We start from the raw sequence: 55,677 nt of genomic DNA, 5'->3' as shown, positions 1-55,677 counted from the left end.
GTTCTGTGAGAGGTTTAGGGGTGAAATCCCCCTTTGCCTACTCGACTAGGTGCTGACCTTCTTTTTCTTTCGTTCTGCACATAAAAAGCTATAAAAGTTGTCGATGTTGAAAATCTTATTGCCTTCTTTGAATTTCATTTACTACCTTTATTACTAAAATTTTTAGTTTATGAAAGTCGTTTCTTTTTTCGCTGGTGCTGGTGGTCTTGATTTAGGTTTTGAAAATGCTGGTTTCGATGTCATTTGGGCAAACGAATATGATAAAGAGATTTGGGAAACCTTTGAGAAAAATCATAAAAACACAGTTTTAGATAGAAGAAGTATTGTTGATATTCCTTCAAACGAAGTTCCTGATTGTGATGGAATTATTGGAGGTCCGCCTTGTCAAAGTTGGTCGGAAGCAGGTTCCAAAAGAGGAATTGCAGATAAAAGAGGTCAGCTTTTCTACGAATTCATGAGAATACTTGCTGATAAAAAACCAAAATTTTTCTTAGCTGAAAATGTATCTGGAATGCTCTTACCTGCGCACAAGGAAGCTTTAGCGAACATAAAACAGATGTTTCAAGAAATCGGTTACGATTTGTCTTTTCAATTGCTAAATGTTTCTGATTTTGGAGTTCCACAGGATAGGAAGAGAGTTTTTTTTATTGGATACAGAAAAGATTTAGGATTGAAATTCAGTTTTCCAGAACCTATGACAACAAATGATAAAATTACTTTACAAGATGTGATTTTTGATTTAAAGGATAATGTTCTACCTGCAAAAGAGGGGAATTATACAAATGGTGAGGATTGCGAAATTTCTAATCACGAATATATGATTGGGGGATTTTCTTCAATCTTTATGTCAAGAAACAGAGTTCGTTCTTGGGATGAAGTTTCTTACACAATTCAAGCTGGTGGTCGTCATGCACCAATACACCCACAAGCGCCAAAAATGAAGTTTATTGAGCAAAACTTGAGAGAATTTGTTAGAGGAAGTGAAGATTTATATCGTCGTTTGAGTGTTAGAGAATGTGCTAGAATTCAGACTTTTCCCGATACTTTTAAATTTTACTATAAAAGCGTAGTTGCTGGTTATAAAATGATTGGGAATGCTGTTCCTGTAAAAATGGGAGAGATTTTAGCCAATAGAATTTTAAAAGATTTAAAAGGATTGAAAGTCAAAAGTGACGTGAAAATGCAAAAAGTCATTACCAAAGTTAATGGTGGTGTTGTCCGTGAAAGAATGGTTGAAATAATAAATAATATTCCTGTAAATGCCTAAAGTTCCAAGTCAAACCATTAATGGGAAAGCATTTGAATATGCTTTGCTAAACCAATTTTTCGAGAGATTAGAGAAAATTACTCAGACGTCAATAGTTGATAATGCGCCATTTCAAACAGCTTTAAAATGTTTTGAAACTTTTGATGAAAAGGAGCAAGGTCAATACAAATTAGTCGCAAGTTTTGCGGTTAATTTCTTGCTGGATATTGAACCAAGATTGTCCAATGGAATAAGTGAAAAGGATATTTTACAATTAGAGATTGTTTCTGATAAAGAAGGTCAAGTTGGAGATGTTCGGGATGTTTTAGCAATTAGGTCGTTGCAAAAATGGGAAATTGGGATTTCTGCGAAAAACAATCATAGAGCAGTTAAACATTCTCGTTTGTCGAACGATATTAATTTTGGTCAAAAATGGTTAGGTTTTCCATGTAGTTCGGAATATTTTGCAGAGATAAAACCAATATTTGATAATTTAGCTGAATTAAGAACTGCGAGTAAAGCCACTCAAAAATGGAGTACGTTAGGCGATTACCACAGTTCGGTTTATATTCCAGTTCTGGACGCTTTCAAAAAGGAATTAGTTCGACTTGATAAAGAGAACCCAGGAATTGTTGCCGAGAGATTGGTGGAATATTTAATTGGCAACCAAGATTTTTATAAGATTATTAAGGGAAAAAGTAAAGTGGAAATTCAAGCTTATAATTTACACGGAACACTTAATTTACCTTTTGAAACTGTAAAACCAAAATTTAAAATACAACGCTTAAAATTACCAAATAGATTGATTGAAGTAGTTTACCAAGATAATTCTAAAACAACTTTGTTGGTTACTTTAAGTGAAGGTTGGCAAATTTCGTTCAGAATTCATAATGCAAGTTCTAGAATTGAACCGTCTTTAAAGTTCGATATTAATTTAGTGTCTGCACCACATTCATTGTTCGTAAATAAATTGTTTGTCGGTTAGTTTTCAAACGTTCGAGTTTGCATTGTTTGTTGTTCAGTAAGTTTGCACCTAACGTTTGGCGAATTTGTGTTGTAATGGCATAGAAAGCACAAACTTGTCTGCCCGTATAAATTTAGTTAATTGCGATGAAATAACGTAAAGCAGTTCAGCCATTATAATACAAATTTGTGGTTAGCTGTTGCCCTTATTTTTTTTGAATATGGACTTCTGAATATATTGTGAAATTATGTATGTTTCAAACCACAAGATTGATTAAGTCAAATACAGTATGAAAGTTTTTGAAATCATCTGCAGTTGCATTTTCACAAATCCATTTACAAAAGTTCTTCTTTTCATCTTTATTCACTTCACATATAGTATTCTCTGTAATTACTCCTCGCTTTGTTGTATGAACTTTTGTGATGTCAATGTATGCACATTTAACTGCAATTGCTTTTTTTACTATTGAATCTGGAAACAAATTTTCAATTCCTTTTGATATTAGATTTTGCGGTATTGTTTGAATTATTCGTTTATATACTATTCCAGTTTCCTCATCTTGCTTCTTCGTATCACAATCATATAAAAGCAATTTCTTTTGCGGAACAGTTTCCCAATTGTTGTCCTTATATATCTCCCAAATCTTATCAAGATTAGTATACCCCCCTCTTTGTCGTAATTCAATTTTTGCTAAAATATCCTGCTTATTGAGTAATTCTGATGCTTTAACTATAAATGTTATGTCATGTTCGCCTTCAACGAAAACAACTGGTTTGCTAAAAACTACCTGCTCAACCTTAGATTTAATTTCTCCTTTTGAATATGGAATACCATATCGTCTTGCAATTTCCAGATACTCGTCAGAAAGACCTTTAAGAAATTCTTGATATTCCTTACAATATTTTTTATCAACTAGGTCAGGTTGTTTATCAATACAGTAGAAATTGTAGTTAATGCGTTTCACTTTAGTGTGTTCTCTCTTCTTGCCAATAAATCCGAGGTAGCCACCGAAGTCCCATTCTTCATATTCTTCTAAGTGATTTCGTTTTCTGTCTTCTTTGCTGAAATAATCTTGCGTTTCTTTTTCTGCGTTGTCTTCAAAGGCTTTCAATGTTTTTTCATTCCAGTTACTAACAGAATTTTCAAGTTCATCTAATGAGACTTTTTCTTTAATATAATTGAAGTTTTGTAGCAGTTCTATGAAGTATGCGTCGATTGTTGTCTGATTTGAGGTGTTTATTATTTGTAAAATTTCATTTTCAAAATTTGGCAAACTATTTCTATATCCTTCTACTTTTGCTAAAAAGTAGTTTTCTGAATAAGGATATTTACCCTGTTGTGTGAGTATAAAATCATAAATATTCTCCCTGTTGTCGGTCAAGTCTAGAAGGTTATTTGTTGCAATATTTTTGAAAGGAAAAATTAGTTTCATTGTCTAAGTCATTTTTAATTTGGTTCAATATCCAGACTTCGTTTGGTAGGGTTACAGCTAACTTATATATATGTCCAACTCAATTGCACATATACAGCAGAAATCCGTTGTATATGTGTGACTTAATCAGCGCATATTTTTTTAAATATAAGAGATTATCCAAATCATTGAAAATATTTTTTGCTACTTGTAAATTTTTTACACTAGAAATAGATGCAGGTTTCTAGTTATTTTATTCAAATCTCTTACGCTTTATGTTTAAAGTCCTTTTTTGTAATTTAGCGAAGCGTTTCTTCGGATTAAAGAATGGTAAAGGATTCTCCATACTCTTTGCTTGCCGTGGTTTCGTTTAATGGAACTAGCGTTAATGAATGCTTATTATGAGCAGAGCGTTGTTCTTGTATCAATCAAGGAGTTGGTAAAAAGTAACTTGCGGATCTCTCCTGTCGTCGAGATGGCACCTTGGAAGAGTAGAGGTACAGGTGCAAACCGAATAAATTCCGTCAGACCTTTGTTAAATAAACGGGATTGAAGAGGATACCGGCCTCGTGGTTAATGCCTGTGGCGTATGAGCGGAAAGCCCGAATGCCTTTGTTGCTTGCATTACAGCACCTTTTCAAAAAAAAATAAATTTTGAGCTTGCTAGAAAAATGAACTTTTAATCTAGCCACCATTTTACGGTGGTGTTTTCCTTTCCAAAAAATAAAACCTCTCCAATTCTCGGCGTAAAAACATTTTGCGCTCCGTCTGTATTAGCGCTGAGCAATCTTTCAACGGGCTCGGTCCATGGGTGTACGGATAAAGTGAATTTTCCCCAATGGACTGGTAAAAGTGCGGCAGCATTTAAATCTTTACTGGCTTTTAAGGTTTGTTCGGGCATCATGTGGATTAAATTCCAGTATTTATTGTACTGCCCGCATTCTAAAATAGCTAAATCAAATGGGCCATGTTTCTCGCCGATTTCTTTAAAATGCGTGTCGTATCCAGAATCTCCACCAATGTAAATGTTGATTTGAGGTGTTTTAAGCGCAAAAGAACTCCAAAGCGTTTGTCCGCGTTTGAACTTTCGGCCCGAAAAATGGCGAGCTGGCAGACATGTGAATTCGAAACCGGCAACTAAGGCTGTCTCGTTCCAGTTAAGTGCGGTGATTTGTTCTGCGGGATATCCCCATAGTTTTAAATGTACATTAACGCCTTTGCCCGTAATGGTGTTTTTTACTTTAGGCCTGAGTTCGCAAACCGCCTTGTAATCCAGGTGATCGTAATGGTCATGGGTGATGACTAAAATATCAATTTCCGGAAAATCTGCGGGAGTATAGAGATAGCTCATTGAGTAGGGCTTCCCAAAAGAACCAAGAGGCGAAGCTTCGTGAAAAACAGGATCTACCAAAATACGTTTTCCATCCAAAATCATCAGGTAGGAAGAATGTCCAAACCAAACGATACAATTTTCTGAAAGTGCTAAACTTTTGAGGTCTGTTTTTACCACCTGTATGGCTTCGGCAGGATTCACGCTTTTTGGTCGCTTAAGCATCAGCGGAATCAGCTTTAGGTAAGTGCCGTTTTCCGTAAGCATAGGAGTGCTCGATTGGTTTTGGAAAGTTCCATCGCTAAAGTTGGGAAGCTCTTCAAAGTTTTGGGTGTTGGGCTTGGCGCCAAAAACTGCTTTGTTTAAAAAGCTTAAAATGATAAAAGCAATGATTGCAATTGCGAAGCTGGTATAGATTAACATCGTTTAAATCCCCGCATCTTTAGAAACGCCACCAGAAATCCCTTCTACCCAGTCGCTGTCTTTGTTGCCGTTTGCCAAAGCGCTTAATAAGCGGTTGTACACCAAATTTAATAAGGGTGCAGGCATTTCGGCATCTAATGCCATTTTGCTGGCTAGGCGAGCGTCTTTAAAGCCTAAGCTTGCCTTAAATCCTACGGGTTGGTATTGTTTCTTTGCAATTAGGCTTCCGTAGTTTTTATAGATAGGGGCATTAAATACGGTTTCGCCGAAGAAATTGGCAACCTGCTCTCTGTTTAAACCTTGCTTTTCTGCCAAGGTAAAGGCTTCGGCCATGGTTTCCATACTTGCCATAATCATAAAATTCCCCGTTAGCTTAACCACGTTTGCAGCGCCTGCATCTGTCCCGAAATCATAAACCGCTTGGCCCATCAATTCTAGAATAGGTTTTACTTTTTGTTTGATTGCATCATCGCCAGATGTACAGATAAATAGTTTAGCATCGGCCGCAGCATTTGGTCTTCCAAAGACAGGGGAGGAGAGGTAGTGTTGCTTTTTCTGTTGGTGTTTTTTATATAAATCTCGCGAGGTATCTGGAGAAATTGTGCTCATGCTTATATGGATTGCCTCACTTTCCATATTGTTTAAAAGGCCATCGTCGCCATCGCAGATTTGGTAGAGGATGTCGTCTTCAGAAAGCATGGTAATTACAATTTCTTGTCCGGTGCAAGCTTCTTTTATCGAGCTACAAACCTTAAAATTGCCAGTTAAGTTTTTGGCTTTTTCTATAGAACGATTGTAAACTTTAACTTGGTTTCCTGCATTTATTAAGTTTTGGGCCATCGGTAATCCCATATTCCCTAAACCGATAAAAGTTATTTTAAACATGAACTTTAAATTTATATGATTGTTGTATTTATACTGATTTTTAATATTTTATATTTTGACTTTCTTTATAGTTAATACGATTTTAACTTCAAAATAGCTCGTTAATCACTATGTTTTTTAACGATTTATCAAATATAACCAAATGACTTTATGTTTTGTTTCGACTTAAATCAAGCTAAACAAATCGTTAACTTTGGCGCTTATGAGTTTGTATCAAGAAGAGACCATCGTTGCATTAGCAACTCCAAACGGAATAGGAGCTATCGGCGTGATTAGATTATCTGGACCAGAGGCTATAAAGATCATTAATAAGGTTTTTAAGGGTAAAAATTTAGAACAGCAAGATAGTCATACCATTCATTTTGGAACGATTAGAGACCGCGAAAAGATTGTGGATGAGGTTTTGGTTTCCTTGTTTGTAGCGCCTAAGTCTTATACCAAAGAAAACGTGGTGGAGATCAGTTGCCATGGTTCAAAATATATTATTGATGCGATTATCAAACTTCTGATTAAACAGGGCGCAAGATTGGCGAAAGCAGGTGAGTTTACTTTAAGGGCTTTTTTAAATGGAGGTCTTGATTTGTCTCAGGCAGAGGCGGTTGCAGATTTGATTGCTTCAAATTCTAAAGCTTCACATCAGCTAGCTATGCAACAGATGCGTGGAGGTTTTTCTAACGAGCTGAAAGGGTTAAGAGAACAGCTGATTCACTTTGCATCGATGATAGAATTGGAGTTGGATTTCGGCGAAGAGGATGTGGAGTTTGCTAATCGTGATGATTTACGCAGGTTGATTGATAAGCTACACATTAATGTTTCTCATCTTATTCGCTCTTTTGATTTAGGCAATGTGATTAAAAACGGTGTGCCGGTGGTGATTGCTGGTAAGCCTAATGTTGGGAAATCCACACTTTTAAACGCCTTGCTAAATGAGGAAAGAGCCATCGTTTCTGATATTGCCGGAACAACGAGAGATACTGTTGAGGATGAAATAAATATCCAAGGAATTACTTTTAGATTTATTGATACCGCAGGGATTAGAGAGACGCAAGATATTATAGAAGCCAAAGGTGTAGAACGTACTTTTGAAAAAATTAAATCGTCGGCAATAGTTATTTATTTGTTTGATGCTGAAGAAACAGATGAAGTAGAATTAGCCCAGATATTGGCAGATTTAAAGACCGTAATCAATCAAAATAACAGTACGCTAATTGTGGTTGCCAACAAAGCTGATATCCATCCATTGGCAAATAGCACCGAAACTATTTTGCAGATTTCTGCGAAGGAGAAACAGAATTTGCAACAATTGGAAAGCGCTTTATTGGATGCCGTGAATTTAAACCTCCTGAATTCTGATGAAGTAATTGTGAGTAATATCCGTCATTTGGAAGCGCTTCAGAAAACGGAAGATGCTTTGAATCGGGTGATGGGCGGAATTGATAACCCAGTAACTTCAGACTTTTTAGCTTTGGATATTAAGCAGGCTTTGCATTATTTGGGTGAGATTGTTGGCGTGGTCACCACTGATGATTTATTGGATAACATATTTTCGAAGTTTTGCATCGGGAAATAAAAATAGAAACAATTAAACACTACAATTCATTTCGAAATACTTGTTCGGCCCTAGCAAATTCCCTGTTTTTCCACAGATAGATTTTTTTTGAGGACACGTGGATTTAATTTAGCAAAAGCACTAATTGTCGTCAAATCAGTAAAAAGTACCATAAATCAACCCAATAACACCGCTGTTGTCATACTTTTTGTAACTACTTTTGCCATATGAAAGCGAGCATTCCGGTTTTTGAATTGCATGAGATAGACGGAGCTAAAAGTGCCGATGTGATGATTGACCGCTTTGCAGATTACCTAAAGCGCAACCATCACTTGATTACCACGCATCGGCATTCCTTTTATCACCTTGTTTATTTCACAAAAGGAAGCGGTAGCCAGTTGATAGATTTTGAAAACTACCCCATCAATCCAGGCGTTATTTATTTTATGACCCCGGGCCAAGTGCACAATTGGGTCTTTGATACACCGCCAGATGGTTACATTTTAAATTTCGAACCCGATTTCTTCCATTCTTTTTTAGCCGATCCGGATTATCTTCAAAAGTTCAGCTTTTTAAACAGTGCTTTTGATACAGATTTATTTACGCTGGCAGGTGAAGAAGCAATGGAGGCAAAAAGAATTTTTGAAGCGGCTATTAAAGCTAAAACAGCAGAAAATCCCTATAGTGATGATTTATTGCGTTTACTTATTTTGGAGCTTTTTATTTTGGTAGGTAAATCCTGCGCTTCAAATGCCAATCAGCCTGTAAATTACAACCGCTTACTGTTGAATAATTTTAAAAAATTGTTAGAAACGCATTACAAGCAATATCAGTTTCCTAGAGATTATGCCAATTTACTTTATGTTACTCCCAATCATCTGAATGCGTTGTGTAAAGATCAATTGGGGGTTTCTGCAGGCCAACTGATTAGAAATAGGGTTTTGTTGGAAGCCAAAAGACTATTGGTAAATGCAGAATTTACAGTGCAACAAATTGCTGTTGATCTCGGCTTTAAAGATGCCTCGTATTTTGTGCGGTTTTTTAAGAAATACGAGCAGGAAACACCAGAAAAATTTAGAAAGAAAATTATATAGCATGGAAAATATACACCCCGTTCCACAACAAAACAGTATGCCCGAGTGGAAAGCATTTTTAGAAGCAAAATGTCCGCGTTGCAGGCATGGAGAGGTTTTTATGGGAGCAACTTATGCGCTAAATACCAAGAAAATGAATATGGTTTGCCCGGTGTGCAAGCTTAAATTTGAACGCGAGCCGGGCTATTTTTACGTAGCCATGTTTGCCAGTTACGCTATGAGCGTTGCCCAAATTGTTACTATTGGCGTAGCTGCTTATATTTTAGGTCTACCGGCAGAATATGATTACCTATGGCATTATTTATTATTGATTGGGATTGGTGTACTTGGTTTTTCGCCAATGAATTATCGGTATTCCAGAATGGCACTTTTATATTGGCTATCGCCAGGTTTAAATTACGACACTAAATGGGCAAGTTATGCTGTTCAGGAAAACGGAACTCTCTAAAAAATTACGCTATTGCAGGTAAAAAAAGACATACAGTTTAGTTTATACTGTCGCGGTAAGCAACTGATTGTTGATACTTATTTAAACGAGTTTGCTGATTTACGAGTTTTGATTATGGCGAAACTGCATTTAGATTTTTTTGGAGAATGCGGCGGCATGGGCAGATGTGTAACCTGCTTAGTTAACTTAAATTCAGATAAAGATGAAGAATTCGCTTGCCAAATTCCTATCAATTATAGCTTGCATAACTGTACAATTAAATTGATTGGAGACAGACTTGTTAAGTCCTAAATCTGGATTAATCTAAGCTATTTGTCAAAACCCAATACCTGTAACCGGTTATTAGTTTGTCGGTTTTGGTTAAATGGCTAACGTCTTTTTTGTATAAGCTAGGCAAAATCAATTTGTTAAGTTTATTAAGTAGTCGAAAAAAGGTTTTCATAATAGCGGTATTTCTTCAAAAATCATACCCACTTCAAAATTCCTTCCTTCTCTCCTTCAACATCCTCTAATAACTAATTCAAAATACCTCTTTTATACTCTCTAAAAAATAACGAACTTCATTTTTTTATATCCAGTCAAACAAATATGTCGAAAAACAATTCTGAGTACTCTTTTTGGAGCAAATACAAACATTTTGCAGGCAACGAGATCCTTCTCTATGTGATTATGGTATTCGGTATTTTATTAGGCATTATTATATTTAGCTAAGCGATTTTTAGCATCAAACCAAAAACAAATAAATGAAACTCAATTTAAAACGTCCGTTAGCTTTCTTTGATCTAGAGTCTACTGGTGTAAATGTTGCATCAGACAGAATCGTAGAGATATCTATCTTAAAAGCACTGCCAAACGGCGAAGAAGAAGTTAAAACACTTAAAATTAAACCCCTTATCCCAATTCCTCTAGAGTCGTCACTGATTCACGGTATTTACGATGAGGACGTAAAAGATGCGCCAACTTTTAAAGAGGTAGCGCAAGAAATTATTGAGTTTATTGGCGATGCGGATTTAGCAGGATATAATTCAAATAAATTTGATATCCCCATGCTGATGGAGGAATTTTTAAGAGTAGGGATCAATTTTGATATTGAGCACAGAAAATTTGTTGATGTGCAGAATATTTTCCATCAGATGGAACAACGTACTTTAAGAGCAGCGTATAAGTTCTATTGTGATAAAGATATTATAAATGCACACTCTGCCGAAGCAGATATTAGAGCTACTTACGAAGTGTTGTTGGCGCAGCTTGATAAATACGAAGGCAAAGAGTTTGAAGATAAAAAAGGAAATGTGAGCAAGCCTGTGGTTAATGATGTGGAAGGTTTGCATGCTTTTACAAACCTAAATAAACCAGTTGATTTTGCCGGAAGAATGGTTTTTAACGATGATGATGTAGCTTGTTTTAATTTCGGAAAGCATAAAGGAAAGCCCGTTACGCAGGTTTTTGAAGAAGAACCAAGCTATTATGCATGGATGATGAATGGTGATTTTCCACTTTATACCAAAAATAGGTTAGAGAAATTTTGGAAAGATCACCGCTCGCAAAAAAATGAAGCTAGGCAAGTTCAAAAACCTAAAGAACAAGCAAAACCAACCGCTCCAAAGCCCATCGCTCCCAAACCGGTACAGCAAAGCGAAGTTAAAAAAGAAAAACCAAGCGGACCAGCTAATGAGGATATGTTGCAGCAATTGGCAAATAAGTTTAAAAAAATATAGGTAATGGTTATACTTGAAAACGATTTTGTAAAAGCTACAATTAGTAGTAAAGGGGCGGAGATTCATTCATTGATAAATAAAGCCGACGGTACAGAATATATTTGGCAAGGTAATCCAGACGTTTGGGCTTTTCATGCACCTAATCTGTTTCCAGTTGTTGGTGGCTTAAAGGACAATACCTTAAACGTAGACGGAAAAGCTTTTACTTTAGGTCGCCACGGTTTTGCCCGACATGTAACCTACCGCAGGATAGAATCAACACCAATACAAGCAATCTTTGCTTATAGGTACGATGAGGAAACGCTAAAGGTTTATCCTTACAAATTCGAATTTCAGGTGATTTACCATTTAGAAGAAAAAAGTTTAAGAGTTTCTTACAAAGTGATTAATCTGGATTTGGGTAACATCTTTTTCTCTGTAGGAGGGCATCCAGCCTTTAATGTTCCATTTACCGAAGGTGAGAAGTTTGAAGATTATTACTTAGAATTTAGTACAGCCGAGGAGCTACATACGCATCAGTCTGGGAGCGACGGACTGCTAAGCGGTAAAACCAATTTAGTAACAACGGAACAAAAAAGATTGGCTTTAAGTAGAGATTTGTTTGTGAATGATGCACTAGTTTTTAAAAATATCCAGTCTAGAGCAGTGACGCTAAAAAGCAATAAAAGTGATAAACAAATAAAGGTAAGCTATCCTAATTTTAATTATTTAGGCATCTGGACCAAAGGAGACGCACCGTTTCTTTGTATCGAACCTTGGTTAGGCGTTTCGGATACTGCCGGCGAAGCAAAAGATATTTCAGAAAAAGAAGGAATCCAAAAATTAGGATACGGTCACGTTTTTGAAACAGATTTCTCTATTGAGGTGGGGTAGTAGTTAGTTAGTTAGTTAGTTAGTTAGTTAGTTAGTTAGTTAGTTAGTTAGGTTTTAGTTAGGTTTTAGTTTTTTTTCTCTCTCATAAAAACTTTCAAAATCAATCCATTTACGCATTAAATTTTCATATTTCCCTTTAGCAAATAGCTCCCTCTCCTTTGGAGAGGGTTGAGGTGAGGCTTTTTTTTTCGTACTTTTGCACCTCAAATAAAAACGCTCATTTGTATGAGTGTACGTTAAATATTTTTTACAACCTATAAATCATATTGTAGATGATTAAGATTACACTCCCTGATGGTTCAACAAGGGATTACGAAAAAGGAACCAATGCACACCAGGTGGCGTTGTCGATTTCCGAAGGTTTAGCTCGAAACGTTTTAGCGGCCGAAGTTAATGGAAAGGTAGTAGATTCATCAATGCCAATTAATGAAGATGCTAGCGTTAAACTGTTAACATGGAACGATACCGATGGTAAATCAACTTTCTGGCATTCATCTGCCCACTTATTGGCCGAAGCATTAGAAGCACTTTATCCAGGTACAAAATTTGGTATTGGGCCAGCAATTGAAACTGGTTTTTATTACGATGTAGATTTTGGCGACAGGGAGTTCTCTTCTGATGATTTTAAGAAAATTGAGGATAAATATTTAGAGTTAGCCAGAACCAAATCAGAATATGTAAAAGAAGCCGTAAGCAAAGCTGATGCAATTAAATATTTCGAAGAAAAAGGCGACGAGTATAAACTAGATTTGATCAAAGACCTAGAAGACGGAAAAATCACCTTTTACACTCAAGGTAATTTTACGGATTTATGCCGTGGTCCACATATCCCAAATACTGGCTTTATCAAAGCTGTAAAGCTGATGAACGTTGCCGGAGCTTATTGGCGAGGTGATGAAAGCAGAAAACAGTTGACTCGTATATATGGAGTAACTTTTCCTAAGCAAAGTGAGCTTACCGAATATCTTCACATGATTGAGGAAGCTAAAAAACGCGATCACCGTAAATTAGGTAAAGAACTAGAATTGTTCGCTTTTTCAGAAAAAGTTGGAATGGGTTTACCACTTTGGTTACCTAAAGGAACGGCCTTACGTGAGCGTTTGGTTAATTTTTTACAAAAAGCACAACAAAAAGCCGGTTACGAGCAAGTGATTACGCCACACATTGGGCATAAAAACTTATACGTTACTTCTGGTCACTATGATAAATACGGGGCAGACTCTTTTCAGCCGATAAAAACACCGCAAGAAGGAGAAGAGTTTTTCTTAAAACCGATGAACTGCCCGCACCATTGCGAGATTTATAAAACTAAGCCACGTTCTTATAAAGACTTGCCAATTAGGTTGGCCGAATTTGGTACAGTTTATAGATACGAGCAAAGCGGAGAATTACACGGTTTAACAAGGGTTAGAGGTTTTACTCAGGATGATGCGCATTTATTTTGTCGCCCAGATCAAGTTAAAGAGGAATTTAAAAAAGTAATTGATTTAGTTTTATATGTTTTTAAGGCTTTAGGTTTCGAGCATTACACTGCGCAGATTTCTTTGCGTGATCCAGAAAACAAATCGAAATATATTGGTAGTGATGAAAACTGGGAACTTGCTGAAGCAGCAATTATAGAAGCAGCCGCAGAAAAAGGTTTAAATACAGTTGTAGAATTAGGTGAAGCTGCTTTCTACGGACCAAAATTAGACTTTATGGTGAAGGATGCTTTAGGCAGAAAGTGGCAGTTAGGTACCATACAGGTAGATTATAACTTGCCAGAACGTTTTGAGCTGGAATATACTGGTAGCGATAATCAGAAACATCGCCCGGTAATGATTCACCGAGCACCGTTTGGTTCTTTGGAACGCTTTGTGGCTGTGCTGATTGAGCATTGCGCAGGTAACTTCCCATTATGGTTAACTCCAGAACAATTTATTGTGTTGCCCATCTCAGAAAAATATGAGGAATATGGAAAAAAAGTTTTAGAATCTCTTAATAATTCCGATATTCGCGGACTAATTGACTTTCGGGATGAGAAAATCGGACGGAAAATTAGGGATGCCGAAGTCAAAAAAATTCCTTTTATGTTGATTATAGGGGAGAAAGAGATGGAAGATGGTACGGTTTCTGTAAGAAAACATGGAGATGGCGATCAAGGGATTATGAGTATCGAAGAGTTTAGCAGTCATCTTCAAAAAGAAATTTTAGTTTAAATAATAAAGATGGAGGACAATCATTAGACCTAAATTAAATCCGAATAGAAGCAGAAGAACAACTGAGCCCGCTCATAATATCAATAAGCGTATTAGAGCAAGGGAAGTTAGGGTAGTAGGAGAGGATATAGAGCAGGGAGTTTACCCTATTGAAAAAGCATTGGCCATGGCAGATGAAATGGATCTTGACTTAGTTGAGATTTCGCCGAATGCCAATCCACCTGTATGTAAGATAGTAGACTATAACAAGTTTGTTTACGAGCAGAAGAAAAAGCTGAAAGAGATTAAATCTAACGCTAAGCAAACTGTTATTAAGGAGATTAGATTTGGTCCTAACACAAATGATCACGATTTTCAATTTAAATTGAAACATGCGGTATCTTTTTTAGAGAACGGAGAAAAAGTGAGAGCTTACGTTCACTTTAAAGGAAGAGCAATCGTTTATAAAGAACAGGGAGAAATTTTATTGTTAAAATTTGCTCAGGCTTTAGAAGACGTAGGAAAAGTAGAACTATTACCTAAATTAGAAGGTAAGCGTATGTTCTTAACAGTAGCGCCTAAAACGGGAAAAAATTAATATAAACAGGTTAAATTAACAAGCATTATTATGCCAAAAATGAAAACCAATTCTAGTGCAAAAAAGCGTTTTTCGCTTACTGGAACAGGTAAAATCAAAAGAAAGGATGCGTACAAAAGTCACATCCTAACAAAAAAGACCACAAAGCAAAAACGTAACCTTACTACCACCAGCTATGTATCAGATGGTGATTTAGGAAATGTTAGACGTATGCTTTGCATCGGAAAGTAATTAAATAATTAACCAGGGATTGGGTTTAAGTATCAGTTTAAATACTGGTCACCTCTTACCAAAAACAATTAAATTATGCCACGTTCGGTTAACGCAGTAGCGTCAAGAAGAAGAAGAAAAAAGGTCCTAAAATTAGCCAGAGGTTACTGGGGATCAAGAAGCAAGGTTTTTACCATTGCTAAAAATACTGTTGAAAAAGGTTTACAATACGCTTTCAGAGACAGAAAAGTTAAGAAAAGAGAATTTAGAGGATTATGGATACAACGTATCAACGCAGCAACGCGTGAACACGGAATGTCTTACTCTCAATTCATTGGAAAAGTTGCTGTTAAAAATATCGGTTTAAACAGAAAAGTTTTAGCTGATTTAGCAATGAACGATCCAAAAGCTTTCGCAGCTATTGTTGAGTTAGTAAAGTAAACAGAGAATACCGTTTTAGAAAAAAGGAGCTTAGCAATAAGCTTCTTTTTTGTTTTTATGAAAATCATATTCAAGATAAGAATTGCTTAGGTCAACTTGATATTCTGCCGTAGTAGTGAATTAAAGACGGGTAGGTCGTCATCTGTGAGTTCCTTTTACCAAAACCCTTTTTAATTAGAGAAATGGCTCTATCATCAGTTTCTAATTAAATGTTGCTTGTAAACAAGTTGCTCCTAAAGGCGTGTATTAAAATATTACAAACAAACTTGAACTTTCGTAGTCGATTCATCGTTATTAAGGAATTAATGTTTTATTTTAGATAACCAATTATTCACTCGTAAACATAACAACAGATGAAAAAGACACTCCTATTAATGGCGCTTTTTTTCGCCACAACCACAATTTATGCGCAATCTGCCGATGCCATTTTAGGCAAGTGGTTGAACAGCAGTGGCGAAGCTAATATTAACATTTACAAAACGGGCAACAAATACAATGGAAAGTTAGTGTGGCTTAAAACCCCTAATAACGAACAAGGTAAAGCAAAAACAGATGTCCACAACCCCGATGCTAACCTACGTGGAAGAGCATTGTTAGGTTTAGAGATGCTTAAAGGATTTAATTTTGACGATGGAGAGTGGGTAGACGGAAGTATTTACGATCCAAAGACAGGCAAAACTTATAGTTGCAAAATGACGCTCAAAGGTAACGACAAGCTGAGTGTGAGAGGGTATATCGGCATCTCATTAATAGGTAGAACCGATGTTTGGACGAGAGTGAAATAAAGAAATTCGAGATTTTAAATATAAATAAGCCTCAGCATTGTTTGAGGCTTATTTGTTTTTGGTTGCTTTTATAAATAAACCTTATGCTTGTTTTTAAGTCATACAGTGCTGACTTTACACACCATGTTTAAACCTTACCTAAAGGTAATTGTATTTTTTGTTTTTGTTTTGACGACTTCGCTTGTTTACGGGCAAGGTACTTCCAATAAGGGAAAAGATTTTTGGGTAGCGTATCAAAGTGTTTCCGATGACTTAAATTCAAGATTAACGTTGTTTCTAACCAGTAATAGTGATGCGGTGGTAAATATTTCTGCTGGTGGGCAAATCCTTGCACCTGTAAATATACTCGCAGGTCAAGCTATTCCAGTAGTTATTAATCCGAATACTTATACCAATAGTTATATTTCGGTGTCTGATGCGATTCAAGTTAATTCTGGAATACATATCACTTCGGATGTTGATATAATTGTTTATTGCCATATATCAATTCAATCAAGATCTGCTTCTTCATTGATTTTACCTGTAAAGGCCCTGGGAAATGAATATTATAGTATTTCTTATACCCAAAGTGCATCTACCAATACTAGGGAGGCAGTATCGGAGTTTTCGTTAATAGGGGTAGTGGACGGAACAGTGATAGATATTTTGCCAACTAAAAGCAGTCTAGGGAATACTCGTATAGCAAATATTCCTTTTCGAATTACCTTAAATAAAGGTGACGTTTATCAATATAAATCAACTCAAGATTTGACAGGGTCAAAAATCAAGACTGTTGGAGATTGTAAGCCCTTGGCGGTTTTTTCTGGGAGTACCTTTAATGCTTATTGTGAGCCAGGAAACAATAGGAATGCTGGTAGTGGAGATCCTTTATACCAACAATTATTTCCAACCTCTGCATGGGGGCGAAACTTCATAACGGCGCCATTTTATAATGCCCAAAATGGTTCTTCCGATATTATAAGAATTCAAGTAGCAAAGGATAATACTGTTATTTCTGTTAATGGCTCAACTACCAGCGTATTGGGTGTTCCATTAAACAATCCTTATACTGCTGGTTCAGTAATAACTTTTGGAGCCAAAATCCCTACAATTATTAACGCAGATGCTCCGATTTCAGTTGCGCAATTACAGGTAACACAGGCTTGTAATATAAACGGTACGCAATTTCCTGGCGATCCTGAACTGACCATTCTTAATCCAATTGAACAGACTTTAAAAGACATTACAGTGTTTTCTGCAGTTAAGAATCTAACTAATCCCCCAACTGCAATAACTTCACATTATCTCAACATCATCTTAAAAACTGCTGATATTCCTACATTAACTGTTGATGGGCTTGCTCCTACTGCAAACTACCAACAAATAGATAATACTTACAGTTTTATCACAATTGATGTAACAGCTTCATCAAATGTTAACCCGGCACATCGTATCCGATGCGATAATGGTTTTGTTGCAATTGCTTACGGTTATGGAAGTGTAGAGTCTTACGCTTATTTGGCCGGATCAGATTTAAAAAACTTGAATGCGGGTATCGAATTTTTTCCTGTTGGAGGAACAATGGAAGCAAGTTCTCTCTGTTTGGGAGAGGATTATAATGTTAAATTGAAACTTCCCTACAAAACGGATCAAATAGTTTGGGATTTTAATAACGGAGCTAAAAAGGAAACTTTATTAAATCCAAACTATACCGAAGAAACGGTTGACGGCAAAACTTCCTACTATTATGATTACAAAATATTGAGTGGTGATTTACAACATACTGGTAACTATGCTTTCAAAGCTACCGTATTAAACCCAGATCCTTCCGGCTGCGATGCAAATGAGGATGTTGTAGGCGACTTTGAAGTGTTTAATTTACCTACCGCAAAGTTTAGTGCGGATAAGCAACAAATCTGTGGTTCCGATTTGGTTACTTTTACAGATAAAAGCGAGGGCAAGGGTAAGCGTATCGTAAAATGGTTTTGGGATTTTGGCGACGGAAGTGCGATTGAACAAAGAACTGATGCTTTGCCTTTTACACATCAATACGTAAGTCCGGGAGATTATAATGTTAAACTATATGTAATAGGAGAAACAGACTGTGTTTCCAACGTAAATGATAATCTAATTATACATGTTGCTAAATCACCCGAAGCTAAATTTTCTCAAGACCCTGTAAACTGTGTAAGCCAAGCTATTAATTTTACTGATTTGTCTGTTCCAGATGAAGGGACAATCACATCTTGGGCTTGGGATTTTGGAGATGTTACTTCTATTTCGAATATCTCCACAGATAATAACTCTTCACATACATTTGACAAAACAGGGATTTATAACGTAAAATTAACAGTTACTACGGATTTAGGATGCAGTAATACCGTAACACAAGTAGTGACCATACATCCTTTACCAATAGTAGATTTTGAAACACCAGATATCTGTTTAAATGATGCTTCAGCCTTGTTTACCAATAAATCTACCATCGCTGATGGTTCTACATTAACCTATGTTTGGGATTTTGGAGATAGCAATGCTTCCGCAACAAATAATACGTCTACACTTCAAAATCCATCACATAGCTATACCGAAGCAAAAGTTTATCAGGTAAAATTAACCGCAACAAGTGCGAACGGTTGTGTAACAACCCTTACTAAGTCTTTCACGGTAAATGGAAGTGTACCAAAGGCCTCATTCACTGTTCAAAATAAAGCGCAATTATGCAGTGATCAAGAAGTAGTATTTGAAGACCATGCAACTGTTGATTTTGGTGAAATAACAAAAATTGAATGGTATTTCGATATCGATAACCACCCTAATGATCCGCTGTACAAGTTTATCGATAACAATCCAGCATCGAGGTTAGAACGACAGAATGGACCAAGACTTTATAAATACTTATATGGTTTAGGCAATAAAAGTGTTAAAGTATTGATGAAAGTGTTTTCTGGGGTTAGTTGTGTGAGCGAAATCACGCAGGTTATCAACCTTAAAGCAGTTCCTGATGTACTTTTTAGCACACTGCCAAATGTGTGCGCAGAGGTTGCTCCATTTGCGTTTACACAAGCTTCCGAAACTACGGGCATTAGTGGTGTTGGAAAATATTCTGGTGCTGGGATAAATGTGGATGGAGTTTTTTCACCAGCTAAAGCAGGAGTTGGAACACATTCGATTACCTACACATTTGTTGCTGATAACGGATGTTCGGGCACCGCAACTCAAAATGTTACGGTTCTTGCTACTCCCCACGTTGATGCAGGTAGTGATAAAACGGTTTTAACCGGTGGAGAGGTGGTTTTAGATGCAACTGCCAGTGGTGAAAATTTAACATATAAATGGATCCCGTCCACTGATTTAAGTCAAGATAATATTCTTAACCCCGTAGCGTCCCCTAAAAAAAGTACTGTTTATACATTGTTAACTACCAGCGATGAAGGATGTACTTTAGCCGATGATGTAGCTGTAATGGTTTTGCAGTTTCCAGAAATCCCAAACACTTTTACGCCAAATGGTGATGGTGTTAATGATACGTGGGCAATCAAATATTTGGATAGCTATCCAAGCTGTACCATTAAAATTTTTAATCGTTATGGTAAGGTAGTTTTCGAAAGTCAAAAATATATCCCTTGGGATGGTAAATTAAATGGCGATTATTTGCCCGAAGGAATGTATTATTATATAATTACCGCCAAAGATGGCGAGCTAAAATATACAGGATCTTTGTTGTTAGTAAAGTAATTTAAGGAAAAGAGTGATTTATATAAGCATAAACTATTGGTGCGTGAAATGAGAAGGTTTTTATATTTCATTTGTTTTTTTCTAGGCTGGGTTATAAGTGGCAACGCACAACAAAAACCACAATACACGCAGTATATTTTAAACAACTATATTATAAATCCGGCTTTATCAGGGATTGAGAGTTATATTGATGTTAAGGCAGCGACCAGGCAACAATGGGCTGGCTTAGAGAATGCCCCAAGAACTAGCTATTTCACCATACAGATGCCGATTGGTAATCCAGATGATTTTTCCAGTGCTACATCCTTTGGTATGGTCGGCGAAAACCCGTTGGGAAGAAGCTATAAGCCTGAATATATGGCTTCTGAACCTCATCATGGTGTAGGTTTTATGGTGGTTTCTGATAAAACAGGTCCATTAAGTAATACTACCGCTAATTTCACTTATGCTTATCATTTAGGCTTAGCATCAAAACTTAATTTAGCCATAGGAGTTGGGGTAGGTGCAAGCCGGATAAGTTTAAATACAACTGATATTAAGTTAGAGAATCCAAATGATCCTGCTATTGCTGATAAAGGGACCGTGAGTACGATAAAGCCCGATATTAGCTTTGGAGTTTGGCTGTATGCTGTTGATTATTTCGCAGGCGCATCTGTACAACAATTACTTCCGCAAGAGATCAATTTCTCGGATAGCTCAAATCCAAATGCAGGAAAAACGAAATCCCATGGTTTTGTTACAGCTGGTTTTCGGTTATGGTTGAGCGAAAATATTACTGTCATACCTTCGGTAATGCTTAAGTACGTAAATCCTGCTCCATTAAGTATCGACTTGAACGCAAAATTCGCTTTTAAGAATAAAATTTGGGTAGGAGGATCATACCGAGCAGGAGACGCAAGCTCAGCCATGTTAGGTTTCAATTTGGGCTCATTTTTAAATGTGAGCTATGCTTATGATTTTACAACCTCAGATTTGAATATAGTTTCAAGAGGGTCTCATGAAATTGTTTTGGGATTCACACTCAATAATCATTATCAGGTAACATCCCCACGAAATTTCTAAGCCATAAAAAAACAGGCTTCTTCATAAAGAAAACCTGCTATTTATTATTTAAAGCAATGACTTATGAATCTATGCTTGTTTAGTAAATTGAACGCTAGCGCTTAATTTAATATCATCACCCACTACAATTGCTCCAGCTTCTGTAACTGCACTCCAAGTTAAACCAAACTCCTTACGGCTAATTTTGCCTGTAAGTTCGAACCCAGCTTTTTGGTTAGCATAAAAATCGGTAGCTGTACCGCCAAATTCAACAGCAAACTTTATAGGCTTGGTAATGTCTTTAACCGTAATGTCTCCAGCTAAAATATAATCATCTCCAGTTTTCACAAAAGAGGTGGATTTAAACTTTATAGCAGGAAATTTTTCTGCATCAAAAAAATCTGCAGATTTCAAATGGTTATCTCTATCGGTTTGGTTGGTGTCTATGCTGTCCACAGCGATTGAAAAATCTATCTCTGCATTAGAGAAATCGTCTTGCGTAGTGTTTAAGCTTGCTTCGAAAGATTTAAAAGTACCGGTAACTGTTGATATTACTAAGTGTTTTACTTTGAACTGAATTTCTGAGTGGGTTGGGTCTAAAATCCATTTTTCTTGATTTGCCATGTCTTTTGGTTGTTTAATTTAACGTTCGTCAAATATATAAACAATTAGATGTTTAAACATCTAATTATAATTATTCTGTTAAAGAGATTACATTTCTGTGATTTTTCAATACGTCAATACCTTTTCGTGTGTTTTCAGCCTGTTTTTAAATGAAGGTTTAGATTTTGAAGAAAATGGGTTTCGATGTGGAGTAACAAAGAGTACCTGACTTAATTAATTCAAAAGTCAAAATTTGGAAACATTCATGATATACAGCGTAGCGAAAGCTACCAAACTTGTAATTTGCAAATTCTTAAAAAGAGAACTCGTTTACTGATAAATTGATGCAAAATCACAATCAAAAGCATAAAGAGATTAAAAAATCCCATCAGGGAATCGCAACTTTTTTGGCCTTCGCCCTCATTCCATTATCGGGTTTTGCTACCGATATTTACCTGCCTTCTTTACCGAACATGGCTAAGGATTTAAAGATCAGTGAGCTTCAAGTGCAGCTTACTTTAAGTTTTTTCCTAATTAGCTATGGGGTTTCACAACTTTTTATAGGTAGCGTTTTAGATAGTTTCGGGCGGTTTAAAATTAGTTTCTATTCTTTATTGGTACTGGCCTTATCGTGTATTTTAGTGGCAAATACGCATAATATCTATTTAATATATTTAATGCGAGTGGTACATGGAGTTGCGGTAAGCGCTATTGTGGTTGCCAAAAGGGCCTACTTTGTCGATCTGTTCGAGGGGAAAAAACTACAACATTATTTAAGTCTTTTTACCATCATTTGGTCTACGGGACCAATTGTTGCACCATTCGTTGGTGGCTATTTAGAGAAATCTTTTGGATGGGAATCTAACTTTTACTTTTTGGCCATTTTTGCGCTTGTATTTGCGCTTTTAGAATATATTTTCAGTGGCGAAACACTAAAGCATTTTCAGGAATTCCGCATCAAGAAAATCGCGAATATTTATAAAGAAATGATTTCTACAGCGAGCTTTACTTTTGGGATTGTAATGCTGGGTTTGGCGTATAGCATGGTTATGGTTTTTAACATGACTGGACCTTTTGTTATCCAGCACCACCTAAACTTATCTGTTGTTTACGCAGGCTACAGCTCTTTGATTTTGGGTTTGGCCTGGATGTTAGGTGGTTTTATTGGGAAATCAACCATTGATAAACCTTTTTTTAAACGTATTTCCTCCAATATATTGGTTCAACTGGTTTTTGTTTTCATCATGATTTTGAGCCTCAATTTTATCAATAATATCTACAGCTTGGTCGGTTTTGCATTTCTGATTCATGTTGGTGCTGGCTTTACCTTTAATAATTATTTTACTTATTGTTTGGCGAGGTTTCCAAAGAATGCAGGTATATCTGGCGGGTTAACCGGAGGTCTGGCATATGTACTGGTTTCTTTTTTAAGTTACTTTATCATCGAGATTTTTCCTGCCAAAGATGAAGCAAATCTAACATATAGCTATCTTTTACTGATTTTGGGCTCCTTAATTGTGATGGCGATTATCTATGTGCTCGATAAGAAAAAGAAAGGGGAATTAGACTTGGCAACCGATTAGTTTTGGGATGAACTTCAGCGTTAAGAAGCTGGTTCATCCTTCAAAAGATTGATAGCTAATAAAAAGTTGGAACGATTTAAAAAACTCGTTCCAACTTTTTAGTTTAAAGACCTAGTTCGCTGATGTTAATTCCTAAGGCATCGGCAACTCCTTTTCCATAATCCGGGTCTGCTTTAAAACAGTTGGAAATGTGGCGTTCTTGAATAAACTTTTCTGCACCACCAACTTCTGCAGCGGTGTTACTAAACAGTACTTGCTTTTGTGTCGCATTCATTAATCTGAAAAGATTACCGGGCTGTGTGTAGTAATCCTCATCTTCCCGATGGTCATAATGGAAAGCTGCACCTTCTAATTCTAAGGCAGGCTCTACGAATTGTTTTTGCTCTTGCCATTGTCCGTAACTGTTTGGTTCGTAATGGATGGTTGAGCCTTCGTTACCATCTACACGCATTGCTCCATCGCGATGTGGATTATGGAATGGACATTTTGGTTTATTTACCGGGATTTGGTAATGGTTTACACCTAATCTGTAACGTTGTGCATCGCCATAAGAAAACAAACGAGCCTGCAACATTCTATCCGGAGAAAAGCCTATTCCAGGAACAACATTTGCCGGATTAAAAGCTGCTTGTTCTACATCTGCGAAATAATTCTCTGGATTTCTGTTCAATTCCACCACGCCAACATCTATTAAAGGATAATCGCCATGTGGCCAAACTTTGGTTAAGTCGAAGGCATCAAAACGGTAGTTTTTAGCCTCTGCTTCTGGCATGATCTGAACTTTTAATCTCCATTTTGGGAAATTACCGGTTTTAATCGCTGTAAATAAATCTCTTTGATGGCTTTCTCTATCATTTCCAATGATAGCGGAAGCTTCAGCATTTGAAAGATTTTCAATCCCTTGTTCGGATTTGAAATGGAATTTTACCCAATAGCGCTCATTTGCCGCGTTGATGAAACTGAACGTATGGCTTCCAAAACCATGCATGTGTCTGTAAGTTTTTGGGATACCACGTTCACTCATTACAATGGTAACTTGGTGCAATGCCTCTGGCAATAATGTCCAGAAATCCCAATTGTGGTTTGCGCTGCGAAGATTGGTTTGCGGATCGCGTTTTACAGCTTTGTTAAGATCGGGGAATTTATAGGGGTCTTTTAAAAAGAATACTGGCGTGTTGTTTCCTGCCAAATCCCAGTTACCTTCTTCAGTATAAAATTTAACAGAGAACCCGCGGATATCTCTTTCTGCATCTGCAGCGCCACGTTCGCCCGCAACAGTAGAGAACCTTACAAATAGGTCGGTTTTTTTACCTATTTCAGAAAATATTTTTGCTTTGGTATATTTAGTAATGTCGTGTGTAACCGTAAAAGATCCAAAAGCGCCAGAACCTTTAGCATGCATTCTTCGTTCGGGAATTACTTCTCTATCAAAATGAGCTAGTTTTTCGAGGAACCAGAAGTCTTCTAGCAACATAGGTCCTCTTCTTCCAGCGGTTTTTACATTCTGATTTTCTGCGATCGGTCTGCCCGAAACCGAGGTGAGATTTTTCTTTTCTTCTTGCATAATGAATTTTTTACGGGTTGAATGCCTAAAGCATTTGTATAAATATACACTCAAGGGATGTCAATTCCTACTAGAAAAAGTACGATGCATAACTTAATTCTTAAAAAAGTTATACTTGGTATTCTTTACTTTACAATCGCGTGTACCACGATTTTTTGATTTTTATGAAAAAATAAAACCCACAAAAAAAGCAAGAATCTCTCAACTCTTGCTTTCCATAACACAAGGTCTTTTATCTTGTGTTTCACAATCTTGTGTCTTCCTTACTGTATCAGAAACTTAAAGTTCTGTACGTTTTTCAACGAGATTCCTGTTCCCCTAACAACCGCTCTTAAAGGGTCATCAGCAATGTGAACAGGAAGTTTGGTTTTAGAGCTCACTCGCTTATCTAAACCACGCAACAATGCACCACCACCGGTTAAGTAAATGCCAGTTTGGTAAATATCGGCAGAAAGTTCTGGAGGGGTAATCTCTAAAGCTTTCAAAATAGCTTCTTCAATTTTTGAGATAGATTTATCTAAACAATGTGCAATTTCTGTATAAGAAACGGTAATCTGCTTTGGTACGCCGGTCATCAAATCACGACCTTGAACTGCGAAATCAGCGGGAGCATCCGCCAATTCTGGCAAGGCTGAACCTACTTCAATTTTAATTCTTTCTGCAGTACGTTCCCCAATCATAATGTTATGTTGTCTGCGGATGTAATTCACAATATCAGAATCGAAATTATCTCCGGCAACACGGATAGATTGGTCGCAAACAATACCAGACAAAGCGATAACCGCAATCTCTGTTGTTCCACCACCTATATCAATAATCATGTTTCCCATTGGTTCTTCCACATCAATCCCGATACCTACTGCGGCAGCCATTGGCTCGTGAATTAAGTAAACCTCTTTTGCTCCTGCAATCTCTGCAGAGTCACGAACGGCTCTTTTTTCAACCTCGGTAATACCAGATGGGATACAGATTACCATACGTAAAGATGGGAAAAACCAGCCTTTACCGTTATTAATCATCTTTATCATCCCACGGATCATGTGTTCAGCAGCGTTGAAATCGGCAATTACACCATCTTTTAACGGACGAACAGTTTTGATGTTTTCGTGAGTTTTGCCTTCCATTTGCATGGCTTGGCGTCCTATTGCAATTACTTTGTTAGTCGTACGGTCAAAGGCAACGATAGACGGTTCATCTACCACTACTTTGTCGTTATGGATAATCAAGGTGTTGGCTGTACCTAAATCTATCGCTATTTCTTGTGTAAACCAGTTGAATAAACCCATGGGTGTTTTATTGCGGTTTTAGTATAAATGTGTGTGTAAAATATTGAGCACCAATTTTTTTAGCGCTCGCTAAGTTAGTAATATTAATGTTTAAAATGACGAACTCCGGTAGTTACCATTGCAATTCCTTTTTGGTTTGCCATATCAATAGAATCCTGATCTTTAATTGATCCACCTGGTTGTAAAACGGCAGTAATTCCTGCTTCAGAAGCTAATTCAACGCAGTCTGGAAAAGGAAAAAATGCATCCGAAGCCATCACAGCGCCTTTTAAATCAAAACCAAAACCTGCTGCTTTAACCACGGCTTGTCTTAAAGAATCAACTCTCGACGTTTGTCCAACGCCGCTTGCTATCAAAGTATTGTTCTTAGCGAAAACTATTGTGTTAGATTTGGTGTGTTTTACTACTTTGTTTGCAAAGTGTAAATCTTTTAATTCTTGTGCTGTTGGTTGTTTATCGGTAACAGATTTCATTAATTCTGGACCTTCAACTGTGTTGTCCTTATCCTGCTCAATTACGCCATTCAACAAAGTTTTGAAGAGTTTACCCGGCAATGCAACTTCTTTTCTTCTTAAAATTATTCTGTTCTTTTTAGAAGTAATTACTTTTTCCGCTTCCGCTGAGTAAGAAGGCGCAATTAAAACTTCGAAAAACAATTTGTTTATTTCTGTAGCTGTAGCTTCATCAATTTCGCCGTTGCAAATCAGCACACCACCAAAAGCAGAAACCGGATCACAAGCCAAAGCAACATTCCAAGCATCCAGTATCTGTGGACGACTAGCAATTCCGCAAGCATTGGTATGCTTTAGAATGGCGAAAGTAGGTTCTGTAAATTCATCAATTAAAGCAACTGCGGCATCAACATCTACCAAATTGTTGTAGGATAATTCTTTACCGTTCAATTTCTCGAACATGGCTTCTAAATCGCCATAGAAATAACCTTTTTGGTGTGGATTTTCGCCGTAGCGTAAAACTGATGATTTTTGTTCGCTTTGTTTGAACAAAGTAAGTGCATCATCACCTTGGTTAAACCAGTTGAAAATTGCAGTATCGTAATGAGAAGAAATATTGAACGCGTTACGGGCAAATACTTTACGTTGCGCTAAAGTAGTTTCTCCTTTTTGAGTTTCTAATAAGGTGTTTAATTCGGCATAATCATCTTTTGAAGCGATGATGATCACATCTTTATGGTTTTTAGCTGCTGCTCTGATTAAAGAAATGCCGCCAATGTCAATTTTTTCAATAATATCCTGTTCTGCTGCGCCTGATTTTACAGTTTCTTCAAACGGGTATAAGTCAACAATTACCAGATCAATTTCTGGAATCTCGTATTCAGCAATCTGACTCTGGTCGCCTTCATGACCTCTACGGGTTAAAATGCCACCAAAAACTTTGGGGTGTAAGGTTTTAACGCGACCGCCTAAAATAGAAGGGTAGGAGGTTAAATCTTCTACAGGAATTACTGGAACGCCTAAATCGGTGATAAACTTTTCGGTGCCTCCGGTAGAGTAAATATTAACGCCTAAAGCCTTTAATTGGTGAATAATAGGCTCTAAATTATCTTTGTAATAAACAGAAATTAGGGCATTTTTAATCTTTACGGGATGGCTCATGAAAATGAATTTATTTAAAGGCGCAAAGATAGAAAAATCAAAATTTTATTTGTAGCGAAGTGGTGTTTAAATTTTAGTTTTTTTAAATTGAATAAGAAATTGCGATTTTGATATTAAATATCGGCAAAAAAGGTATTTACAGAGCTTAGATGTTTATGCGTTATTTACAATAAAATCAACAGATTTTTGGCATTGCTAAGGAAAGTTGTATTCCGGTCTGTTACTATTCGGTTTTCATCTTTTTCAACAGGCTCTCTATAACTTTTGGGAAGTGTAAGTGCTCTAACTGTTGCACTTTAAACTTCATCATCTTTAAATCGTCGCCTTTGTCTATCTTAAATTTCGATTGGTGAATGACTTCACCTTCGTCAAACTCGCTATTAACAAAGTGGATGGTAATGCCAGACTCCGGTTCTTTGTCGGCCAAAACGGCTAGGTGAACATGTTCTCCATACATTCCTTTGCCTCCGTATTTTGGAAGTAGAGATGGGTGTATATTGATGATTTTGTTAGGAAAAGCCGTGAGAAGGTCTTTAGGGATTAACCATAAAAAGCCAGCTAAAACCACTAAATCGATATTTAAGTTTTTTAAGAGGTTAACAACTTTGTCTGTTTGATAAAACTCTTTACGATCAAAAATATGAGAAGGGATTTCGAAATTATCTGCCCTTTGTAAAACATAGGCATCTGGGTTGTTTGTTAAAATTAACACCACCTCGGCATCATTACTACGTTTAAAATGCTCCATTATCTTTTGGGCATTAGATCCAGATCCAGATGCGAAAATCGCTATACGTTTCTTCAAAATTAAAATGCTTTTGTTCTTTGCTCAAAGATAAAATTTTGAAGGCTTAAAGGAAATCATTTCGAACAAAATTGGGTAAAATATCGAATTGAATTTTGTTATCTGTTTAATTTATGGTTTAGTGTTTGCTTAAACAGGTTATCTGTTTAATTATAAAATATTTTACCATGGAAAATTTAGAAAATAAAAAAATAGCGATTTTAAGTGATAATGGTTTCGAACAATCAGAATTATTGGAGCCCCAAAAAGCGCTTTTAGACGCTGGCGCAACTGTACACGTTGTTTCTGCCCAAAGCGGAAAAATTAAAGCTTGGAATAAAGATAATTGGGGTGTAGAGGTAAACGTTGATGTAGATTTAGCGAATGCAAATCCTGATGAATATGACGGATTAATGGTTCCCGGAGGCGTGATGAATCCAGACAAAATGCGAGCTGATAAAAATTATGTAAACTTTGCCAAAGCCTTTTTTGAAGCTGGAAAACCGATTGCTGCTATTTGCCACGGTCCACAGTTATTAATTGAGACTGGCGCTTTAAAAGGACGCAAGATGACTTCATATCCCTCTATTAAAACAGATTTGATAAATGCCGGCGTAAGTTGGGAAGATAGCGAAGTGGTGGCTGATAAAGGTTTAGTAACCAGTAGGTCACCCAAAGATATTCCAGTTTTTAACAGGAAAATGATTGAGGAATTTAAAGAGGGAATTCACAAAGGACAAAAGACGTTATAGCTGATCAAACAAGAGAGAGATGCTTATTCTCTCTCTTTTATGGACTTAAGGCAAGCTGAGGTTTTTTATTTCCGTGGTGGCAGGTCATGCATTGTATAACAGCTACGCTTTCATTCCCTTCATGGTGTTTGAAATATTTTTTGTTGATCGTATTGGTCATCCTCATCATATCTCTAGCTACGTGTTTATATTCTTTTTCATCACTTGCAAAGTCGAGCTTTTTAGGGTCTTCTTTGGATTTTGCATGACAAAAATCACATTTCACACCTAAAGCTGTCTTAAAATTATCAGTTAATGCTTTCAAATCATCATTGTTGATATCTTTTGGTAAAATTTTTAGGTTTTTAGCCCTGTGATCGTCTTTTTGTAGGATGGGCGACATAGCGGCTAAACTTATAAAACCAACAATAGCTGTCAAAAAGAATATAGATTTCAATTGGTTTTGCATTTCATCTGATTTTAGGTAAAATACAAAGAAAAAAAAGGAACGAAAAAATTTCGGTGCAGAATTAATTGAGCATTGATGAAGTATGAGGGAACATGAGGTGCTCGTAAAGGTTTAAAAAGAAGTTTTTTTTTATACTAATCAGTTAAATACGCTCCACAGCCCTCTAAAGTTCTTTCTTTCTGATCTAGAACCCGTTTGAAATTGATAGCCACGGTGTAAGGAGATACTTTTCCAGACATTCCATTTGTACACATCTGCTGTTTTATGTAGATTTCTAATTTTAAAGTGTCGTTAACTACCCGGTATATTTTAGTATCGGTAGTGTTATCGAATTTTGGGGTTTTAACCACCAATGAGTCTTCGATTAAGTTTACAATAATTTGATCTGTAGAAATTTCTAATCCCCAAAAAGGTTCTGTTCCGGTTGCGCTAAAGAACATAGTCGTATCCTTTGATTGTTTGGTCGATTTTAGGGAATCATTTGATAAACTGCTGTTTAGAGATGTTTTATTTGTTGAATGTGTGCAGGCGATCTGTATAAGAAATATAGATATGAGTATTAAGTAAATAAGACTTTTCATTTCGAGGTATTTGGATTTGCAAGGCAAGTATGCATAGCAATTTTTATACCCTAAAAAGAAACATATCCAAATAATAGATAAGTGTGTAGAGAGTGAAAAGAGATATTAATTTGGAAATAGCTGTTTTTGGTTTGCTTGTTGCACCTGATTAAACAAATGAGCGAAAACTTCTTTATTGCTTATTTGTTGCAACTGTGGGATTAAAAGCAAGAGTTCTTGCTGGATCATGCGGTCTTCTTTTCCGTAATTCCATATCGGTGCAATAGTATCGGCAAACACTTTATCAAAACTTAGCTCTTCCAGTATAATGGCAACTTTTCCGTCGTTGGTACAGAGTGTTTTTTTTGGAAAATGTTGTAAGCGGTAAAGGTAAAGCTCAAATAAAGCCCGAATTGCAATAATAGCGGTTCCAGGATCATTGATTCCTGGGCTTAATGCTTTCATGGCAATTTCTGTCAACTGCCTAAAACCATAAAAATAATTAAGTTCTATAGACTCCGTATGGTTAATAAAAAATGAATCAGCAATCTCCTGTTGTTGTTCTTGAGTTAGCTCGTTATCGATTTTAGCTAAGGGATAACCTTTTAACACGTTAAAGCCAGGAGTAATTAGAACTTGGATAATTACATGGTACTTTTTACATAGCTTTATTAGACTAGCGGAATCGAAACCTTCATATATACCAGATTGTATCGCATAAATATAATTTTCGCTTATAAGTTCTACCTCAAAGTGTGGTTGTTCTGTTATTAGACTGTCAGTTTTTAAAACCTCGAAAGTGTTTCCAAAAATTCTACGGATAATTACCTCATATTTTACAGATTGGGTAATGTAATGTAGAAAATAGATGAACAGAAAAATATCGAAAATAGTGATTAGAATAAGCAGATAGGTGCTTAAAGATGGAATGTACAGGCCACTATCAATATCTCTGATGGTGCTTAACAGAAAAAAAGAATATACTATGGTGCCAATATAAATCCCTAATACAATCTGTTGAAAGCGGTTACCTATGAGTTTATCTAATACTCGGTTGCTCATTTGTGATGCTGCTTGGTTAAGCACAATCATCACCATAGAAAAACTGAATACAGCTAGCGATATAATTCCGGCAGCTATTGCTGATATAATACTTCTTGCGGTAGAAGCATCTTTGATGCTAAGCCAAGATAACTGTGCTTTTATGTTTTTTCCCTGAATGGAAAAATCAAAAGCGAGCATGAGCACCGCAACAATCAAAAATAAAATACCAATTAATGCCGGGTAAAAAGAAATACTATTGAGTATTTTTTCTGAGCGGTTGATAAACCAGTATTTTATTTTTTGGATCATTTACATCGGTTAAACAGTAGTTTCTTTTTTAGGAAACCACAAGAGTTGCTTTTCTGGAGTATGAAAAGTCCATGCCAAAACCCTACTTACTTTGTTGCCTTGCCCCATGGGTAACGTTTTTACTTCTACAGCTTCAACATCTTTAAGGTAAGCATATGCGTTTTTTAGATAAGCTTGATCTGAAATTAAGGTGGTAAACCACAGGCAAGATTTTGCAAATTCCTGACTTTGGTAAATCATGTCTTTTACAAATCTACCCTCGCCCCCATGACACCAAATTTCTTGGTGCTGACCACCAAAATTTCTTTTGGCTTCAAGAACTTCTTCTTCGTTTAAGTTATTCAGTTTTTTTAACGAAGCCGCTTGCGCTGCGCCAGATGTTGCGTAAAACGGAGGATTACACATACTAACATGTATGCGTTCTGTTTTTTCTAATGCCCCAGGGAAAATATTCTTAGCGTTCGGTTGCAACCTAAACTTAATTTTAGAGTCTAAACCTGGGTTTGAGTCTACAATCAATTTTGCAGATGCCAAAGCCATTTCATTAATGTCTGAGCCAATAAAACTCCAGCCATATTCGTGTGTTCCAATTAATGGGTAAACGCAGTTTGCACCTACACCAACATCTAAACATTTAATCTGTTTACCTGTTGGGATATTGCCTTCGTTACTTTTTGCAAGTAAATCTGCGATGTTGTGTATATAATCTGCCCTGCCAGGGATTGGTGGACATAAATAACCTTCTGGTATATCCCAGTTTTTTACCTCATAAAAATGAAGTAATAACGCTTTATTTAAAGCTTTTACAGCTTCTGGATCTGCAAAGTTTATAGTTTCGACTTCAAAATCATTGGTTTTTACAAAAGGAGCTAAATCTGGGCATGTAGCAATGAGCTCTTGCAAATTATATCTTCCGTGGTGTTTATTACGTGGGTGTAGTTTTGCTTTGGTTTTTGCCTTAGCATTTCTTTTTTGTTTTTTTTGAGCCATGAAGGTGTTTTGTATTACGGGCGCAATTTAACTATTTTATTTAGGCTTAATTTTAATTTTTAATATGAGGTTGGATTTTGGGGATGTTTGGTTTTGATTTTTTTGTGTTATTTTGTGGTGATGTCTGAATATCGATTAGATAGAACGAAGTTTAAAGCACAAACAGCCGAAGAGGCGTCTGATCATGCCAGTTATTATCAGAACCTGACTTGGCAGGAGCGATTGAAAGTTGCTCACTAATAAATAGTATTGCTTTTAATTTCCCGATTGACAGTCCGCCGAGAATGGATAAAACTAAGTTTAAAACTAGATCGAGGGAATAGAATGGGAAATGTTTTTAATGAAGAATATGAGGACCTTTTTTAGCCAGTTATTTGAATATAATCATCAATGCAACCAAAAGTTCGCTGAGCTTCTATCTGCTAATGAGGATAAACTAACAGACAAGTCTAAGAATTTATCCAGCCATTTAATAAGCGCTCACCAAATCTGGAATTCTCGGATTTTAGCGGATGAACGGCCTTTTGAGGTTTGGCAGATTCATCCTGTTTCTGCGTATAAAGATATTGACCAAATTAATTTTGAGCACAGTTTAAAGGTTGTGAGAGATTATGATTTCGATCTAATTATCAATTACAAAACCAGTTCTGGACTGGCGTTTGAAAATACTATCCGTGATATTTTATTCCACATTATTAATCACTCAACTTACCACAGAGCGCAAATAGCTATGCAGTTGAAAACTGTTGAAATTGAGCCTTTAAGTACTGATTGGATTATGTATAAGCGATGAAAACCCATTAGGCAAGAAGTTTTTCAAAGCTGATGAGGCAATCTCTCTTTATAGCAAAAGCCTAAGTTAAATAAACGGGATAACAACGGTTACCGGCCTTGCGCTTAATGCCGTGTGGTGGTAATAGGTGAAAGGGTAGGCGTATGAGTGGATAGCCCGACTGCCTTTGTTTATTGGCAGAGGTTTGGCTTTTCATAAAAACAAAAAAGGCTTCTGAGGTAAACCCAAAAGCCTTTTGTTTATAGTTCGATAAAATTATTTCTTATCTTTTTTTTCTCCAACAATATCAACAACTATTGGTGTAGCTACACAAATAGAAGAGTAAGTTCCAAAGATTACCCCGATTAATAATGCGAAAGAGAAACCTCTGATTACTTCGCCACCGAAAACAAATAATACCGCTAAAACGAATACTACGGTTAAAGCTGTAATTACGGTACGGCTCAAAGTACTGTTGATCGCGTCATTAATTACCACAGACATGTTGTCTGTTTTAGCATGGTGATTAGATAAATACTCTCTAACCCTATCAAATACTACCACGGTATCGTTAATGGAATAACCGATTACCGTTAATATGGCGGCAATAAATGCTTGATCAATATCTAAGGAGAATGGTAAAATTCCGTTAAATAAAGAGAAGAAAGATAGTACCAATAAAACGTCATGCGTTAATGCCACCAAAGCACCAACACTGTAAGACACTTTTCTGAAACGGATGAAGATATATAAGCCGATTGCTAAAATAGAGAAGCCTACCGCGTAGATTGCAGAGATTTTGATATCGTTTGCAATGGTTGGCCCCACTTTTTGCGAGCTTTCTATGGTAGATGGATTGTCGGTTACTTTTGTTAAACCTTCTTTTAATTTTGTTTCTACTAATTGATCAGCATTGTCTGCTTGGTTATCAATCATGTAAGGTGTAGTAATTCTTACTTGGTCTGCGCTACCGAAAGTTTTTACTTCAGAAGCTACGCCAAATACATCATTAACCGCTTCCCTAACCTTATCTGTAGTTACTGCTTTTTCAAACTTCACTACATAGGTTCTACCACCTTTAAAATCCACACCGTAAGAGAAACCTCTAACCAAGATTGATAGAATACCTAAAGTGATGAAAATACCAGAGATAGCATAGAAAATCTTACGTTTTCCTACAAAGTTATAATTGGCGTTTTTGAAAGTATGATCACTCCAAGGGTTTGAGAACTTAATAGGCATCTCTTTTTTCAACATCCATTCAAATATTAATCTAGAGATTAATATCGCTGTGAACAATGAAGTAACAATACCAATAATTAAAGTAGTTGCGAAACCTTGAATTGGACCAGAACCGAAAACGTATAAAATGATACCCGTTAACAAGGTGGTGATCTGCGAATCCAAGATAGATGGCATTGCATGCTTATATCCATCTGAAATTGCCAAACGTAAGGATTTGCCTAGGTTTAATTCTTCACGGATACGTTCGTAAATTAAAACGTTGGCATCAACTGCCATACCCAATGTTAAAACGATACCTGCGATACCTGGCAAGGTAAGTACTGCACCTAATGATGCTAATACGCCCATTAGGAAGAATACGTTTACGATTACCGCAACGTTTGCAACCGTACCAGCTCTATTGTAATAGAAAATCATGAAGATTAATACTACAATTAAACCCACAACTGCAGATGTTAAACCAGAACTGATTGCTTCGGCACCTAAAGATGGACCTACAACCGCTTCTTGAACAATTTTAGCTGGAGCTGGTAATTTACCCGCTTTTAATACGTTGGCTAAATCTTTTGTTTCGTCAACCGTAAAGTTTCCAGAAATTGAAGAGATACCATTAGGGATTTCGCCAGAAACACGCGGAGCAGTATAAACAGCATTATCTAAAACAATAGCTACACATTTATTATCGTCTTCGCTTTGTGGAGAGCCTGCAGCCGCAGCTGTAATTCTTTTCCACTCTCTAGCTCCATCGGTTTTCATTACCATTACAACTTCTGGATTTCCACGTTGGTCAAAATCCTCACGAGCGTTAGAAATTACGTCGCCTGCTAATGCTGGTTCGCCGTTTATTCCGGTAGCTTTAATTGCAAAAAGTTCGAAAACTTTATTTTCTGGGGAAGTAGATTTTACGCCCCAAAGTAATTTTAAGTTGTTGGGAATCAAACTTGCAATGTCTTCTTCTGCAAATAATTTATTGATTCCGGCTGTATCGCTTTCCAAGGCATAACCTACAGTTGGGCCAGGACGTAAGCCTTGTTGTCCGTTTTCACCTTGGTAAGTAGCTGGTGATAAAACTGCAAACAAAGGATTTGATTTTGCCAAAGCATCAACATTTGTTGAGTCTTTAGTTGTGCTGTCTTTTTTAGCGTTTAATAAAGCAGGTTTATCAGTTGCTTTAGCCACAGCTTGCGTAGTGTCTTTTGCTGCAACAGCTTTTTCTGTTTTAGGTTGTTTTGCTGCTAAAATATTGTTGATGTTCTGCAACAAAGGGAAAATTTCTGAGTTGTCGAAAGTTTCGTAGAACTCTAATTTTGCAGAACCTTGTAATAATTTACGTACTCTTTCTTTTTCTGTTACACCTGGTAGTTCAACCAAAATACGGTTAGAACCATCTTGTAACTGAATATTTGGCTGTGTTACACCAAACTTATCAATACGTGTTCTTAAAATATTGAAAGAGCGTTCAACTGCTGATGTAGCTTGTTTGTCTAAAAATGTTTTAACAGTTGCGTTTGATGCGTTTAATTTGATGTCGTCGGCATTTTCTTTGGTTGCAAAAAAGATAGCCAACTTGCCGTTAGGATTTAGTTTTTCGTATTCAGCAACAAAAAGAGGCACTAAACCTTCTTGTGAAGTAGCCAAGCGACTTTCTGCGTTTGCTAAAGCTTGGTTAAACTTCTCGTCAGTTGGGTTGTTTGCTAAACTTTTAATCAATGCAGATAATTCGATCTCCATTGTTACGTTCATACCGCCTTTTAAATCCAGACCCAAAGGAATCTCTTTTTGCTTAACATACTGGTAAGTATGTCCAAAAACAGGATAAACTGGTTGGTTAGAAACCGAATCAAGATATCTTCTTTCTTTTACAGGGTCTCCGTTAGCGTATTCTCTAGCATCGTTTTCTACTTTTTTGGTAACGAAAGTGAAAGAAAGCGAATATAAACATAGAAGTGTTAATACAATTGCTGCAAACTTAATAATTCCTTTTTGTTGCATTTTTTTTAAATGATTGGTGTAATTGCTGTTTTATTCAAGAGGGCAAAGCTAATTAAATTTTTAATTTATAAAATCCCTATTGGTTAATTTATTAGCTAATGTTTTTTTAGGATTAAAAAAGTATAATCATGAGCGTGTTTCTCATCTTTTTGATGCTCTTGTTTCCATGCCACTTGCCATTTTTGCGCATCTAAATTCGGGAAAAACGTGTCTGCACTAAAGCTTCCATCTACTTTAGTAAAATAAATCTGATCTGTTGATGCCAAAGCCTGTCGGTAAATTTCGCCACCGCCAATAACAAAATACTCGTCTTCGTTTTTACAAGCGTTAATTGCATTGCCGAGGTTGTCAAAAACTTCAACACCTTCAATTTTTAAATCTGCTTGGCGACTAATTACAATGTTTCTGCGATTTGGTAAAGGTTTTCCTACAGAATCAAAAGTTTTTCGACCCATAATTACGCTATGCCCAGAAGTAACTTTTTTAAAAAATTTAAGGTCGTTTGGCAGGTGCCATAGTAGCTGATTGTTTTTTCCTATTCCGTTTTCTTTGTCGGTAGCTACAATAAGTGATAAGCCTTTGAATTTCCCAAGAGGGACTTCATTGTCTTCGTTATTTTGCATGTTTGGTTTCGGTTTTTTTTGAACGAAGCCAAATATAGTATTTTTTGCCAAACGGTTAGGGTTGGTCTCCTGTAGCAATTGACCGCTAAAAATGCTTAATACGTTTTTTGAGGAGATTTTGGAGGTTTTAACAGGCTTTTCGTTATATCTTTTGGCAAAAAAGCCAAAAGGATGTCACTTCAATCCTTAACCCGTAAGAACAGGTGTTTTGAAATTCTCCTTTAGTGATTCAGTTTTGAATAGGGGGGATTTTGTGATAAAACTGAGCATTTACTTACAGCTTATTTCGATTTCGGTATAAACTTCATGCTTATTGAGTTTACACAATGGCGGGTGTTTTTTTCTGTTAAGCGCTCTCCTTCAAAAACATGCCCTAAATGTCCGCCACAATTGGCACAAACAATTTCGGTTCTTCGTCTATCGGCATCCAAAACCCTTTTTACCGCACCCGGAATTTCATCATCAAAACTGGGCCATCCACAATGCGATTCAAATTTATCATCCGAATGGTATAGTGGCGTATCACATTGCTTGCAAACATACGTTCCAGCATCTTTTAAATTGGTGTATTCTCCAATAAAAGGTCTTTCGGTTCCTTTATTTATGATTATGTATTCCTCTTCGGAGGTTAGTTTGTTGAGTTTCATGGTGGAAAATATTAAATTTTGATTGTTAACTATATTAAATTAAACGTTGCAGATGGACCACTATTGTTAAATCGATTAAATACCTGAATATTCTTAATGGGTTTTCAATACTAGGTGTTTCGTTTTTAATCGCTGATTAATTAATCCCGCGTAAAGTTCGTGTTTAGTGGCTTTTAAGAGGTTTTCTGGTGGATGATTTTTATAAATATTTTTTTTATTAATGCTGAGTTAAAAAAATCAATAATTAATCGTTGCAAGTCTAGTTAAATATACCTTATTTTGAGATAATCAAACCAAAATAATAAATAATGAAAAAACTATGTATTCTATTGTTGTCTGTTATGGTATCAGGCGCATCATTCGCTCAGGGTGGCGATTCAGGTTCTAAAGTTAAATTCGGCATTAAGGCTGGGGTTAATTTTGCAAGTATGACCTTTAGTTCTAGCGGGATATCCGTTAGTCCTGAATCTGTTACCTCATTCCATGTTGGTGGTTTGGTGGATTATTCTTTTTCAGAAAAACTAAGTCTTCAGCCCGGTTTAATGTTAAGCGGTAAAGGTTTTGAAATTGAAGGAGGAGGAATGGACATTTCAACAAACTTAATGTATCTTGAAGTACCTGTGAACGTTGTTTACAAAGTAGGGGGACTTTACTTTGGCGCTGGTCCGTACGCTGCTTTTGGATTATCTGGAAAAATTAAAGCCGAAGGTGAAGACGACGAGGATGTTAAATTTGGAAATGGAGACGATGAACTTAAAGGAACTGATTTTGGATTAAACTTTTTAGCTGGATACCAGTTAACAAACGGCCTAAATTTTGGTGCCGGTTATGGTTTAGGATTAAGTAACCTATCTAACGATGGTGACGCGAAAACTAAAAATAAAGTTTTTTCAATTTCTGTAGGCTTTTCTTTCTAAAGTCAAGAAAAACAAAGTTTAAGAGAAAGACCGACAGAATTTGTCGGTCTTTTTTTGTTCTATTCCTTCAGTATTTTTTGATACTCCCGTTGCAATTCTAGTAAACAGCTGGCACACAAGCAACCTTCATAATTTTCTGATACATATTGAACCTCGTTGAGGTTTAAAACCACCTTACTGCATTGGCACTGTGTAAAGTTGTTTGCTTTGCATTCTATTTTCAGTTGGCAACGCTCACAAATAATAACCTCATGTTTGGTGTATGCTGGGGTGCTCATTTAAGTTTTGGAAATTGCGTTTTCAAAACGTAAAGATAGTCCTTTTATGAAAAGAGAGCCTAGTTAACTAAAACTAAACTCTCTTTATGATGTTAATCTAATCGTTTTACGCACTACAGGATAAACATCCTTCTTCCATGCTACAGCTTTCTCCCTCTATTATTTCCGTAGCGTTTATTACGGGGTCAATTTCTTTTATCGCCTGACTTTGTACGCTAAATTTGATCGCCTGACTGGCTGCTTGCGTACGCAAATAGTACATGCCGGTTTTTAAGCCTTTTTTCCAAGCATAAAAATGCATTGAAGTTAGCTTAGATGCTGTAGGCGAATTAATGAATAGGTTTAAAGATTGCGACTGGCAGATGTAAGCACCTCTGTCTGCAGCCATATCAATAATGGTTCTCATTTTAATTTCCCAAACAGTTTTATAAAGCTCCTTGATATGCGCTGGGATATTTTCTATATTTTGAACAGAACCGTTAGCCAAAATGATCTGTTCTTTCATTTTGTTGTCCCACAAACCTAATTCTACCAAATCTTTTAGTAAATGTTTGTTTACAACCACAAACTCGCCACTTAATACCCTGCGAGAGTAGATATTAGAAGTATAAGGTTCAAAACATTCGTTGTTGCCTAAAATTTGAGAAGTAGAAGCAGTAGGCATTGGCGCTAATAACAGCGAGTTTCTGACACCGGTTTTAACAACTTGTTTGCGCAATTTATCCCAATCCCATCTTTTACTTGTTGGTTTTACATTCCACAAATCAAACTGAAACTTACCTTCTGATAGCGGTGAGCCTTTAAAAGTGTCATAAGCACCTTCTTTAATTGCCAAATCAGCAGAAGCTTGCATGGCAGAAAAATAAAGCGTTTCGAAAATATCAATATTCAATTGTTTGGCGCCTTCACTTTCAAACGGCATTTTCAGCAACATAAAAGCATCTGCCAAACCTTGCACACCTAAGCCAATTGGGCGGTGGCGGAAGTTGGAATACCTTGCCTCTTCAACCGGGTAATAATTATTGTCGATAATTCGGTTAAGGTTAATGGTAATCTGATAAGCAACTTCATAAAGTTTTTGATGGTTGAATTCGCCGTTTTCAATATACGATGGCAGAGAAACCGAAGCTAAATTACAAACCGCAACTTCCTCTGGTGAGGTATATTCCAAAATCTCGGTACATAGATTTGAACTTTTGATTGTACCTAAGTTTTTTTGATTCGATTTACTGTTGGCCGCATCCTTGTACAATAGGTAAGGCGTTCCAGTTTCAATCTGAGAATCCAAAATGGCAAACCATAGCTCTTGCGCTTTTATTGTTTTGCGGGCTTTTCCTTCAGCTTCGTACCTTGTGTATAGTTTTTCAAATTCATCGCCATAGCAATCTGCCAAACCCGGAGATTCGTGTGGGCAAAATAAACTCCATTCCCCATCTGCTTCTACGCGTTTCATAAATAAATCAGAAATCCAAAGTGCGTAAAACAAATCACGGGCTCTGTTTTCTTCTGCTCCGTGATTCTTTTTCAGATCTAAGAAGGCAAAAATATCTGCATGCCATGGTTCCAAATAAATCGCGAAAGCTCCTTTGCGTTTGCCTCCACCTTGGTCAACATATCTTGCGGTATCGTTAAAAACTTTTAGCATTGGTACAATACCATTGCTAGTTCCGTTTGTACCGCTAATGTATGAACCTGTGGCTCTAACATTATGAATGCTTAAACCAATTCCACCAGCACTTTGCGATATTTTTGCTGTTTGCATTAAGGTGCTGTAAATGCCTTCAATACTGTCATCTTTCATCGCTACCAAAAAGCAGCTCGACATTTGTGGCTTCGGTGTTGAAGCATTGAAAAGAGTAGGTGTTGCGTGGATAAACCATTTTTCGCTCATTAAAGTGTAAGTTTTAATTACACTTTCTAAATCGTTTTTATGAATGCCCACAGATACACGCATAAAAAGGTGTTGCGGGCGTTCGGCAATTTTACCGTCTATTTTTAAAAGATAGGACCGCTCTAGGGTTTTGAATCCAAAATAATCGAATGCAAAATCACGATCATAAATAATTGTACTATCTAAAAGATCTGCGTTATCTGCTATAATCTGCATCACATCATCCGCAATTAGCGAGGCATTTTTACCCGTTTTTTTATCGATGTAACCATGGAGCATTTTCATGGTTTCGGAGAATGATTTTACGGTATTTTTATGCAAATTAGAAACAGCAATACGTGAAGCCAGTAAAGCATAATCTGGATGGCGGGTAGTTAAGGAAGCAGCGGTTTCTGCAGCTAAACTACCCAGCTCAGAAGTAGTTACACCGTCGTATATTCCATCAATAACTTTTTTAGCTACTTCAGCAGCATCAATAAAATCCTGATGTAGGCTATAACTCAATTTCTCTATCCGAGAAGTTATTTTATCAAATTTTACGGTCTCTTTTCTACCGTCTCTTTTTATTACGAACATCTTGTTTTAGTTTTTTAGTATCGAGTAGTTAGTATCAAGTATCAAGATGATCTGCACAGTTTGTCAGCTAATTAAGTGTCTTGATACTTGCTACTTGTGTCTTGCTACTTATTAAAAATCTTCTTCCAAAGAAAAAGACTGACTTGCGGCATCGCCCAATACGCCACTTTTCTGGTAATCGCCAACGCGTTTTTCAAAGAAATTGGTTTTTCCCTGTAAGGAAATCATCTCCATAAAATCGAATGGATTGGTTGCATTGTAAATCAATGGATAGCCAAGCTCAGTAACCCATCTATCGGCAACAAACTCAATATACTGTTGCATTAAGCGAGCGTTCATGCCAATTAAATCAACTGGTAAAGCATCTGTAACAAACTCTTTTTCTATTTCTACCGCTTCTTTAATAATGTCGTAAACTTCGTCTTTACTCATTTTATTGGCTAGCATTCCGTAAAGCAAACAAGCAAATTCGCAGTGTAATCCTTCGTCTCTAGATATCAGTTCATTGCTAAAGGTTAAACCTGGCATTAAACCTCTTTTCTTTAACCAGAAAATAGAGCAGAAACTTCCGCTAAAAAAGATGCCTTCAACCGCTGCAAAAGCTACCAAACGTTGTGCAAAAGTTCCGTTTTCGATCCATTTTAAAGCCCAGTTAGCTTTTCGGGTAACGCATGGAACGGTATCAATAGCGTGTAATAAATGGTCTTTTTCTTTAGGATTTTTGATGTAGGTGTCGATGAGCAGAGCGTAGGTTTCTGAGTGGATGTTCTCCATCATAATCTGGAAACCGTAAAAACACCTGGCTTCTGGCACTTGAACTTCTCGCATAAAGTTGATAGCCAGGTTTTCGTTTACAATACCATCACTGGCTGCAAAAAATGCCAAAACATGGCCAATAAAATGCCGCTCGCCATCTGTTAAATTATCCCAGTCTTTTTGATCTGCAGATAAGTCAATTTCTTCGGCGGTCCAAAAACTAGCCTCGTGGCGTTTGTACATCTCCCAAATTGCGGGATAGTTGATCGGTAAAATAACAAAGCGGTCTTTGTTTTCTTTGAGTAATACTTCTTCCTGTTGCATGTTTAAGTTTTAAAAATTAACAAACAGGAATTGACAAAAGGGTAGGAACACTGCTCCGGATGCAGCAATCAGATGCTTTTATCAAAACCTTTTACGTGAAAGTCTTGAAAAACTCATTTGGCAGGTCTCCTGGCTCTTCCGTTTACAAAACATCTTCCCAATTGCGGTGTGCGCTCAGTGATATTTTATTTTGTAGATTTTTGATGCTATGTCCAAATACAGCAAAACAGAATTACAGTTGCATCGTCAGCCCGTGATTTTAACACGGTTCCCTTTTAATTTTGGCGTGTTAACACCCAAAACCGAAACAAGTATTTTAATAACTGTTACAAAACTAAGCTTAAAAAATGAAGCCTGCTTAATCAAGTTTTAAACAGGCTTTGTTGTTATCAACATTTGTGTGATTGGGCAAGAATGAGCGTGGTTTTAAGGTACCTCGTAGGTGATTTTGCAAGGTACTATCCCTTTGCTGTATAATCCAATTTCTTTTGCGGCAATAACAGATAGGTCAATGATTAGTCCTTTACCGAACGGACCTCTGTCGTTAATTACAACCGTTACAGACTTGTTGTTATTTAAATTGGTTACGGTAACCTCTGTGCCGAAGGGTAATGTTTTATGTGCGGCGGTAAATTTGTTTGCCCTATAAACTGCTCCACTAGTGGTCTTTCTGCCTTCAAACTTTTTTGCGTAATAGGTTGCTTTTCCGGTTTTTGAGATACTATCTACCGGCGCAGTAAGCGTTAAGATGTTTAATAATACAACAGTTAATAAACCCATTTTCGAATTTAGTTTTTTTTACCCGAAGTCTTTTATGTTTTTTAGAAATAAGTGTTTATAGCAGATTTACCCTTCTTTTATGTAGCTCGTTTTTTTGGAATTTGGCGTTGTATTCAAATACTTATCCTTTGAAAACTTTGAGAATCATCAAACGAAAATTTAGCGGATGATATTACGGTTCAATTATTTATTTTAAATTTGCACCTTTGAATTAAGTATTCCTTTGGAATACATTACCTGCTCTCTATGAAAAATAAGTTTACTTCCGTTAATTGGATAATTGGGTATCTTATTTTTGCTGTAGTTAGTTTTTCATCCTGCGAAGAAAAACATGCTAAGAAAGATGACAAACTCCATGACACTTTAAATATAGCCGATAGCCTGATTTTAGCTGCTGATAAAGCTAAAGCTCTAATGCTATTACAAACTGTAGATATAAATAATTACAGTAATAAGGCGCAGGTTGTAAATTATCAGGTTTTGTATGCAATTGCTGAAAAGAAACTAGCGCCAATACGCTCATCATTAGCGCAGAAAACATTGAAAATGTTTGACGATGAGTTGTTTAGAGATGAGCACCTGGATCTGTATTTTAAAACGCTAGTGCTTAACGGAGACGTTAGTTATGAAAATGGAAACCAGCTAACAGCACTAAATTTTTATGTGGAGGCTAAATCATTGCCTCTGGAAAAAGACTGCAAGAAAGGTTATTTATTTAGTCGTTTTGCGCAACTTTATTCAGATCAAAAAGATTATGTAAGAGCCGCCGAGTACAACCTAAAGTCTTATTATCTAACAAAGCATTGTCAGGAGCAGAAACTGTTAAGGGCTAGTTATTATAGACCCGAGATGTGTTTAAATAACGCTGGTTTCTTTTATTTTAAAAATAGGCAGTTAGATAGCGCTGCCAAATATTATAAACTGTTTGAAGAGCGAATAGCAGAAGTTGAAAAGGCTGGTGAAATCAACACAGATTACGCCAACCTAATGAGAGGTATTTTGTACGATAATTTAGGAGGCTTAAACTTAAAGCTTGGCAACCTGCCATTGGCAGAAGCCTATGTACAAAAGAGTTTAGCCATGAACAAAGATCCTAAGGGTGATATTTTAATTCCTCCGTATCTAAAATTGGCCGAGATTTATACCCTTAACGGGCAATATAATAAAGCACTGCTTGCTTTTAATAAAAGCAGATCATTGTTGGATATCAAGAATCAAAAACCAGATTTATATACGCTCTTGTGGTACAAAAAATACGCAGATTACTTTCATAGAAGCAACCAGCCCGATAGTGCTTTTTACTATCAAAAGTTATATTCCGATACCTCTGATTCTTTAGCATTAAAAAATGAAGAGATTTCTAATCTGGATGTTGCTAAGGAAATGAAGTCTATTGTGGAAAGACAGGAACTGACTAAACTCCGTCATAGCGACCAGGTTAGAAGGATTTATGTGGCCGGATTAATAGAGTTTTTAGTGTTGATTTTAATTATTATCACGTTAGTTTACCATAACCTAAGAAAAGTTAAAAGACTGCATCGAGAGTCTGTTAAGGATAATGAAGCAATTACCTCAGCGATTGATGAGCTGGAGCGGGCAAACAAAAATTATATTCGGATTATGCGGATAATGGCACATGATCTACGAAATCCATTATCAGGAATGTCAGGTTTAGCATCTGCGCTTTTAGATGATGACAACTTTGATGAAGAGAGCTCCAAAATGCTTAAGCTTATTGAAAGTACGGGCTTACATTCTATAGAGATGATTAATGAGTTGCTTAAAACGGGTTTAGCCAATGAAGATACCCCAATTGAAACTCAAAGTCTAGATTTGAAAGCTTTACTTTATGATTCGGTAGAACTGTTGCAGTTTAAAGCTAAGGAGAAGCAACAACAGATAATTTTTGAAAACCAAGAGCTAGATGAACCGGTTTTCTCAAAGGTGAACTATGAAAAAGTTTGGAGAGTTTTAAATAACCTGTTGGTAAATGCGATAAAATTTAGTTTGATTGGTGGCGTAATAAAAACTGGTATAAAAGAGTATAAAAGCAGTATTGTTATTTATGTTTCTGATAACGGGATTGGGATTGCTGATAAGGATAAAGAAAGTGTTTTTGACATGTTTACAGAGGCTAAAAGAACAGGTACAAGTGGCGAACAACCGTTCGGCTTAGGTTTGTCTATATCTAGAAAAATAATGGAAAAACACAGCGGTAAAATTTGGTTTGAAGGCAATGTTGATGTCGGTACTACATTTTTTATAGAGTTTCCAAAAAGTTAGGGTTTTATTAAAATCGATTTATCATACCCAGATACGGATAAAAAAATGTTACCCGTTATAGATTTAAGTCTTCCAAAAAACAAGTGTTAAATACTAATGAATCTTGAATTTAACGAACTGAGATTACATTTTACTCACAGAACCATCGCCTATTTTCTTGGTTGTAATAATGGGCTCTCCAACGTATTTCACAGCACCCGGACCAACTATTTTTGCGTCGATAGTTTTTGATGCATTGATGTAAGCAGTTCCAATTCCAGCAATTTTGACCTTCGTATTTTCTGCTTCTAACTTATCCGCGTTTACATCGCCAGAGCCAGCCATAGTTATATTTAACTCTCCAACTTTTCCTGCCAAAGCAATATTTCCAGACCCACTCAAGGTTACTTTTGCACTTTGCGTATCCATAGATGCGATGATTCTTCCCGAACCACTCAACTGGAAATCGGCACTCGCAGAACTCATTTCACCGTCTAAATCGATGCTTCCAGAGCCTGATTGTAGTAACGCGTCTAATTTTACAGCGGTAATGAACACTTTAACAGTATTCACAGCAACGTTCCAGTTGTTGATGTCACGCTTGGTGCGTATTTTTAGAATTCCGTTCTGCACTACCGTTTCAATTCGCTCCAAGTCATCATCAGAACCCTCAATACTCAAGCTTTCTTCGTCGCCCATTTTTACAAAAACCTCAACGGCTCCGGCGTTTGCAATGGAATGGAAGTTTTTAACGCTTCGGTTTTCTTGCGCATTTGCAGTGCCAGCACTCAAAATTGTAAAAAGAAATAAGATTGTAAAGACTGGAAAAAATTTGTTCATCTGTAAAGGTGTTTTTATATAAGACGCTGAAATTATGGAATAGTTGCTTTAGTTGTTCAAAATTTTTGTTTCGATGTAGAAATCTTTTTTGATTTCAACGTTTTTAACGTCGCTAATATTGTGAATTACAGACCATTCTGTGCTCGGATTTATCCAAGTCTGCTGCTTGTTATTTAAACGTAAAGGCATATTAAATTCAGCAAGGTTTGATAGCCATCTACATTCCACCTTATTTCCGGTTTGGCGTAACTCTAAAACGGGTATGTTTTTGAATTTAAGATATTGATTAAAAATTGGACTGAGGTTTAAACCCGTTTGAAGGTTAAAATATTCAATAATTTCATCTCCGGTACAGGTTTTCTTCCCGAATTTCTGATTCAATCCTATGAAGATAGAACGCCATTTTTTATCATCATCAATAATCTGACGGATGGTATGCAACATGTTTGCACCTTTATAATACATGTCGCCAGAACCTTCTTTGTTTACGCCGTAATTGCCAATAATTGGTTGGTCGTTTAAAATGTTTTTCCTTGATCCAATTACATATTCGGCACCAGCTTTTTTACCATACCAATATTCTGTAAACAAGCTCTCGGAATAATTGGTGAAGCTTTCATGCACCCACATATCGGCAATATCTTTTGCAGTGATATTGTTGCCAAACCATTCATGCCCGGATTCATGTACAATGATAAAATCCCATTTTAAACCCCAGCCTGTGCCAGATAAATCCGTTCCTAAATAGCCTTTTTTGTAACCATTTCCGTAAGCAATACCGCTTTGGTGCTCCATACCCAAATGTGGGGTTTCTATAAGTTTATAACCGTCCTTGTAAAAAGGATAAGCACCAAACCAGTATTCAAAAGCCGTTAACAAGCGTTTTACATCTGTAAACTGTTTTTTTGCTTTTGCCATATTTTGGGGCAATACGTAATAATCTAAACTTAAATCGCCTTTTAAACCTTTGTAGCGATCTTTAAAATGAGCATAATTGGTGGCGTTTATAGCAATGTTGTAATTGTTGATTGGGTTGGTAACTTTCCAATCGTAACGGGTGTAGCCATTTTTTAAATCGGTTTTACCTATCAAGCGCCCGTTAGAAACATCCATAATTTTGTTGGGTACGCTTATGCTGATTAAAGCGCTATCTACTTCGTCTGCTTGTTGGTCTTTGTTTGGATACCAAATACTAGCGCCCACACCTTGGCAGGCCGTTGCAATCCAATCTTCTCCTGTGTCGGTTTTAGCGAAAATAAAACCGCCGTCCCAAGGTGCTCTTTTCGCAACCGTTGGTTTCCCGAAGTAGTAAACCGTAAAACTGTCCTGTTTTCCTCTGGCTATTTCTTCATTAAAACTCAAAAAAACAGCATTAAATTCTCTTTTAAATACTAAAGGTTTACCATGGTAAATAACTTTTTCAATCTCCAAATTGGCAAATAAATCAAACTGAAGTTCTGTAAAGTTGGTGGTTGCAGTAAATTTGAAAAGGTTGCTTCCGCTGATAAATTTTTCTTGAGGGTTTACTTTGACGTTTAGGTGGTAATAGTTGATATCGTAACAGGTTCGGTAAGGCGAAGTTAAACTCCCTCGTAAGGTGTCTGCTCGGCTATAAGTTTGGTTACCATGAGTGACCTGTGCCTCAGCGCTCAGCGAAAGCAGTGTTAAACAAAAGAAAGCGTAGTAGCTGTATTTCATAGATTTCTATAATCGAAATTAGTAAATATCTTAAACCGGTTCAAAAAATCACCCCATCATTACAAAGCTTGTTAAGGCTTTCTAATCCAAAATTTTTAAAATAGATTTGAAGAATGGTACAAAAACCAAATATACGGACTGTAAAAGTAATGCGCTACGTAACTCCTTTAAGAGAAGGAGGGTCGATGCCGGCAATTGCCGAAGCTGATGACGATTTTTTGTATGTGCTTAAATTTAGAGGAGCGGGGCAAGGTACAAACGCGTTAATTTCTGAACTGATTGGTGGTGAAATTGCCAGGAAACTAGGATTAAGAATGCCAGAACTTGTATTTGCAACTTTGGATGAAGCGTTTGGAAGAACCGAGGCTGATGAGGAGATCCAGGATTTGCTAAAGTTTAGCACTGGTTTAAATCTGGCTTTGCACTATTTATCTGGCGCAATTACCTTTGATCCGGCGGTAAATGTGGTTGATGAAGGTATGGCTTCTACGATAGTTTGGTTGGATGCCTTGCTGATGAACATGGACCGCACCGCAAAAAACACCAATATGTTGATGTGGCATAAAGAACTTTGGTTGATTGACCATGGAGCTTCTTTATACTTTCACCACTCGTGGACAAACTGGAAAGAGCAGGCAAAGTCTCCGTTTTTATTGATTAAAGATCATGTTTTGTTAAAGCAGGCGAGTGATATTGCTTCTGTTGACCAAAAAGCGAAGCAATTATTAACAGCAGAGTTTTTGGAAGGCGTGGTTAGTCTGATCCCAGACGATTGGTTGAACGATAACTTTTTTGACACTCCACAAGAGTTTAGAGACGCTTACCTAACTTTTTTGACTACCCGTATCAACCACGCTAATAATTTCGTAAAAACCATTGAAGATGCAAGAACAGCACTTATTTGAGTACGCAATTATAAGGGTTGTGCCAAGGGTAGAACGCGAGGAGTTTATTAACGTGGGTGTAATTTTATTTTGCAAGCAACAGCACTTTTTAAAAGGAAAGTTTTTTTTAGATAAAAGTAAACTTTTGGCTTTAAGTCCCGATTTAGATATTGAAGAATTGGAAAAGAACCTTGATGCTTTCACAGCGATTTGCAACGGAAAAAATATAGGGTCAGTAATTGCCGATTTGGATCTACCATCGCGTTTTAGGTGGCTTACCGCAACTCGAAGTACAGTGATACAGACCTCTAAAGTTCATCCTGGTTTCTGTGCAGATGCAAATACAAAATTAGAAAGCATTTTTAGTCAGATGGTTTCATAAACTAAAACGACGTTTTTTTACACAAATTAAATAGAAAAGTTTTTAAATTTTGTTCGTCGTAAAAGACTTTAAAGTACCTTTGGTTCTGATGGATAAAGATTTCATAACAGCCTTGTATAAAAGGCAACAGAGTGCTCAGGCAATTCCAGCTAATGAGGAGATTGCTAAATGGGCTTTATCAATTATAGGTTTGCTTTTTCCCGAACTTTCTGATAAGATATATAATTCTGAAGAAGAGATAAGTAAAGAATTTGATCTTTTACAAGTTGAACTTAACAATCTTTTAGACGCTACCCAAGCTTGTAAAGATTGCCATAATGATGTAATTGCAGCAGAATTTATCAATAGCTTAAAAGATATTTACGCAACTTTAAAGAACGATATCGTAGCTTTAAACAGTGGTGATCCTGCTGCAAATAACGAGTTCGAAGTCATTCGTACCTATCCTGGCTTTTGGGCTATAGCATTTTATAGGATTGCAAATAAATTATTAAAGCTAAAGACCCCTTTAATCCCCAGGATTTTAACTGAATATGCGCACTCAAAAACCGGAATAGATATCCATCCAGGAGCGCAGATTGGCGATTTTTTATGTATCGACCATGGTACAGGGATTGTTATCGGTGAAACTGCTATTATAGGAAACAATGTTAAGCTTTACCAAGGTGTTACTTTGGGCGCCTTAAGCGTAAGCAAGATTTTGGCGGGAGTAAAGCGCCATCCAACGGTTGAAGATAATGTGGTTATCTATAGCGGTGCTACCATTTTAGGTGGCGAAACTGTGATTGGTACAAATAGCATAATCGGCGGAAACGTTTGGTTAACAAAGAGCGTTCCTGCAAATTCTACGGTTTACCACACACCGTCTATCAAGGTTATCGAAAACTCTAATTCTAACGCTTAATGAGCACAATTATAGATTTAGTGGGTAATACACCACTTGTTGAAATTCAAAAATTAAACACCAACCCAAATGTTAAAATTTACGCCAAGCTAGAAGGTAATAATCCAGGCGGGAGCGTGAAAGACAGGGCAGCTTTAAATATGATCCAAAGCGGGATTGAGCGTGGAGATATTAAACCTGGCGTTAAGCTGATTGAAGCAACTAGTGGAAATACAGGTATTGCTTTGGCGATGATAGCCCGTTTGTTTGATTTGGAGATTGAGCTGATTATGCCCAAAAATTCTACACGAGAGCGTACCCAAACCATGGAAGCTTTTGGTGCAAAAGTTATTTTGCTTGATGGCATTGAGGAATGTAGAGATTATGCGGAAGAAAAAGGAGCTTCCGGCGAATACTTTTTACTGAATCAATTTGCTAACGCAGATAATTATTTAGCGCACTATAAATCTACCGGACCAGAAATCTGGAAAGATACCAACCATAAAATTACCCATTTTGTAAGTTCTATGGGCACCACAGGTACCATTATGGGGACTTCGATGTATTTGAAAGAGCAAGATTCCGCTGTTCAAATTGTAGGCTGCCAACCTACGGAAGGTGCATCAATTCCAGGTATTAGACGTTGGCCAGAAGCATATCTGCCAAAGATTTTTGATGCCACTAGAGTAGATAGGGTGATGGATGTCTCGCAAGAAGATGCTACACAAACTGCTCGGGATTTAGCAAAGGTAGAAGGAATATTCGCGGGGATGAGTAGCGGTGGAGCTTGCTACGCAGCACTTGAATTGGCTAAAGAATTAAAAGAAGGCGTAATCGTTTTTATTGCTTGCGATAGAGGTGATCGTTATCTAAGCAGCGACTTGTTTGGGTAGGTTTTTAGTTAGTTAGTTAGTTAGTTAGTTAGTTAGTTAGTTAGTTAGTTAGTTAGTTTTTAGTTGAGCTTTCGTGAGTTGTCGGTTTTTAGACTTTATTCCAATAAACTCGCCGTCATGTCGATGATAGGAGATATCTCACTAGCAAGTCCTTCATTCTCGTTTTTACTTACTTAAGTTTCTACACCTGCTATTTTCTAAACAGATTTCAGAGGTGGTTATTTTCTAAACCATACAGCCTACTGTTCTATAAATAAAAATAAATACCATTTTGGTTTTTAGTTCAAAAAATACTTACATTGCAAAATAAAATAGTTTATTATGCGAAGGGAGCTCCAAGAATTTTCTTTAATGATTGATGAACAATTTGAGTTAGTAGAAAAAAGAACCAACAAATTTTTGGCTTTTTTAATCCGCTTATTCAAATAGCTTAATACTCATTTGTTGTAAACAGCTCAAACTCTTCAGCTGGAAGAAAAGTTATTGCCCTTAAATTCAAAATTCGCCGAGTTTAATGTGGGCTAGTGAAATTGCCAGCTGAAAATTGGCGTTCAGAACTTATTACATAAAACTTACGACCTTTCAACTTACTCACTTAGAACTTTAAACTCTGAACTTTAAACTATAAATTTGCCCTCTTAAATAAGATACAGTTTTGAGAAGAGAAAGAGAGCCACAAACTTTATACGGATTAACCGTACATGATATAGCCGAAGAAGGAAAAGGAGTAGCCCGAGCGGAAGATTTAGTGGTGTTTATAGAAAAAGCCATCCCCGGTGATGTGGTTGACGCAACAATCTATAAAAAGAAGAAAAAATTTGCTGAAGCAAGAATTGCCAATCTGATAACAGCGTCCCCAGAAAGAGTTGACCCATTTTGTGAGCATTTTGGCGTTTGTGGAGGTTGCAAGTGGCAACACATGGATTACCAAGCTCAGCTCAAATACAAACAAAAATCTGTTTTAGATGCCTTACAGCGGTTAGGTGGTTTAGACGTTGCACATGCAGAAGCAATTTTACCTTCTGCACAAGACAAATATTACCGTAACAAGTTAGAATACACTTTTTCTAACAAACGCTGGTTAACAGCGATGGATGATATTATTGAGGATGAAAGAGATAGAAATGCTTTAGGTTTTCACGTTCCCTTGCGTTTTGATAAAATTCTAAAAATTGATCATTGCTATTTACAGGCAGATCCATCAAACGAATTAAGAAATACCATTGCCGAATTTGCGATAGCAAATAACATTTCTTTTTACGATTTAAGAGCGCATGAAGGTGCTTTACGTAATTTGGTCATCCGTACTTCTTCAACGGGTGAGTTAATGGTTATCGTAATTTTTGCATATCCAGAAGAAGGACAGGTTGAGTTAATGATGGAATTCGTTAAAAATAAATTCCTTCAGGTTACTTCGCTGTTATACATCATCAACCAAAAGAAAAACGATACTTTTTCTGATCAGGAAGTGTTGCTTTACAACGGCAGAACATATATAGAGGAAGAAATGGAAGGTTTACGGTTCCGCATTGGTCCCAAATCTTTTTACCAAACCAATTCCTTACAAGCTTACGAATTGTATAAAATAACCAGAGATTTTGCTGATTTAAAAGGTGATGAACTCGTTTACGATTTATATACGGGAACAGGAACCATCGCCAACTTTGTTGCCAAATATGCCAAAAAAGTGGTAGGAGTAGAGTACGTTCCGGACGCGATTGTGGATGCAAAAATTAATTCGGAAGTGAACGGAATCAATAATACGGTTTTCTACGCTGGCGATATGAAAGACATTTTAAACAATGACTTTATCAACCAGAATGGGAAACCAGATGTGGTAATTACCGATCCACCGAGGGCAGGAATGCACCCAGATGTAGTAGAGCGCTTGATGGAGATGGAGGCTGATAAGATTGTTTACGTGAGTTGCAATGCAGCTACGCAGGCTCGTGATTTAATCCGCTTAAAGGAAAAATACGATTTGGTACGTATTAAACCGGTTGATATGTTTCCACATACGCAACATGTAGAAAATGTAGTGCTTTTAAAACTCAGAAAATAATGAATCCAGAAGAATTATTAGGTCAAGATGACGGACAACAAGCACCAGAGGAAAGTCCGCTTATTAGTTTAAAAAAAGATCTGGAATTTTATAAAGAAACCTTGCGTGAAGTGGCCGTAGAAATTATGGTCGAAGGACTTTCTGCTTATCCTATTTTTGTAGCGCACCAACATGAGGTTGCTTTGGGCGAGATGATTTTGGATAGGGGCGAACTTGGAACCAGTTGGAGCATTCAGGCTTCCACTTTAGAAGAGTTTGTTGAGAAGGGAATTATACAGCACTCCAAAAAAGAAATGTTTATCCAAAGCTTTAAACCCGCAGATGATTTTATGTGCGTTTTTACTATAGTTCCGGAAGGCGCAAATTTTGTTTACTATCCTTATAAGTGATTTCAGGCAAACGAGATGCAAATTTACCGTCATTCCGAACGAGGTACGAGGAGGAATCTGTAAGCGATGAAAACATAAACCCTTTTTTAACGCACAGACGGTAACTCTGGTCTTTGCTGAAGAACTTGGAGATCTCTCCTTTCGTCGAGATGACGAAACACCTAAACCAAAAAATCCCGACTAAATCGGGATTTTAAATTTAAAGATATATCCAAGCTTTCAGCCTTATACCTTAAACCTTCTGCCTAAAGAAACTACATATAAGCTCTTGCGTTACTTCCTTCTTTCCAGTTCATAAAAGCTCGGTTAACTACTTTGTTTCCGCCTGGGGTTGGGTAATTTCCAGAGAAATACCAATCTCCCAAATGATCTGGGCAAGCTTCGTGTAAACCTTCTAACGTTTGATAAATAACTTCAATTTTTGCACCTATCCCTTCTGGCGTAATAATCTGAGCAATTTTTGCTGAAATTTCTTCTGGACTAAAAGGAGCGTAAATCGCTTTTACGTGGTTAATTACGTCCTCTTTTGGTACATCCGCTTGTGCTCTGCATTTTTCGTAAACCTCTGTAATAACGTTTTCCATACCACGCTCTTTCAATAAAGATATGGCAGCATTAAATGCAACAAATTCGCCCATACGGCTCATATCTATTCCGTAACAATCCGGATAACGAATTTGGGGTGCAGAGGATACAATAATGATTTTAACAGGACCTAGGCGGTCAAAAATCCGTAAAATACTTTGTTTTAAAGTTGTTCCTCTAACAATGGAATCATCTAAAGCAACAATTGTATCAATGTCTCTACGAACTAAGCCGTAAGTAGTATCATAAACGTGAGCTACCATATCGCTACGGTCTGCATCCTGCGTAATGAAAGTGCGCATTTTTACGTCCTTGATTGCTAATTTTTCAACTCTTGGTGTTACTTTTAAAATACGATCTAGTTCTGCATCGGTCAAATTATCGCGACTGTTAGCCAGAGCGTTACGCTGTGTTTTTACGGTATGTTTATGTAAACCTTCTACCAAACCATAAAAAGCAACTTCTGCCGTGTTTGGAATGTAAGAGAAAACAGTGTTTTCGATATCGTAATCAACAGATTCTAAGATTGTTTCTGTTAACAGGTTGCCTAGTTGCTTACGCTCTTTGTAAATATCGGCATCGCTTCCTCTAGAGAAATAGATTCTTTCAAAAGAACATGCTTTTTTCTCTACCGGTTCTCTAAAAATTTCTTCTTTTACAGTGCCATCTTTTTTAATGATCATGGCATGTCCAGGTTTAATTTCTTTTACCTGACCAATTTTAATGTTAAAAGCAGTTTGTAAAGCCGGCCGTTCAGATGCTGCTACAAAAATCTCATCATCTTGATAATAAAAAGCTGGTCTGATACCTGCTGGATCACGCAATACAAAAGCATCACCATGCCCAAAAATACCGGCAATGGTATAGCCACCGTCCCAGGTTTTAGCAGATTTTTTTAGGATGTGGTTTACATCCATGTGGTTGCCTATAAGCTGAGAAATCTCGTTATTATCGTAACCTTCGCGTTTAAATTTGTCAAACAAAAACTGGTTTTCATCATCTAAAAAGTGACCAATTTTTTCAAGAACAGTAACCGTATCTGCTCTTTCTTTTGGATGCTGACCTAAATCATAAAGCTGTTGTAAAAGCTCGTCAACGTTGGTCATGTTAAAGTTGCCGGCAATTACCAAGTTTCTACTTTTCCAATTGTTTTGGCGTAAAAACGGATGGCAAGCCTCTACACTGTTTTTTCCGTGAGTTCCGTAGCGCAGATGCCCTAATAAAACCTCACCAGTAAAACTTACATTTTCTTTTAACCATTGTGCATCCTTTAATAAAGCAGGATCTTGCTCTTCAACGGCGGCAAACTTTTTCATCACGTATGAGAAAATATCCTGAACGGCATTTTTCTCCATAGAACGGTAACGGCTGATATAGCGGTTCCCGGGTTTTATATCTAGTTTTATGGTCGCAATGCCGGCACCATCCTGTCCGCGGTTGTGTTGCTTTTCCATCAACAGATACAGCTTGTTTAAGCCATAAAGTGACGTTCCATATTTTTCCTGATAATATTCTAAAGGCTTTAGTAATCTGATGAATGCTATTCCGCATT

General features: G+C 36.8%; 47 protein-coding genes and 1 riboswitch (1 of these 48 cut by a window edge). Of the genes, 25 read left to right on the top strand and 22 right to left on the bottom strand.

The window, feature by feature from the left end:
- The first annotated feature begins 169 nt into the window (after nt 1-169).
- Nucleotides 170-1,267, top strand: coding sequence for a DNA cytosine methyltransferase (locus B176_RS0111515; protein ID WP_017258966.1), 1,098 nt, complete (start codon nt 170-172; stop codon nt 1,265-1,267).
- Complete coding sequence (locus tag B176_RS0111510; protein WP_017258965.1) at nt 1,260-2,231, top strand: HaeIII family restriction endonuclease; 972 nt, start codon at nt 1,260-1,262, stop codon at nt 2,229-2,231. The genes B176_RS0111515 and B176_RS0111510 overlap by 8 nt, the downstream gene beginning before the upstream one ends.
- A gap of 235 nt (nt 2,232-2,466) precedes the next feature.
- On the opposite strand, the gene B176_RS20300 is transcribed toward B176_RS0111510, so the two are convergent.
- The 3 genes from B176_RS20300 to B176_RS0111490 form a co-directional block, all read right to left on the bottom strand.
- A complete protein-coding gene (locus tag B176_RS20300; protein WP_017258964.1) occupies nt 2,467-3,642 on the bottom strand; it encodes a hypothetical protein in 1,176 nt (391 codons plus the stop codon).
- Between the two features lie 658 nt (nt 3,643-4,300).
- Nucleotides 4,301-5,374, bottom strand: coding sequence for an MBL fold metallo-hydrolase (locus B176_RS0111495; RefSeq protein ID WP_017258962.1), 1,074 nt, complete (start codon nt 5,372-5,374; stop codon nt 4,301-4,303).
- 3 nt (nt 5,375-5,377) lie between these two features.
- Nucleotides 5,378-6,259, bottom strand: coding sequence for an NAD(P)-dependent oxidoreductase (locus B176_RS0111490; protein WP_017258961.1), 882 nt, complete (start codon nt 6,257-6,259; stop codon nt 5,378-5,380).
- A gap of 202 nt (nt 6,260-6,461) precedes the next feature.
- On the opposite strand from B176_RS0111490, the gene mnmE reads away from it, so the two are divergent.
- The 12 genes from mnmE to B176_RS0111415 all read left to right on the top strand — a co-directional run bounded on the left by mnmE (nt 6,462) and on the right by B176_RS0111415 (nt 20,931).
- Entirely contained in the window at nt 6,462-7,829 is a 1,368-nt protein-coding gene (gene mnmE / locus B176_RS0111485; RefSeq protein WP_017258960.1) for a tRNA uridine-5-carboxymethylaminomethyl(34) synthesis GTPase MnmE, read from the top strand.
- A gap of 206 nt (nt 7,830-8,035) precedes the next feature.
- Complete coding sequence (locus B176_RS0111480) at nt 8,036-8,902, top strand: AraC family transcriptional regulator (protein ID WP_017258959.1); 867 nt, start codon at nt 8,036-8,038, stop codon at nt 8,900-8,902.
- A gap of 1 nt (nt 8,903) precedes the next feature.
- On the top strand, nt 8,904-9,350 hold the full coding sequence (locus tag B176_RS19485; protein WP_017258958.1) for a hypothetical protein: 447 nt from the start codon (nt 8,904-8,906) through the stop codon (nt 9,348-9,350).
- Between the two features lie 743 nt (nt 9,351-10,093).
- Complete coding sequence (locus B176_RS0111460) at nt 10,094-11,068, top strand: 3'-5' exonuclease (protein WP_017258955.1); 975 nt, start codon at nt 10,094-10,096, stop codon at nt 11,066-11,068.
- A gap of 3 nt (nt 11,069-11,071) precedes the next feature.
- Nucleotides 11,072-11,941: an aldose 1-epimerase family protein gene (locus B176_RS0111455; protein WP_017258954.1), complete on the top strand. Its 870-nt coding sequence runs from the start codon at nt 11,072-11,074 to the stop codon at nt 11,939-11,941.
- A 272-nt stretch (nt 11,942-12,213) separates the two neighbouring features.
- On the top strand, nt 12,214-14,139 hold the full coding sequence (gene thrS / locus B176_RS0111445; protein WP_017258952.1) for a threonine--tRNA ligase: 1,926 nt from the start codon (nt 12,214-12,216) through the stop codon (nt 14,137-14,139).
- Between the two features lie 19 nt (nt 14,140-14,158).
- A complete protein-coding gene (gene infC, locus B176_RS19475) occupies nt 14,159-14,716 on the top strand; it encodes a translation initiation factor IF-3 (RefSeq protein WP_083852711.1) in 558 nt (185 codons plus the stop codon).
- Nucleotides 14,717-14,746: 30 nt separating this feature from the next.
- Entirely contained in the window at nt 14,747-14,947 is a 201-nt protein-coding gene (gene rpmI, locus B176_RS0111435) for a 50S ribosomal protein L35 (protein WP_017258950.1), read from the top strand.
- Between the two features lie 75 nt (nt 14,948-15,022).
- The gene (gene rplT, locus B176_RS0111430) at nt 15,023-15,367 is read left to right on the top strand and encodes a 50S ribosomal protein L20 (protein WP_017258949.1); all 345 of its coding nucleotides are present in this window, start codon (nt 15,023-15,025) and stop codon (nt 15,365-15,367) included.
- Between the two features lie 353 nt (nt 15,368-15,720).
- Nucleotides 15,721-16,152, top strand: a complete 432-nt coding sequence (locus B176_RS0111425) for a DUF2147 domain-containing protein (RefSeq protein ID WP_017258948.1) — start codon at nt 15,721-15,723, stop codon at nt 16,150-16,152.
- 123 nt (nt 16,153-16,275) lie between these two features.
- Nucleotides 16,276-19,869 carry a T9SS C-terminal target domain-containing protein gene (locus tag B176_RS0111420; RefSeq protein ID WP_017258947.1) on the top strand — a complete coding sequence of 1,198 codons (3,594 nt, stop codon included), beginning with the start codon at nt 16,276-16,278 and terminating at the stop codon, nt 19,867-19,869.
- A gap of 48 nt (nt 19,870-19,917) precedes the next feature.
- Nucleotides 19,918-20,931, top strand: a complete 1,014-nt coding sequence (locus tag B176_RS0111415) for a PorP/SprF family type IX secretion system membrane protein (protein ID WP_017258946.1) — start codon at nt 19,918-19,920, stop codon at nt 20,929-20,931.
- A 69-nt stretch (nt 20,932-21,000) separates the two neighbouring features.
- Here the strand turns inward: B176_RS0111415 and B176_RS0111410 are convergent, their stop codons facing one another.
- Nucleotides 21,001-21,534, bottom strand: a complete 534-nt coding sequence (locus tag B176_RS0111410) for a YceI family protein (RefSeq protein ID WP_017258945.1) — start codon at nt 21,532-21,534, stop codon at nt 21,001-21,003.
- A 323-nt stretch (nt 21,535-21,857) separates the two neighbouring features.
- On the opposite strand from B176_RS0111410, the gene B176_RS0111405 reads away from it, so the two are divergent.
- Nucleotides 21,858-23,096, top strand: coding sequence for an MFS transporter (locus B176_RS0111405; protein ID WP_017258944.1), 1,239 nt, complete (start codon nt 21,858-21,860; stop codon nt 23,094-23,096).
- Between the two features lie 103 nt (nt 23,097-23,199).
- On the opposite strand, the gene B176_RS0111400 is transcribed toward B176_RS0111405, so the two are convergent.
- From B176_RS0111400 to purN, 4 genes are all read right to left on the bottom strand, one after another.
- Nucleotides 23,200-24,660 (bottom strand): catalase, encoded by a 1,461-nt coding sequence (locus tag B176_RS0111400; RefSeq protein WP_017258943.1) that lies wholly within the window; start codon nt 24,658-24,660, stop codon nt 23,200-23,202.
- 263 nt (nt 24,661-24,923) lie between these two features.
- Nucleotides 24,924-25,946: a rod shape-determining protein gene (locus B176_RS0111395; protein ID WP_017258942.1), complete on the bottom strand. Its 1,023-nt coding sequence runs from the start codon at nt 25,944-25,946 to the stop codon at nt 24,924-24,926.
- A gap of 83 nt (nt 25,947-26,029) precedes the next feature.
- Nucleotides 26,030-27,559, bottom strand: coding sequence for a bifunctional phosphoribosylaminoimidazolecarboxamide formyltransferase/IMP cyclohydrolase (purH, locus tag B176_RS0111390; protein WP_017258941.1), 1,530 nt, complete (start codon nt 27,557-27,559; stop codon nt 26,030-26,032).
- Nucleotides 27,560-27,782: 223 nt separating this feature from the next.
- A complete protein-coding gene (purN, locus tag B176_RS0111385; RefSeq protein WP_026063289.1) occupies nt 27,783-28,364 on the bottom strand; it encodes a phosphoribosylglycinamide formyltransferase in 582 nt (193 codons plus the stop codon).
- Between the two features lie 167 nt (nt 28,365-28,531).
- Between purN and B176_RS0111380 the strand changes: the two genes are divergently transcribed.
- The gene (locus B176_RS0111380; RefSeq protein WP_017258939.1) at nt 28,532-29,095 is read left to right on the top strand and encodes a type 1 glutamine amidotransferase domain-containing protein; all 564 of its coding nucleotides are present in this window, start codon (nt 28,532-28,534) and stop codon (nt 29,093-29,095) included.
- A 37-nt stretch (nt 29,096-29,132) separates the two neighbouring features.
- On the opposite strand, the gene B176_RS0111375 is transcribed toward B176_RS0111380, so the two are convergent.
- The 4 genes from B176_RS0111375 to rlmF form a co-directional block, all read right to left on the bottom strand.
- Nucleotides 29,133-29,543 carry a c-type cytochrome gene (locus tag B176_RS0111375; RefSeq protein WP_017258938.1) on the bottom strand — a complete coding sequence of 137 codons (411 nt, stop codon included), beginning with the start codon at nt 29,541-29,543 and terminating at the stop codon, nt 29,133-29,135.
- A 134-nt stretch (nt 29,544-29,677) separates the two neighbouring features.
- A complete protein-coding gene (locus B176_RS0111370; RefSeq protein WP_017258937.1) occupies nt 29,678-29,983 on the bottom strand; it encodes a COG3650 family protein in 306 nt (101 codons plus the stop codon).
- A 246-nt stretch (nt 29,984-30,229) separates the two neighbouring features.
- Nucleotides 30,230-31,456: a DUF2254 domain-containing protein gene (locus B176_RS0111365; protein ID WP_017258936.1), complete on the bottom strand. Its 1,227-nt coding sequence runs from the start codon at nt 31,454-31,456 to the stop codon at nt 30,230-30,232.
- A 9-nt stretch (nt 31,457-31,465) separates the two neighbouring features.
- Nucleotides 31,466-32,446: a 23S rRNA (adenine(1618)-N(6))-methyltransferase RlmF gene (gene rlmF, locus B176_RS0111360; RefSeq protein WP_017258935.1), complete on the bottom strand. Its 981-nt coding sequence runs from the start codon at nt 32,444-32,446 to the stop codon at nt 31,466-31,468.
- 349 nt (nt 32,447-32,795) lie between these two features.
- Here rlmF and B176_RS0111350 point away from each other — a divergent pair, with 349 nt between their 5' ends.
- Nucleotides 32,796-33,239: a DinB family protein gene (locus B176_RS0111350; protein ID WP_026063288.1), complete on the top strand. Its 444-nt coding sequence runs from the start codon at nt 32,796-32,798 to the stop codon at nt 33,237-33,239.
- A 255-nt stretch (nt 33,240-33,494) separates the two neighbouring features.
- On the opposite strand, the gene secDF is transcribed toward B176_RS0111350, so the two are convergent.
- The 3 genes from secDF to B176_RS0111335 all read right to left on the bottom strand — a co-directional run bounded on the left by secDF (nt 33,495) and on the right by B176_RS0111335 (nt 37,725).
- The gene (gene secDF, locus B176_RS0111345) at nt 33,495-36,455 is read right to left on the bottom strand and encodes a protein translocase subunit SecDF (protein WP_017258932.1); all 2,961 of its coding nucleotides are present in this window, start codon (nt 36,453-36,455) and stop codon (nt 33,495-33,497) included.
- A gap of 95 nt (nt 36,456-36,550) precedes the next feature.
- A complete protein-coding gene (locus B176_RS0111340) occupies nt 36,551-37,078 on the bottom strand; it encodes a dihydrofolate reductase (protein ID WP_051130026.1) in 528 nt (175 codons plus the stop codon).
- Between the two features lie 281 nt (nt 37,079-37,359).
- On the bottom strand, nt 37,360-37,725 hold the full coding sequence (locus B176_RS0111335; RefSeq protein WP_017258930.1) for a methionine-R-sulfoxide reductase: 366 nt from the start codon (nt 37,723-37,725) through the stop codon (nt 37,360-37,362).
- A 308-nt stretch (nt 37,726-38,033) separates the two neighbouring features.
- Here B176_RS0111335 and B176_RS0111330 point away from each other — a divergent pair, with 308 nt between their 5' ends.
- On the top strand, nt 38,034-38,642 hold the full coding sequence (locus B176_RS0111330; protein WP_017258929.1) for a porin family protein: 609 nt from the start codon (nt 38,034-38,036) through the stop codon (nt 38,640-38,642).
- Between the two features lie 59 nt (nt 38,643-38,701).
- On the opposite strand, the gene B176_RS20640 is transcribed toward B176_RS0111330, so the two are convergent.
- The 4 genes from B176_RS20640 to B176_RS0111310 form a co-directional block, all read right to left on the bottom strand.
- Nucleotides 38,702-38,920 (bottom strand): cysteine-rich CWC family protein, encoded by a 219-nt coding sequence (locus B176_RS20640; RefSeq protein WP_083852710.1) that lies wholly within the window; start codon nt 38,918-38,920, stop codon nt 38,702-38,704.
- 106 nt (nt 38,921-39,026) lie between these two features.
- Entirely contained in the window at nt 39,027-41,387 is a 2,361-nt protein-coding gene (locus B176_RS0111325; protein WP_017258928.1) for a ribonucleoside-diphosphate reductase subunit alpha, read from the bottom strand.
- Nucleotides 41,388-41,498: 111 nt separating this feature from the next.
- Nucleotides 41,499-42,467 (bottom strand): ribonucleoside-diphosphate reductase small subunit, encoded by a 969-nt coding sequence (locus B176_RS0111320; RefSeq protein WP_017258927.1) that lies wholly within the window; start codon nt 42,465-42,467, stop codon nt 41,499-41,501.
- A gap of 102 nt (nt 42,468-42,569) precedes the next feature.
- A riboswitch (cobalamin riboswitch) is annotated at nt 42,570-42,790 on the bottom strand.
- Nucleotides 42,791-42,893: 103 nt separating this feature from the next.
- Nucleotides 42,894-43,247, bottom strand: coding sequence for a septal ring lytic transglycosylase RlpA family protein (locus tag B176_RS0111310; RefSeq protein ID WP_017258925.1), 354 nt, complete (start codon nt 43,245-43,247; stop codon nt 42,894-42,896).
- Between the two features lie 246 nt (nt 43,248-43,493).
- On the opposite strand from B176_RS0111310, the gene B176_RS0111305 reads away from it, so the two are divergent.
- Nucleotides 43,494-45,530 carry a tetratricopeptide repeat-containing sensor histidine kinase gene (locus tag B176_RS0111305; protein WP_017258924.1) on the top strand — a complete coding sequence of 679 codons (2,037 nt, stop codon included), beginning with the start codon at nt 43,494-43,496 and terminating at the stop codon, nt 45,528-45,530.
- A gap of 123 nt (nt 45,531-45,653) precedes the next feature.
- Here the strand turns inward: B176_RS0111305 and B176_RS0111300 are convergent, their stop codons facing one another.
- Together B176_RS0111300 and B176_RS0111295 are read right to left on the bottom strand one after the other, a co-directional pair.
- Complete coding sequence (locus B176_RS0111300; protein WP_017258923.1) at nt 45,654-46,349, bottom strand: head GIN domain-containing protein; 696 nt, start codon at nt 46,347-46,349, stop codon at nt 45,654-45,656.
- A gap of 48 nt (nt 46,350-46,397) precedes the next feature.
- On the bottom strand, nt 46,398-48,047 hold the full coding sequence (locus B176_RS0111295; protein WP_017258922.1) for a M1 family metallopeptidase: 1,650 nt from the start codon (nt 48,045-48,047) through the stop codon (nt 46,398-46,400).
- A 113-nt stretch (nt 48,048-48,160) separates the two neighbouring features.
- On the opposite strand from B176_RS0111295, the gene B176_RS0111290 reads away from it, so the two are divergent.
- From B176_RS0111290 to B176_RS0111260, 6 genes are all read left to right on the top strand, one after another.
- A complete protein-coding gene (locus B176_RS0111290) occupies nt 48,161-48,952 on the top strand; it encodes a HipA family kinase (RefSeq protein ID WP_017258921.1) in 792 nt (263 codons plus the stop codon).
- Nucleotides 48,930-49,313: a DUF3037 domain-containing protein gene (locus B176_RS0111285; protein WP_017258920.1), complete on the top strand. Its 384-nt coding sequence runs from the start codon at nt 48,930-48,932 to the stop codon at nt 49,311-49,313. Before B176_RS0111290 ends, B176_RS0111285 begins: the two co-directional genes overlap by 23 nt.
- 88 nt (nt 49,314-49,401) lie before the next feature.
- Nucleotides 49,402-50,217, top strand: a complete 816-nt coding sequence (epsC, locus tag B176_RS0111280; protein ID WP_017258919.1) for a serine O-acetyltransferase EpsC — start codon at nt 49,402-49,404, stop codon at nt 50,215-50,217.
- Complete coding sequence (gene cysM, locus B176_RS0111275) at nt 50,217-51,089, top strand: cysteine synthase CysM (protein WP_017258918.1); 873 nt, start codon at nt 50,217-50,219, stop codon at nt 51,087-51,089. The genes epsC and cysM overlap by 1 nt, the downstream gene beginning before the upstream one ends.
- 655 nt (nt 51,090-51,744) lie before the next feature.
- Nucleotides 51,745-53,151, top strand: coding sequence for a 23S rRNA (uracil(1939)-C(5))-methyltransferase RlmD (rlmD, locus tag B176_RS0111265; RefSeq protein WP_017258916.1), 1,407 nt, complete (start codon nt 51,745-51,747; stop codon nt 53,149-53,151).
- Entirely contained in the window at nt 53,151-53,540 is a 390-nt protein-coding gene (locus B176_RS0111260; RefSeq protein WP_017258915.1) for a hypothetical protein, read from the top strand. The genes rlmD and B176_RS0111260 overlap by 1 nt, the downstream gene beginning before the upstream one ends.
- 254 nt (nt 53,541-53,794) lie before the next feature.
- Here the strand turns inward: B176_RS0111260 and B176_RS0111255 are convergent, their stop codons facing one another.
- Nucleotides 53,795-55,677: the 3' portion of an amidophosphoribosyltransferase gene (locus tag B176_RS0111255; RefSeq protein WP_017258914.1), read on the bottom strand. It continues 22 nt past the right edge of the window; 1,883 of the gene's 1,905 nt are visible here — the last part of the coding sequence; its start codon lies off the right edge, out of view; it ends in the stop codon at nt 53,795-53,797.

The sequence above is a fragment of the Pedobacter arcticus A12 genome (genome assembly GCF_000302595.1).
GTDB classification, from domain to species: Bacteria; Bacteroidota; Bacteroidia; order Sphingobacteriales; family Sphingobacteriaceae; genus Pseudopedobacter; species Pseudopedobacter arcticus.
Note: the sequence above shows the minus strand (reverse complement) of the source record. Positions and strands in the feature narration are given on the sequence as shown.

Excerpts from the sequence above, each read along its gene's own strand:
- B176_RS0111515 (WP_017258966.1), top strand. The coding sequence starts at position 170 with ATGAAAGTCGTTTCTTTTTTCGCTGGTGCTGGTGGTCTTGATTTAGGT.
- B176_RS0111510 (WP_017258965.1), top strand. The coding sequence starts at position 1,260 with ATGCCTAAAGTTCCAAGTCAAACCATTAATGGGAAAGCATTTGAATAT.
- B176_RS20300 (WP_017258964.1), bottom strand. The coding sequence starts at position 3,642 with ATGAAACTAATTTTTCCTTTCAAAAATATTGCAACAAATAACCTTCTA.
- B176_RS0111495 (WP_017258962.1), bottom strand. The coding sequence starts at position 5,374 with ATGTTAATCTATACCAGCTTCGCAATTGCAATCATTGCTTTTATCATT.
- B176_RS0111490 (WP_017258961.1), bottom strand. The coding sequence starts at position 6,259 with ATGTTTAAAATAACTTTTATCGGTTTAGGGAATATGGGATTACCGATG.
- mnmE (WP_017258960.1), top strand. The coding sequence starts at position 6,462 with ATGAGTTTGTATCAAGAAGAGACCATCGTTGCATTAGCAACTCCAAAC.
- B176_RS0111480 (WP_017258959.1), top strand. The coding sequence starts at position 8,036 with ATGAAAGCGAGCATTCCGGTTTTTGAATTGCATGAGATAGACGGAGCT.
- B176_RS19485 (WP_017258958.1), top strand. The coding sequence starts at position 8,904 with ATGGAAAATATACACCCCGTTCCACAACAAAACAGTATGCCCGAGTGG.
- B176_RS0111460 (WP_017258955.1), top strand. The coding sequence starts at position 10,094 with ATGAAACTCAATTTAAAACGTCCGTTAGCTTTCTTTGATCTAGAGTCT.
- B176_RS0111455 (WP_017258954.1), top strand. The coding sequence starts at position 11,072 with ATGGTTATACTTGAAAACGATTTTGTAAAAGCTACAATTAGTAGTAAA.
- thrS (WP_017258952.1), top strand. The coding sequence starts at position 12,214 with ATGATTAAGATTACACTCCCTGATGGTTCAACAAGGGATTACGAAAAA.
- rpmI (WP_017258950.1), top strand. The coding sequence starts at position 14,747 with ATGCCAAAAATGAAAACCAATTCTAGTGCAAAAAAGCGTTTTTCGCTT.
- rplT (WP_017258949.1), top strand. The coding sequence starts at position 15,023 with ATGCCACGTTCGGTTAACGCAGTAGCGTCAAGAAGAAGAAGAAAAAAG.
- B176_RS0111425 (WP_017258948.1), top strand. The coding sequence starts at position 15,721 with ATGAAAAAGACACTCCTATTAATGGCGCTTTTTTTCGCCACAACCACA.
- B176_RS0111420 (WP_017258947.1), top strand. The coding sequence starts at position 16,276 with ATGTTTAAACCTTACCTAAAGGTAATTGTATTTTTTGTTTTTGTTTTG.
- B176_RS0111415 (WP_017258946.1), top strand. The coding sequence starts at position 19,918 with ATGAGAAGGTTTTTATATTTCATTTGTTTTTTTCTAGGCTGGGTTATA.
- B176_RS0111410 (WP_017258945.1), bottom strand. The coding sequence starts at position 21,534 with ATGGCAAATCAAGAAAAATGGATTTTAGACCCAACCCACTCAGAAATT.
- B176_RS0111405 (WP_017258944.1), top strand. The coding sequence starts at position 21,858 with ATGCAAAATCACAATCAAAAGCATAAAGAGATTAAAAAATCCCATCAG.
- B176_RS0111400 (WP_017258943.1), bottom strand. The coding sequence starts at position 24,660 with ATGCAAGAAGAAAAGAAAAATCTCACCTCGGTTTCGGGCAGACCGATC.
- B176_RS0111395 (WP_017258942.1), bottom strand. The coding sequence starts at position 25,946 with ATGGGTTTATTCAACTGGTTTACACAAGAAATAGCGATAGATTTAGGT.
- purH (WP_017258941.1), bottom strand. The coding sequence starts at position 27,559 with ATGAGCCATCCCGTAAAGATTAAAAATGCCCTAATTTCTGTTTATTAC.
- B176_RS0111380 (WP_017258939.1), top strand. The coding sequence starts at position 28,532 with ATGGAAAATTTAGAAAATAAAAAAATAGCGATTTTAAGTGATAATGGT.
- B176_RS0111375 (WP_017258938.1), bottom strand. The coding sequence starts at position 29,543 with ATGCAAAACCAATTGAAATCTATATTCTTTTTGACAGCTATTGTTGGT.
- B176_RS0111370 (WP_017258937.1), bottom strand. The coding sequence starts at position 29,983 with ATGTTCTTTAGCGCAACCGGAACAGAACCTTTTTGGGGATTAGAAATT.
- B176_RS0111365 (WP_017258936.1), bottom strand. The coding sequence starts at position 31,456 with ATGATCCAAAAAATAAAATACTGGTTTATCAACCGCTCAGAAAAAATA.
- rlmF (WP_017258935.1), bottom strand. The coding sequence starts at position 32,446 with ATGGCTCAAAAAAAACAAAAAAGAAATGCTAAGGCAAAAACCAAAGCA.
- B176_RS0111350 (WP_026063288.1), top strand. The coding sequence starts at position 32,796 with ATGAGGACCTTTTTTAGCCAGTTATTTGAATATAATCATCAATGCAAC.
- secDF (WP_017258932.1), bottom strand. The coding sequence starts at position 36,455 with ATGCAACAAAAAGGAATTATTAAGTTTGCAGCAATTGTATTAACACTT.
- B176_RS0111340 (WP_051130026.1), bottom strand. The coding sequence starts at position 37,078 with ATGCAAAATAACGAAGACAATGAAGTCCCTCTTGGGAAATTCAAAGGC.
- B176_RS0111335 (WP_017258930.1), bottom strand. The coding sequence starts at position 37,725 with ATGAAACTCAACAAACTAACCTCCGAAGAGGAATACATAATCATAAAT.
- B176_RS0111330 (WP_017258929.1), top strand. The coding sequence starts at position 38,034 with ATGAAAAAACTATGTATTCTATTGTTGTCTGTTATGGTATCAGGCGCA.
- B176_RS20640 (WP_083852710.1), bottom strand. The coding sequence starts at position 38,920 with ATGAGCACCCCAGCATACACCAAACATGAGGTTATTATTTGTGAGCGT.
- B176_RS0111325 (WP_017258928.1), bottom strand. The coding sequence starts at position 41,387 with ATGTTCGTAATAAAAAGAGACGGTAGAAAAGAGACCGTAAAATTTGAT.
- B176_RS0111320 (WP_017258927.1), bottom strand. The coding sequence starts at position 42,467 with ATGCAACAGGAAGAAGTATTACTCAAAGAAAACAAAGACCGCTTTGTT.
- B176_RS0111310 (WP_017258925.1), bottom strand. The coding sequence starts at position 43,247 with ATGGGTTTATTAACTGTTGTATTATTAAACATCTTAACGCTTACTGCG.
- B176_RS0111305 (WP_017258924.1), top strand. The coding sequence starts at position 43,494 with ATGAAAAATAAGTTTACTTCCGTTAATTGGATAATTGGGTATCTTATT.
- B176_RS0111300 (WP_017258923.1), bottom strand. The coding sequence starts at position 46,349 with ATGAACAAATTTTTTCCAGTCTTTACAATCTTATTTCTTTTTACAATT.
- B176_RS0111295 (WP_017258922.1), bottom strand. The coding sequence starts at position 48,047 with ATGAAATACAGCTACTACGCTTTCTTTTGTTTAACACTGCTTTCGCTG.
- B176_RS0111290 (WP_017258921.1), top strand. The coding sequence starts at position 48,161 with ATGGTACAAAAACCAAATATACGGACTGTAAAAGTAATGCGCTACGTA.
- B176_RS0111285 (WP_017258920.1), top strand. The coding sequence starts at position 48,930 with ATGCAAGAACAGCACTTATTTGAGTACGCAATTATAAGGGTTGTGCCA.
- epsC (WP_017258919.1), top strand. The coding sequence starts at position 49,402 with ATGGATAAAGATTTCATAACAGCCTTGTATAAAAGGCAACAGAGTGCT.
- cysM (WP_017258918.1), top strand. The coding sequence starts at position 50,217 with ATGAGCACAATTATAGATTTAGTGGGTAATACACCACTTGTTGAAATT.
- B176_RS0111260 (WP_017258915.1), top strand. The coding sequence starts at position 53,151 with ATGAATCCAGAAGAATTATTAGGTCAAGATGACGGACAACAAGCACCA.